The following is a 45,038-nucleotide window of genomic DNA, read 5'->3' as shown; positions in this document are numbered from 1 at the left end:
TCCCCTTGGCGTGCTGCGCCTCGGTCGCCTTCTCGCTGGGGCCGGCCAGAGCCTGCTCACGGATCGCGTGCAGCTCCGCCACACGCCCACGCGCGTCGGTGGGCTCGTCGCCGGGGTTCGAGGCGGTGTCGTCCAAAACGGTCATGTAGTGACCTTACGAAGCCCACCAAGGAAAACCGCCCGTCGACTCCGTACAGTCTCCGACGCCGTTTCCTGGTGGGCCCTGACAGTTGTGGACGAAAACCGGCGGTCATCGACTGCGCGAGGCCCCCTGGCGTTGTACGGAACCTATAAACCACCGCTGCACACCACGAGCTCCCTGTTCACCGATTCGCCGTCGCCTGTTGGTGTGTCCGCGCTCTGCACACTCTCCAGGCCCTTCAGGATCCCGTCGAGTTCCGCCTCGGAGAGGGCCCCGTCCGTGGCGACCGCGGCGACGGTCTTCAGGGCCGCCTCGTGGAAGGCGTCGCGCAGCATCGGCCGCATCACGCCCGACGCGTCCAGGCAGCGCGGTACGTCGTTCTGCCGGAAGCGGCGGTAGACGGCGCGGGCCGTGCCGTCCTCGCCCTCGCGCCCGCCGATCTTCTTCATGACCGGGGTCATGGCCGAGTACATGGTGCCCTCGTCGGCCCAGTCCTCCTGGACCTCCTGGGAGAACAGGACGCGCAGGGCCCGCTGGGCCGGTTCGCGGTCGTCGAAGAGGGCCGCGAAGTCGCCGGACACCTCGTACCCGCGCCGGGGGTAGGGGCCGCCGGGGAGCAGTCGGGCGGAGTCCTCGATCGTGGCGCCGTCGTCGCCGCGGGCGAAGGAGCCCTGGTGCTCGTAGGCGCACCGGGGCTCCTCCTCGCGGAAGGCCTTGCCGTCCTTCTTCAGGGCGCCGGGGCCGCGCCAGTCGGTGGTGAGGGCCTTCTCGGCGCGCTTCTGGTCGGTGGCCAGGAAGGCGGCCCATTGCCGCCAGGCGGCGCGGACCGGTCCGTGCTCGTCGGTCCAGCTGCCGGCGCCGCGGGCCCACCGCGTGTACGGGCCGGGGCCCGCGCGCTGGAGCACGAGGTCCTCGATCCAGTCGGTGCCGGGCCAGCCGGTGGCGCCGTCCTCGCCGAGGCCCAGGCACCAGGAGCTGAGGGCGGTGGCGGGGCCCTGCTGCTTCGGGGTGTGCCAGACGATGCTCTTCAGGTTGGCGTTGACCGGCCACCAGTACGTGGCGCCCTTGTCCGCGCCCCTGCCCGCGGCCGGGTTCCAGGGGCCCGCGTAGTCCTGCTGCGGGTCGATGCCTTCGAGGGCTTCGTCGAGCGGCTTCAGGACCTTGTCGTCGCCGTAGCCGGCGAGCTCGCCGATGCCGGGCATGATCGCGATGTCCGGCGGGTCGCCCGCCTGCACCCGGGCGAGCAGGACCTCGCGCTGGGCGGGGGTGCCCTCGTAGTCGACGTTGATGCCGTGGTCCGCCATGAGCGTGCGGAAGCGCTGGGCCTCCTGGCCGGTCCAGGTGCCGAGGACGGTGACCACCGGGTCGGAGGGCAGGGCCAGGGGAACGGCGACGGGCGCCACCACGGTCAGTACGGCGGCCAGCGCCAGGCCGCGGCGGCGGCCCCGGGTGCGGGTGGCGGCCCGGCCGAGCCGGCGGGCCCGGGTCCAGTCGACGGGGCGGCGGCGCGGGTAGTCCTGGACGAGCCGGACGAGGAGGCCGGCGACGGTGGCGCAGACGACGGCGACGCCGAGGACGATGTACGCGACGTTCCACCAGCCGGAGCCGGAGAGGGCGGGCGGTCCGGCGCCCGCGACGGTCTTCTGGGCGCTGCCGAGGACGCCGGTGTCGTCGTGGAGGCCCGCGGCGAGGGCGACGCGCAGGGTGGCGGCGAGATCGTCGCGGGTGGCGGCCAGGGCGAGGGCGGTGTGCACGGCGAGGCTCGCGGAGAGCCCGGCGAGGAGGGCGGCTCCCGCGCCGCCGGCGAGCATCGCGGGGGCGAGCACCCGGCCGCAGCGGCGCCGTACGACGCGGGCGGCGCTGAAGGCGAGGGCGGCCGCGGCGACGAGTGCGAGGACGGCTCCGGCCCAGGCGGTGACGAGCGGGAAGGAGGGCTCGGCGAGCCGGCGGGACCGGTGCTGTTCGTCGCGGGCGATCTGTTCCAGCCGGGCGAGGATGCCGGTGTCGGGGCGTGCCAGCAGGGCGCGGGCCGCCGCCAGCTTCTCCGTCCGCATCTGCGCGTCGTCGCGGTAGGTGACGGTGGCGGCGGTGATGGTGTTGCCGTAGTTGACGAGCATGCCGTTCACGGCGGTGACGTTCTGGGCGACTCCCCCGCCCGCGTGGTCGGCGAACCGGGTCAGGCCCTGGTCGGCGGCGGCGAGCTGGCTCTCGGCGCTCTCCCCCATGCCGACCGTCCCGGCGATGTGCTGTTCGACGGAGCGGCGGGCGTCCTGATCGGCGCGGAGCACGGCGAGGCGGACGGCTGCGGCGCCCTGCGCGGAGGGAGCGGTCTCTTCGCTCATCTGGCGGGCCCGCGCGTCGAGGACGGGCACGGCGACGGCGGTGAGCAGGGTGACCCCCGTGATCGCGCAGGCGAGGAACAGCCACAGGTGCCGCTGGAGCAGCCGGCGGGTGCTCAGGGCACGCAGGGCGCGGACCGCGGCGCCGATCCGGATGCCGATCGCGCTCATGTCAGTCTCCTTCCGCAGCGCACGCAGTGGCGGGCTCCGGGTACGGCGGGCTCGGCGCAGGCCGGGTCGGGGCAGGGGCCCGTGGGGGTGGTGCGGTCGTGGCGGGGGCGCCGGGGGCCCCGGCCCGCGGAGCGGGTGCTCAGGTGCAGGAGGGTGACGCCGATGCGGTGCGGGTCGGCGGGGAGCCGGGCCTCGGTGCGGCCGGCGGCGGCGTCGACGATCCGGGCGTGTTCCCCGATCTCGTCGAGCACCCAGTCCTCGCCGCGCCGGTGCGCGGCCGCGGCGGCCCGGCCGAAGTGCTCCTCGGCGTCGGCGCGGCGTCCGGCGTCCAGTGCTTCCAGGCCCTTCTGGAGGTCGACGAGCATGCGGTGCCGCGAGTCGAGGAGGCGGCTGTCGGCCGCGGTGTCCTCGGGGGTGTGGGCGGCGGTACGGGCGGGTGGCGGGCCCGGGGCGAGCCAGCGGGCGGTGACGGCTGCGTGCAGGTCGCCGAGCGAGACGGTCGCGAACTGGAGTTCCTCGCCGAGCACGTCGCCGGTGTCGTCGGCGCGCAGGGTCAGCAGGAACTCGCTGGGGGCGCCGGACGGGTCCCAGGGCAGGGCGGCGAAGAGGTGGTGGTGCGGGCGGGCCGGGTGCGGGTAGAGGCGGCGGTGTTCGGGGGTGAACTGCACGAGGGAGTCGAGCTCCACGCCGGGCCGGGTGCGGATCTCCAGGGGCAGTTCGGGGACGGCCCGGCGGCAGGCGCGGCGTACGGCGGCGGCCAGGGTCCGAGCGAAGTCCGGGCCGGCCGCCTCGGCGGTGCCGCGCAGCCGGGCGGCGATCCGGTCCAGCGGCCGGTAGTCCCAGCGGTCGCCGACGGCGATCACCTCGCAGCCGAACTCGGCGCCGCACGCGTCGAGTTCGCGGTCGAGGGCGGCGGCGTCGGTGGCGGATCCGTCGGTGACGAGGAGCAGCCGCCGCAGGGGCCGCTCGCAGTCGGCGAACAGCTCGCGGGCGGCGGCGAGCCAGCGGTCGTAGCCGGTGGTGCGGGGCCCTGCGGCCGGGGCGAGCGGGGCCGCGCCCAGGGCGAAGACGGCGGCGCGGCGGTGCTCGCGGTCGGCCGGGGCCCAGGGGCCGTCGGTCCCGGCGGCGTCGGGGTAGTAGCGCCCGGGGCCCGCGGCCAGGACGGCGAAGTGCGCCCCGGCCGGCAGCACGGGCAGCGCCTCCCGCACCGCCCGCACCAGCTCGGGCCGGTGTTCCGGGCCGAGGTCGAGGGCCAGGACCACCGCGAGGGCACGGGGGTCCGCCGCATCCCCGTCGGTGCCGTCGGAGGCGGTGACCTGGAGGGTGGCGCGCAGGGTGGCCGGTTCGCCGGGGACGCGGCGGTCGGGCACGAGGTCGGGTTCGTCGACGCGGACGACGAGCGTCGTGTCGTACGGGGCCGCGGGCGCGGGTGCGTCGGCAGGGGTCCGGGCCGGTCCTGGCGTGGCCGGGGGTGTCATCGGATCCTCGGGGCATCGGGGGTCATCGGGGGTCGTCCGGAGTCATCGGAGGGTCGACGGGCGGATGGCGTGGGCGTGTTCGACCAGGGATTCGCTGAGGTCCTCGTCCGGGGTGTCGGCCGCGAGTTCGAGGTAGTCGTCGGCGAGACGGGCGCGGACCGCTCGGGCGGGGGTGGGTGGGGCGGGCCGGCGCCAGGAGCGCAGGAGGGTGCGGGCCGTGGGGTCGCCGGTGGCGCCGTGGGTGAGGTGGAGGGCGGCCAGTTGCCATTCGGCGACCTCGATGCGCAGGCGCAGTTCGTCGCCGGCGGAGAGGTGGAGCTCGCGTTCCTGGGGCGGGAGGGCGCGGTCGGCGTCCTGCGCGGCGAGGACGGCCGCGGCGGCTTCGGGGGCGGGCAGGTCGCCGGGTTCGGGACCCAGGCACGCGGCGCCGATGCGGGTGGCGGCGCGCCGGGCGAGGGCGCGGCCCCGGGTGCCGGGCGGGACGCGGCCCAGGGCGGTGAGGGCGCCGTCGCGGTCGCGAGCGTCCAGGGCGAGCCGGGCCAGGCCGAGGGCGGCGCCGCAGTGCGCGGGGTTGCGCAGGTGGACGCTGTGGAAGAGGTCGCGGGCGGTGGCTCTGGAGGCGGCCGCGCCGGGGCCGTCGGTGTGGGCGGCGCATTCGTGGACGTAGGCGAGGGCGAGTTCGGGCGCGTAGTCGCCGGGGAGGTCGGCGCGGACCCGTGCGAAGGAGGCGCGGGCCCGTTCGAGGTCGGCGGGCCGGCCGTCGGTGCCGAAGCGGGCGAGGGCGATGAGGCCGCGGTGCCATTCGAGGCGCCAGCGCCGTACGTCCTCGGGGCCCGGGATCGCCTCGGCCTCGGCCAGGTCGGCCTCGGCGCCCGTGAGGTCGGGGGCGGGGCCGGTGCCGAGGGCCACGCGGATGTTGTGCAGGCAGATCTCGGCGGAGCGTTCCTTGTCGGGGTCCTGGCCGAGCCGGGTGGTGGGGGCGTAGCCGCCGCTGACGCCGAAGTTCGGGGTGCGTTTGTCGTCGACGAACCGTTTGGGCACGGGGAGGCGGCGCGCGATCTCGACGGGGGTGGGCCGGCCGGGGTCGAGCGGGTGGAGCCGGGGCGGCGTTCCGCGCCGGGGGCGGCCGGGGCCGCGGCGGGCGAGGGTCTCGGTGGTGGGCACGTCGCCGAGCCGTTCGCCGAGCCACTCGGGCGAGGGGTCGAAGGCGACGGACGGCTCGGGGGTGGCGGGTTTGCCGCGCAGGGCTCTGATCTCCCGCAGCGCGCCGCGCAGTTGGTCGGCCATCTCGCCGGCGTCACGGAACCGGGTGCCCTCGGCGGGGGTCCGGGTGGCGCGGGCGACGACGGCGTCGAAGGAGGCGGCGCCGAGTCCGGGGACGTCGTCGCGGACGGCGTACGCGGCGAGGACGCGCAGGGTCACGCCGACGGTGTGGAGGTCGTTGGCGAGGGTGAGTTCGCCGCCGAGCTCGGGGGCGTGGAAGCCGGGGGTGACGTGCAGGGCCGGTTCGGTGCGGCCGGCCTCGCGGACGCCGCCGAGGTCGATGACCTTGACGCGGTCGCCGACGTGGACGACGTTCGACGGCTTCATGTCGCCGTAGAAGCTGTCCCGGTCGTGCAGGTGGGCGAGGGCGCCGAGGAGCTGGATGCCGTAGGCGGCGACGTGTTCGATGTCGAGGCTCTCGCGGCCCCGGCGGACGGCGTCGACGACGGACTGCAGGGTGTGGTCGCCGACGTCCTCCATGACGATGTGGCCGCCGGTGAGTTCCTCGGACGGCAGGAAGTCGCGGATCTGCACGATGTTCGGGTGCCGGGTGGCGATGAGGGTGCGGCGTTCGAGGTCGGCGAGGGCGGCGCTGTCCTGGCCGTAGCGGTCGCGGAGGGTCTTGACGGCGACGAGGTCGTCGAGGTGGGTGTCCTCGGCGAGGTACACCCAGCCCTGGCCGCCGCGTGCGACGGGCCCTTTGATCAGGTACTGCCCGCCGACGGTGTCGCCCGCGCCGAACTCGGGCCGCATGGCCTGCGGGGTGCCGCACTCCGGGCAGTACTGCCGGTCGGGCCGTCCCTCGAGTACGGGGATGGTGGCGCCGCAGTCGGGGGCGCGGCAGCGCTGGGCCTGTTCGGCGATGTGGGCGCCGTCGGCGAGCCGCTCCTCGGGCGTGCGCGGGCTCCGCTCGGGCAGCCGGAGCAGGACGTCGGGTCCGTACGGCGCCTCGCCCAGGGAGGGCAGCGCGGGCGCGTCGGGGCGGCGCCCGCAGTGACCGCAGAACCCGGTGCTCCCCACGACCCCGGGACACCCGGCCCCGGTGAGCCGCCGGTGCGGACACGGACGCGGACTCATGCGGGGCCTCCCGGGTAGGCGGTGTGGAGGTCGTCGAGCAGGGTGCGCAGGGCGGCCAGGCGGGTGCCGGGGTCGGTGAGCGTGGTGAGGGAGCGGCGGCGCAGGGCGAGGGCGTCGACGGGGCCGGGTTGGTGTTCGAGCGAGCCCGCTTCCACGACGCCGGTCTCCCGGGTGAGCCGGGCCTCTTTCTCCTCGGCCCGGGCCAGGAGGCGGTCGGCGTGGGTGAGGAGGGCGGGTTCGAGGACGTGGTCGCGGGTCTCGGGCCAGCCCGGGGCCTCGCTGCCGCGGAAGACGAGGAGGAGCCGCAGTCCGGACTCGGCGAGCCGGCCGAGCAGCAGGGCGAGCCGGGCGGGGTCGTGGGCCTCGTCGACGGCGTCCACGAGCAGGACCCGGGCGTGCCCTTCGGGCGGGGCGGCGGGGCGGGGGCCGTCGCCGAGCAGCCAGGCGCGGGTGGCGGGCCACTGTCCCGGGGCGAAGGTGAGGGCGCGGCCGAGCAGCCGCTCGACGAGCCGCTCGCGGGAGGCCTCGGCGGGCCGGTGCACGAGGTCGGCGAGGTGTTCGAGGTGGTGCAGGGTGCGGGCGCGGCCGCCGCCCCGGGCGACGACGCTGATCTTGACGGGGGCGGCGCCGGGGTCGCCCAGCCAGGCGCGGGTGCGCCGGTCGAAGGCGGGGTCCCAGGCGTCGGGCGCGGCCAGTTCCCGTACGGGGGCGGCGAGTTCGGCGATGCGGGTGACCGGGATGAGGTAGGAGAACGCGAGGATGTTGTCCTCGGGGAGTGGCTCGTCGAGGTCGCCGCGCCAGCTGACGATCAGGCCGACGACGACGGGTTCGCCGTCCGGGGACGGCGTCCAGGCGCCGGCGCCGCTGAATCCCCTGCGGACGACCTCCCGGCGGTGCCGGGCGTCGATCTGGACGAGGGCGCCGCGCAGTCCGGCGACGCTGCCGGTGAGGGTCATGCCGTCGTCGAAGCGCTCGGCGTAGCCGGTGGCCCGGACCGGGAGCCCGGCGGGGATCGTGGTGGACAGCCGGGCGGGCCGGGCCTCGGGGCGCGGGCTGTCCAGGCGCAGTACGGCGAGGTCGCGGCTGGGGTCGGCGTGCCGGTCGTCCACCCAGCCGTCGTCCAGGACGCGGGCGGCGACGGGGGGCACGGCGGGGTTCTCGGGGAACTCAGCCCAGATCGCCACGCCCGGGTGGGTGACGACGTGGGCGCAGGTGAGCACGGTGCGCGCGTCGACGAGGACCCCGGCGCCCAGTACGGCGCCCGCCGCGTCCCCCGACCGCAGGCGCACCCGCCAGTCCGCAGCCAACTCAGCCATCGTCTTCACGCTACGCACCAGAGGGCGCCCGCACTAGACTCGCGACACGCCTTCATCAGCCAAGTGCCGTACAGAAAAGGGAACTTGATGAGTGATCAGCCGGAGCCGATCGGTCTCGCGCAGGCGATCGCGGCGCTGCGCAAGGAGCTCGCGCAGGCGCAGCGGGAGGGTGCGGGCAGCGACTGGAAGTTCACGGTGGGGCAGGTGAGCGTGGAGTTCTCCGTGCAGTTCCACCGGGCCGGGGACGCGGGCGCGGCCCTGAAGCTCGGGGTGGTGGAGGCGCGGCTCGGCGGCGGCGTGAGCCATGACGCGGTGCACCGGGTGCAGGTGGATCTCAAGCCGGCTCCGGGTCCGAACGGCGAGGAGCGGACGGTGGGCCGCTAGAGGCCCACCGTCCGCTCCCCATCCCTCTCGCCTGGCGCCGGGAGGACTCAGCTTCCGCAGTGGAAGCGGGCCTCGCCCCAGTCGGCGTGGTCGTTGCCGTTGCCGTCGCCGCCGTCCCCGACGACGAGGTCGACGTACTTGGCGCCGCTGACGTCGGCGGTGAGCGACCAGGCGGTGTCGCTCGCCTTGAGGACGGGCGACTTCACCTTCTCCGCACCGTCGGCCAGGACGGAGAACTGCACGGTGCCGCGGGTGGTCTGCACGTCGTCGACGCCGACCTGCGCGGTGAGGGAGGTGCACTGCCCGCCGAGGTAGTAGCGGACCTTGGCGGGGGCGTGCGTGCCGAGCCCCTTCGCGTAGGTGACCCCGCCGATCTTGAGCGGGGTGCCGTCGCCCTGGCCCTGCTCACCGTTGGACAGGTCCTTCTCGACCGGGCCCCAGCCGTTCTCGGCACTGGTCCAGTCGAGGTCGCTGGCGTACGTGTCCGTGGTGGGCGGCGGCGGCAGGGTCCGCACGGAGGCGACCGCGTCGAGCGTGCGGCCGGTGCCGGCGACCTGGTAGGCGGCCTGCGCGGTGAGCCGGTGGGGCTCGTACGGGGCGTCCGCGGGCGGGGTGACCTGCCAGGTGGCGGTGGTCTTCGCGCCGGGGGCCACCGGGTCGAGGGCGACGGGCCCGGTGGGCTCGGCCTTCCAGCCCTCGGGCAGGCCGAGGGTGACGGTGGCGTCCTTGATCTGCTCGGCCTCGTAGTTGGTGAACGTGGCGGTGACCTTGTTGGGCTGTCCGGGCTCCAGGGTCTCGCCCGCCGTGAGGTCGAGCGTGGCGCAGGCGGCCTTCTCCTTCGCCGGGCCGAGGTCGGTCACGGTGAAGTCGTCGAGGACGAAGTCGGCGCCGTCGGGGGCCGAGGAGAGCTTGCGCAGGCCGGTCCAGGTGTCGCCGCAGCCCGCGGTGACGGTGGTGCTGAAGCGTCCGGTGGTGCGCTGCTGTCCGATCGGGACGGCGGCGGTCTCGACGGCGTCCTCGCCGCGGTCGTAGCCGCTGACCCACCGGTAGGCGTCGGCGTGGCTGGACTGGTAGGCGAAGTCGACCTTGTAGGTGTGGCCGTCCTTCAGGGGGACGGACGCCGGGGAGGTGCGGTAGACGACGCCGTCGTTCTCCTCGTGGGACTTGAGGGACTCGCCGCCCTCGATGACGTCGTCGACGAGCTTCCCGTTCCAGCCGGCCTGGGTGTACGGGGCGTGCTTCTGGGCGATGTGGGTGCGCGGGTCGGTGGTGCCGCCCGCGTCGCCCTTGTCGAAGGGGCCCCAGCCCTGGTCGACGTCCTCGAAGTCCTCGTGGACGACGGTGCCGGCCTGCGCGGCGGGCGCGTTGCGGACGACGCGGACGTCGTCGGCGCGGACCGTGGTGCCCTGCGCGTCGGCCGCGGCCGTGATCTTCAGAACGGCCGAACCGCTCGCGGGCGCCGTGAAGTCGACCTTCACCCGCTGCATGTTCGTGCCGCTCCAGTCGCTGGCCGCCATGGTGTTCGGCAGCGTGGAGCGGTCCACGGACGCGGACTCGCCCGCGACGGCGAGCGTGGTGTGCCGGGTCGCGCCGGGGGCGACCTCGACCCAGGCGGAGGCGGTGTAGCGCTTGCCTCCCTCGAGTCCGGTCAGGCGCTGGGCGACGGCGGCCTCGGCCTTGCCGCCGAGCCGGGCGCTGTTGCGGCCGTGGTCGTCGGTGTCGCGGGCGACGGTGCCGTCCTTGTCCCAGCCGGTGAGCTTCGCGTCGTTGAAGCCGGGGTCCTTCAGTCCGGTGCCCTCGCCCCAGGCGGGGTCGCCGGCCGCGGGGGTGTCGTCGGCCGGGTAGAGGACGTACGGCTGTCCGGCCTCGGCCTTGAGCGTGATCTTGCCGTCGGCGTCGGTGCGGACGGTGCCGGTCTTCACGCGGCCGTTGTCGGTGAGCTTGTGGACGGTGTAGCTGCCGCGGGGCACGGTCCAGGTGCTGGTGCCGCCCTGCTTGCTGTAGTGGTACAGCTTCGTGCCGCCGTCCTTGGCAGCCCAGGGCAGCAGGTAGCGGTCCCCGTCGAGGACCTTGCGGCCGTGGTCGTAGAAGGTGCGCCGGCCGTCCTCGACGGTGCCGCGCAGACCGCCGGTGAAGGTGATGTCGTTCCCGTCCCAGCGGGTGATCTTCTGGTGCTGGAGGAACTTGGCGGGCAGGTCGCGCTGCCAGACGTTGGCGTAGAAGTCGTTCCAGTCGTTCTCGCCGGTCCAGCCCTCGAAGTCGACCAGGGCGCTCTGGCCGAGCACCGGGTCGTTGTTCCAGACGTCCTTCTCGCCGTTGCGGATGAACCGGATGATCTTCGAGTTGAGGCCCTTGTTGGTGGCGCCGCCGTAGTCGAGGTCGTTGGCCCAGTGGGACCAGACGGACTGCCGCTCGAACTTGTCGGCCCACTCGGTGGCGAGGTTCCAGCCCTGCCCGTTGATGGCGTCGGCGGTCTTCTCCGCGATCCAGCCGTGCGTGTAGTACACGTCGACGTAGATCGTGGTGAGGTTCCTGTCCGTCTCGTCGCGCAGTTGCTTGAAGCGGGCAGCGAGGTCGCCGCTGTTGATGTCGCGGCGCTGGTCGATGTAGTAGCTCTGGTCGAGCCAGTTCCAGCCGGGCTTCTTGGGGTCGATCAGCTGGTCGCCGAAGTGCTTGGCGACCGGGTACGCCTCGGTGGCGTTGACGTGGACGCCGAACTCGGCGCCGTACTTCTTGCCGGCCTTGAGCAGCGTGTTGAGGTCCTTGAGGCCGCCCGCGCGCTTGTTGGTGTTGCCGCCGTAGTCGGGGTGCGCGGAGTCGTGGCCCTCGGACTGGTAGCCCTTGAGCATCGCGAACTGGCCGAGGTCGTCGGTCGCGAGCCCGATCCGCTTGACGTCGTCGAGCGTGCGCAGGAACGGGTGCTGGGCCTGGCTCGCGAAGTTGAACGGGATGTGGGTGATGACGCGGTCGGCGGTCTGCTCGCCGCCCTTGGGCGCGATGCCGATGGCGCGGAAGGCGACGGCGCCGTCCTGCCAGTCGACCGTGCCGTCGCCGTTGGCGTCGGGGGTGACGACGACCTTCGCCCAGGGCAGGTCCGCGCCGGTGGCGGGGGCCGGGGCGCCGGCCCCGCGGTAGGTCCACTGCCCGGACCAGACGCCGACGCGGGTCGAGCCGTCGCTCTCCTTGCGGGCCTGGTGCCAGAAGCGGGCGTCGTCGCCGCCCGTGGCGCCGCTCGGCTTGTCGTACGTCGAGTTCGACTCGACGGCGGCGGCCAGCTTGCCCGTGTTGACGAGGGCGTACGAGGCGCCGGAGGCGGCGGTCTCGGCCGGGGTGTCGGCGCCGACCTTGCCGAAGACGTCGGCGGTGCGGGTCGAGTCGGGGTCCAGCTTGGTGAAGGCGGTCGCGGCCCCGCCGTCGGTGCTGCCGACGGAGACGAGGTCGTGGCCGGGGATGTCGATGGTGCCGACGCGGAAGGCGTCCGTGTCACGCACGGCGGTGACCTTGAAGGTCGTGGCCCGGCCGGTGACGGCGAGGGTGGCGTCGAGCTGTACGCCCGGCAGGTCGGGGAAGTCCAGGGTGTACGCGGCGCTCGCGCCCTGCACCTTCGGGGCGCCTGCGAGGCGGACCGGGTAGGCCTTGCCGTTGAGGGTGACCTCGGTGACGGCACGGGTGCTGCCGAGCAGCCGGGAGCCGTCGGCCACGTTCTCGTAGGACAGGACGCGGGGAAAGTCCTCGGCCACGGTGACCCGCAGCTGCGAGGAGGCGAGGACGAGGCCGGAGGGGGCGGGGTCCGGCGGCTCGGCGGCCAGGGCCGGCGAACCGAGCGCGATGCTCAGGGCCGCCGCCAGGACCAGGGCGTGGGTGGCGCGAGATCTTCGGGACATGACGCCCTGGGTATCCGCGCACCGGGAGGCGGGTCAACGGCGCGGGCCGCCGGGCGGGCCCGCAGTCCAACAACTGGCTCCCGTAAGTCCAAGCCGGGCGGCCGATGCCGGGTTCTACGCGCGTCCGGGCGCGCGCGCCGGAGCCTCACGCGGTGTAATCGGAGGGATGCGTTTCACCCACTGTTGAAAGTTGAACTTAATCGCGCTACAGTCGAGGCAGGTTGAAAGTTAAATCTTCAACAACCACTCCGGCACCACCGTGCCACCCCGTCCCCAAGGAGCACGTCATGGGCATCTTCGGCCGCAAGAACGAGACCACCCCCGCCGCCGTCGCCACCTCGGCCGGCCCGGACCTCGCCGCGCTGACCGGCGACTACACGGTCGACCCGTCCCACACCACGCTGGGCTTCGTCGCGCGCCACGCCATGGTGACGAACGTGAAGGGCAGCTTCACCGACTTCACGGGCTCGCTCCACCTGGACGGTTCGGACCCGTCCAAGTCCACGGCCTCCTTCGACGTGCAGATGGAGAGCATCGAGACCGGCAACGCCGACCGTGACGGTCACCTGAAGAGCTCCGACTTCTTCAAGACGGACGAGTTCCCGACGATGACGTTCCGCTCGACCTCCGCCGAGTCCCTGGGCGGCGACGACTACCGCATCACCGGTGACCTCTCCCTCCTCGGCACCACCAAGTCGCTCACGATCGACCTCGAGTACAACGGTTCGGCGAAGGACCCGTTCGGCAACGAGCGCATCGGTTTCGAGGGCAAGGCCACGATCCTGCGCTCCGAGTGGGGCCTCACCTGGAACGCGGCGCTGGAGACCGGTGGCGTCCTCGTCTCCGACAAGATCAAGTTGAACTTCGACATCTCCGCGATCAAGAACGCCTGAGCCCTGCGGCTTCAGTGAGTTGAGGCGGCCACGAGTTGCGTGGCCGCCAACTCGCCGTACAGCGCGTCTTTTTCGACCAGTTCGGCATGGGTCCCCTGGGCCCGCACCCGGCCGCCGTCCAGCACGACGATGCGGTCCGCGTCCACGACCGTGGACAGCCGGTGCGCGATCACCAGGACCGTCGTGTCCGGGGCGAGGTCGCGCACGACCTCCCGCAGATACTGCTCGTTGACCGCGTCCAGGTTCGCGGTCGCCTCGTCGAGCAGCAGCAGCCGGGGACGGCGCAGCAGGGCCCGCGCGATCGCCACGCGCTGACGTTCGCCGCCGGAGAGCAGCACGCCCCGGTGGCCCACCGGTGTGTCCAGGCCGTCCGGGAGCCGGGCCACGAGATCGCCGAGGCGGGTGCGCCGTACGGCGTCCGCCAGTTCTTCCTCCGTCGCGTCCTGGGCCGCGTAGCGGAGATTGTCGCGCAGGGTGCCGGCGAGGACGGGAGCGTCCTGCTCCACGTAGCCGAGCGCGCCGCGCAGAGTGCCGAGCGGCCAGTCCCGGATGTCGCGGCCGCCGACCGTGAGGGTCCCCTCCTCGTGGTCGTAGAACCGTTCCAGGAGCGCGAACACCGTGGACTTGCCCGCGCCCGACGGGCCGACCAGGGCCGTGAGGCCGCCGGCCGGGGCGTGGAAGGTGATGCCGTCGTGGGCGGGGGCGCGGTCCTCCTCGTAGGCGAACGTCACGTTCTTGAAGGTGACGTCCAGCGGGACGCGGGCCTTCCGCTTCGCCTTGCGCCGGGTGCGCGCCTTGACGGCCGCGTGCGTCGCGCGGTGGGTGCCGGTCGTCGTCTCGCCCGGCAGGTCCTCGATCTCCGCGATGCGGCCGAGCGCCGCCAGGCCGCTGTTCAGGCCGACCCAGCCCTCCGTCAACCGACCGAGCGGGCCCACGAGATAGAACAGGTACAGCAGGAACGCGATCAGGGCCGGCAGGTCGAGCGCGCCGGACGCGACGCGGGCGCCGCCGACGCCGATCACGCACAGGAACGCGAGCTGCACCGACATCAGCGTCGACACGTCCGACACCGAGGTCCAGCGCGCCACGGTCAGCCCCTTGGCGTACGCGCGTCCCGCCGCCCCGGCGACCGCCGCCTCCTCGCGCTCCTCCGCGCCGTTCGCCTTCACCGTGCGGAACGACTGCAGGGCCCGGTCGAGCGCCGAGCCCATCTCCCCCACCGCCTCCTGCGCCTGGGTCTGGGCCCGGCGGATGCGCGGCATCAGCAGCGCGAGCGCGGCCGCGATCAGGCTGAGCACGAGCAGGGTCACGCCGAGCAGCACCAGGTCCATGACGCCCATGAAGATCACGGTGCCGACGAGGGTGAGGGCGCCGGTCGCGGACTCGACGAGGCTGCGGGACAGAACGGTGCGCAGCAGGGTCGTGTCACTGGTGGCCCGGGTGAGGAGGTCGCCGGGGGTCAGGCGGTCGACGGCCGCGACCTTGAGCCTGAGCATCCGGCCGACCAGGCGCTCTCTCGCTCCGAGTACGACGCTCTCGCCGGTCCGGGCCATCAGGTACGTGCCGGTCGCGGTCAGCACGGCGCCGACCGCGACGATCAGGGTGAGCAGGAGCAGGGCGGGGGCGGCCGATCTGTTCTCCGCGAAGGCCTGTACGGCGTATTTGGCCGTCAGGGGGATGGCCAGTCCCGCGGCGTCGCCGGTCAGGGCGAGGAGACCTCCGGTCAGGAGCGGGCGGAGGTGGGGGCGGGCGTAGGCGAGGAGGCGGCTGGGTTGTGCGGGCACGTTCTTCGATCTCCTCGCGCCGTGGGTCGTCCGGTTTGTGGGTGAGTGACGCGTGCGTCGTGGCTGGTCGCGCAGTTCCCCGCGCCCCTGAAGGCGCACTTCGTGCGCCCCAGGGCGACGGCGGCGGGACGGGAAAATCAAGCCCCTCCGGCGCTTGAGGAGCGGGGGCCGGGGCGGAGCCCCTGGGGTCAGCGAGGGCTCCGGCCCACCGTCATCAGGGGGCGGTACTCGTCCAAGGTCGCGGCCTCGCCGACGAGTTGGGCCTCGGCCTCGATCCAGGCGTGCGGAGCGAAGGGCGGGGCCGCGCGGACGCCCGCGTGCCAGACGGGCCACGTCCCCGACAGGCGGCACAGGAGGGCGACGGCGACGGAGCGTGGCAGGCACCCGTACCATCCCGCGCATCGTCGGCTCGTCGCGACGACGGACGCGTACGCGGCCAGCGCCGTGGCGTGGGGCGCGGGACGTGCGCCCCGGCTCAGGAACGTGAGGACGCGGCGCAGCCGGTCGGGCCGCAGCCGGGCCACGAGCAGGGCCACGCCGACGACGGCCCGGGTCCGCAGCCCCCGCGCGGCGCCCCCGGGCATCGTCATCTCGGTGCTCACGGTGTCGCCATCCGCGCGTCGACGAGCTGCCAGGCCAGCGCGGCGACGTCCGCCTCGGCCCGCTCCCGCTCGACGTCGAACTCCGCGATCAGCCGGTCGACGACCTCCGGCGCCCCGAGCCCTTCGGCGAGCGCGCTGACGACGAGTGTCCCGGACTCGTTCAACTGCCAGTACGTGCCGGAGCGTTGGTCGAGGACCACGCCCCCGAAGTCGGTCGTGGTGACCGAGATGCCGTCTCTGAGCTTCACGGGGTGAGCGCCTCTCTGTGTGCGGCGGGGGTGCCGGTCGCGCGCAGCCACATCTCGCAGGCGACCGTCGAGTCGATCGAGTACCGGGTGTGCAGCGGCGAGTACGGGTCGGCGGCGAGCGCATCGAGCCGGGCCGGGTCGACGAGGCCGAGCGCGGCGAGCCGCGAGGTGCCGGGCTCCCACAGCCGGCGGAGCTCGGCGGCGTGCCGGACCAGGCCCTGGACCGTGTCGCTGCCCATGTGGTCCTTGGTGGTGCGCTCGAGCAGCGGCGCGGGCACGATCCCGCGCACGGCCTCGGCGAGCAGCGGCTTGTAGCGCGCGGGGTCGATCCGGTCGGTGAGACGTACGGCGAGGGTGGCCTCGATGACGTGGTCGGCGTACATCGGCGCGGCGACGGGCAGCCCGAGGCCGAGCCCGTACTCCTCCATGGCCTGGAAGTGCCGTGCCCCCATGCGGAGGGTGTCGAGGTCGAGGTGGCGGCCGGGGCGCGGGGCGAGGGGTTCGGCGTCGGCGGCGGCCGCGCGGAAGGCCTCGCGGACGAGGTCCCGGGCGTCGGCGGTCAGCCAGGGCGGCAGCGACTGGCGCACGCTCCAGGAGAGCTGGGGCGTGCGGGAGGTGGGCAGGGCCTCGTCGGTGACGGCGTCGGCGAGCCAGGCGCGGAAGGAGCCGCGGCCGACAAGGGCGCGGGCGGTCGCGGCGAGCGGCCAGCCCAGCTGGTGGCGCACGGCGCCGATCCGGTTCCAGGCGGCCAGCGGGTGCCGGGGCAGCAGGTCCCCGGCGACGCTGGGCAGCGCCATGAACAGTTCGTCGCCGCCGTACCCCGTGATGTGGCACTCGGAGCCGCGGGCCGCGGCGAGCCCGAGCAGCATCCGGACCCGGGCCCGCCCGGAGGCGCCGGGCTGCGGTTCGTCCCCGGGGAGGTCGGCGGGGGCGGCCAGGATCTCGCTCACCCCCGCGTAGAAGAGGGGTACCTCGTCGCCGGGCACGATCTCGTGGGAGAGGCCGGCGGGGCGCTCGGCGCGGGCGAGTTCGGCGGCGCGCAGGGCCCAGGTCTCGTCCTCGGCGTGGCTCTCGCGGGAGGCGACGGTCAGCAGGGACAGGTCGGCCGGTCCCGCGCGCCGGGTGAGGAAGGCGAGGGAGGTGGAGTCGAAGCCGCCGGAGAGTTCGCAGCTGACCCGGGCGCGGCCGGACACATGGGCGCGTACGGAGCGGTCGAGCGCGTCGCCGAGGCGCGCGGCCCCTTCGGCCATGGGCAGTTCGGCTTCCGGCGCGTGCCACCAGCGCCGGGTGGCGCGGGTCCCGTCGGCGCGCAGTACGAGGGCGTGCGCGGGGTCGGTCTCGGTGAGGCCGCGCCAGAGGGGCCGGCCGCTGAGCGGGTGGGGCAGGAAGTCGAGGAGGCGCAGGGCGAGCGCGGTGTCGTCGAGCGCGGCGCCGGTGAGGTGGGCGAGCACGGCGGGCCGGTCGGAGGCGAGCGGGAACGGCCCGTCGGTGGCGTACACCCGGCGCAGCCCCGACGCGGTGCCGCGCACCCATGTCTCGCCCCCCATGCGGGAGATGACGTGGTGCACGCCGGGCAGGCGTCGGGCGAGGCGGTGGTGGAGCCCCGCGTTGTCCCGGGCGGCGGCCAGGTCCCGCGCCAGGTCCGGGACGGGAGCGGGGCCGATGACGACGACGGCGTCCGCTCCTCGCTGTGCGTCGCTGACGCGGCGCAGGCGGGAGCGGACGATCACCCAGGGGCGTCCCGACGGATGGCGGAACACCTGCCCGGGTGTGCCGTCCTCGTCGACCGGCAGGGAGTGCTGTTCGCCGGAAGCGGTGACGAAAGCGGTGTCGAAGGCCGCGCCGGACGCGGCCGGCCGCCCGGCCGTCGCCTGTCCCTCGGGAGTGTCCGGGAGAACGGCGAAGCAGTCGCGCAGGTGGGGCGGCTGTTCGGGGCGGGCGGGCTGCATCGTCACCTTTCCTCGGCGGTCCTGGTCGGTCGTGAGCGTGCTGTCACACGGCGCGTCGGACGGATCGTCAGACGAGGCGGCGGGACCAGAACTCCTTGAGCGGGCCTACGAAGTAGCCGGCGGTCACCTTGGTGAAGTCGCCCTGCTTGACCATCGCCGGAGCGACGTAGCCCTTCTTCGCGATCTCTGTCTTCTTCTCCATCGACCGTTCCTCCATCTCGTTCGTGTGTGTAACGGATGTGATTGGTGTGCAGCGTGTGAACGCCACGACCATCATTGCCAGTCCGTGAGCGTTCATGCACCCAACGCGATCGTTCCGGAGAGATGACCTGATCGTTTCGCGACGGAGCCCGACTTGTCGCGAAGAGGGGCGGGAAGTCGGGGCGGAGGGACAGATACCGGGGTGGTGTTCGCGCCAGTGCGGGGTGCGGCGGGGCGCGGCATGGGATGCTGCGGCCCGTGTCTGAACCGATCGTCACCGCCGCCGAGGTGCGCCGGGCCGTCCTCGATCCGGAGGCGGGATCCGAGCCCTACATACTCAGCGGCGCCCGCGTCGAGGGCGCCCTGGCGCTGGACGGCGCGGAGATCAGGCGGCTCGTCCGCTTCGAGGGGTGCCGCTTCGACGGCCCGGTGACACTGGAGGGCGCCGCCACCCTCGCGTTCACGGTCACGGAGTGCACGCTTCCGCGCTTTCACGCTCCGACGGCCCAGATAGCCGGCCGGCTCGACCTGCGCGGCTCCACGATCAGCGGCGGCGACCGGCGCGGGGCCGTGAACCTCGTGCACGCGCACATCGCGGGCGGACTGCGGCTCGACCGCGCGCACCTCGTGTCGCCGGAGGGGCTCGCCCTGAACGGGGGCGGACTGGTGATGCAGGGCGGGGTGTTCTGCGAGGACGGCTTCCTCGCGCACGGGCGGATCGCGCTGCCGGGCGCCGAGATCCCCGGCGGCCTGTGGATGCACGGGGCGCGGATCGTGATGCCGGAGCCGGACGGGATCGCGTTCCTCGGGGACTCGCTGCGGGCCTCGACGGTCCGCATGAACCAGGGGTTCCGGGCCGACGGGCGGATCCGGCTGCGCGGGGCGCGGATCGACGACCTGCTCTCGTTCCACGAGGCCGAACTCCTCGGCGTGGGCGCGTCGTTGATGTGCGTCGGCGCCCAGATGGAAGCGCTCGACCTGCGCATGGCCCGCCCGGCGGCCGGCGCCGTGAACCTGCGCAACGCACGGGCGACCCGGCTCCAGGACCGCCCCCGCACCTGGCTCGGCCCGCTGTACCTGGACGGACTCACGTACGACTGGCTGGAGTCGACGGCGTCCACCCAGCGCGAGGACTGCGCCAACCGCCTGACCTGGCTGCACCTCCAGCCGGAGTACGTCCCGCAGCCGTACGAGCAACTCGCCGCCCACTACCGGAGGTTGGGCCACGAGGACGAGGCTCGCCGGGTGCTGCTCGTGCGGGAGCGGCGGCGGCGCGCGACGCTGGGGCCCGCGGGCCGGATCTGGGGCGGGCTGCTCGACGCCACGGTCGGCTACGGCTACCGCCCCTGGCTGGCCGGAATCTGGCTGGTCCTGCTCACGCTGCTCGGCTCGCTCGTGTTCCGCGCGCACACGCCCGTGCCGAACAAGCAGGGCGAGGGGCCGCCGTTCCACCCCGTCGCGTACGCCCTCGACCTGCTGGTCCCGGTCGGCGGGCTCGGCCAGCGGGACATGTGGCACTGGGACCTGCCCTGGGTGCAGAACCTGGCGTACGCGATGATCGCGATCGGCTGGATCCTGACCACGGCCGTCGTCGCGGGCGTGACCCGCACCCTGAACCGCAGCTGAACCCGCACGTCCACCTGGAGGACCCGCTTGCACCCCGAGACCACGACCCTGCGCCGCGCCGAACCGGCCGACGCGCTCCCCGCGGCCGAGGTGTGGCTGCGCTCCTTCGCGGCCGCGCTGCCGACCGTGCGCCGTGCGCACGACGACGACGGGGTGCGCGGCTGGTTCACGCACGTCGTCGTACCGCGCCACGAGACGTGGGTGGCGGTCGAGGAGGGCGGCGCGGTGGCGGGCCTGATGGTGCTCGACGGCGGCGAGCTCGACCAGCTGTACGTGGACCCGGACCGGCAGGGGCGCGGACTCGGCGGGCGGCTGCTCGCCCTGGCCAAGGAGCGGCGCCCGGGCGGGCTCGACCTGTGGACGTTCCAGGTGAACGCGCGGGCCCGGGGCTTCTACGAGTCCCACGGCTTCGTCGCCGCCGAGTGGACGGACGGCGAGCGCAACGAGGAGCGGGAGCCCGACGTCCGCTACACCTGGCGGCCCGCCATGTGAACTGGGTCACACAGCGCGCCGTGATGTCACGAATCGGGGGCCGCCGCCGGTCCCCGTAGTGAGCACTCACGGGAGGCGCGCTTCATGACGGAGAGCACTACGGGGAGCACGACAGGCAGCACCGCGGGGGGCACGGCGAGGAGCACCGCTCGGGACGCGCGGGCGGGCGAGCGGATCGCCGACTGGGCGGACGGCAGGCTCGGGGTGTACGGCCTCGGGCGGAAGTACCTGCGCAAGGTGTTTCCCGACCACTGGTCCTTCATCCTGGGCGAGATCTGTCTCTACACCTTCGTCGTCCTGATCCTCACCGGCGTCTATCTGACCCTCTTCTTCCATCCGTCGATGAACGAGGTGGAGTACCACGGCAGTTACGTGCCGCTGAACGGCATCCGGATGTCGGAGGCGTACTCCTCCACCCTGGACATCAGTTTCGACGTGCGCGGCGGACTGCTGATCCGGCAGATCCACCACTGGGCGGCGCTGATCTTCGTCGCGGCGATGTTCGTGCACATGATGCGGCACTTCTTCACGGGCTCGTTCCGCAAGCCGCGCGAGGTCAACTGGGTGTTCGGCTGGCTGCTGCTGTTCCTCGCGCTGTTCGAGGGGCTGCTCGGCTACTCGCTGCCGGACGACCTGCTGTCCGGGGCGGGGATGCGGCTCGTCGAGGGGATGACGCTGTCCGTGCCGGTCGTCGGCACGTACCTGTCGTTCTTCCTCTTCGGCGGCGAGTTCCCCGGGCACGACATCGTGGCCCGCTTCTACTCGATCCACGTCCTGCTGCTGCCCGGCGTCATGGCGGCGCTCGTCGTCCTCCATCTGATCCTGGTCTTCTACCACAAGCACACCCAGTTCGCGGGCCCCGGAAAGACCGAACAGAACGTCGTGGGCCAGCCGTTCTTCCCCGTGTACGTCGCGAAGGCGGGCGGCTTCTTCTTCCTCGTGTTCGGCGTCGTGGCGCTGATCGCGGCGGTCGCGTCGGTCAACCCGGTCTGGGTGTACGGCCCGTACCGCCCCGACCAGGTGTCCACGGGCGCGCAGCCCGACTGGTACCTGGGGTTCGCGGAGGGTCTGGTCCGGGTGATGCCCGGCTGGGAGATCACGGTCGGCGGCCACACGCTGGTCCTGGGCGTCCTGATCCCGTTGGTCGCCTTCCCTCTGTGGCTGATCCTGATCGGCGTCTATCCGTTCCTCGAGTCGTGGATCACCGGGGACCGGCGCGAGCACCACCTCCTGGACCGGCCCCGCAACCGCCCGGTCCGCACGGGGCTGGGCGTGGCCTGGCTGACCGGCTTCCTGGTGGCGCTCGCGGCCGGCGGCAACGACCTGTGGGCCACGCACTTCCATCTCTCGGTGAACGCCATCACCTGGACCGCGCGCGTTCTCCTGCTCGCCGGCCCGGTGCTCGCGTTCGTCGTCACCAAGCGGATCTGCCTGGGGCTCCAGCTCCGCGACCGCGAGAAGGTCGAGCACGGCCGCGAGACCGGCCGCGTCCGGCGCCTCCCGCACGGCGAGTACGTCGAACTCCACGAGCCGCTCCCCCGGGCCGAGCGCTTCCGCCTGACCCACCACGAACAGCCCGCCCCGCTGGAGCCGCCCCCGGCCGAGGACGAGCACGGGGTGCGCCGCCGGGTGCCGCGGACCGTGCGGGCGCGGGTGGCGCTGTCGCGGTGGATGTACGGGCCGGGGTCACAGATCCCGAAGGCGGGCGCGCGGTCCGTCGGTTCAGAAACCGCCGCCGAAGTCGCCGCCCCCGCCGAAGTCGCCACCGCCCCCGAAGTCGCCGCCGCCTCCGAAGTCCCCGAAGTCGCCGGAGGAGAAGTCGGATCCTGAGTAGTCGCCGCCCGCGGCCGGGTCGAAGTCGCCGTAACCGGAGCCGTAGTCGGCCGCGTAGGCGGGACTCGCCATCATCGAGCCGAGCATCGTGCCGACGAGGAGGCCGGGGAGCATGCCGCCGCCGAAGTACCCGCCGGCCCAGGGGCCGTAGGCCGGGCCCGCGTCGTAGTAGGGGCGGCGCTCGCCGGTGCCCGCGTCGACGGTGCGGACCAGAGGTTCGGCACCGTCGGCGAGACGGGCCGCGTCGGCCGCGCAGACCGGGACCTCGCGGGGCGAGCCGCCGGGCGGGGTCCACTCGGCGTCGGTCGTCGAGGGGCCGTGGCGCGGGTCGAAGAAGCACGGGACGCGGCGCTCGGGCAGCGGGCGGCCCTCGCGGCGGGCGGCGAGCTGGGCGAGCGAGAAGCGGCCGTCCTCCAGGGTCTGGGTCACCGCGCGCACGTCCTCGGGGCGCTGGGCGGCGGCCATGAACTGCTTGGCCTTCTCGTACGCGTCCAGGGCGCGCTCGTAGTCGGCGCGCATGGCGTCGTCGGCGCCCGCCTCGGCCGGATGGAAGTCGAGCCGGTCCAGTTCCTCGCCGAAGGCCGTGATGTCCTCGTCGACGACGACCCGCAGCTTCTCCAGGGCCTCGCGCTGCTCCCGCTCGCGGCGCTTGCGGTTGCGCCGGGTGACCGCGTAGACGCCCGCGCCGCCGGCCACGACGACCGCGCCGACGCCGATCAGGGCCCCGGCCGACACCCCGTCGTCACCGCCCGCGGCCCAGGAGTCGGGCGCGGAGCCGGTGGCGGTGCGCACGGCGCCGTCGACGAAGTCGTCCAGCTGCCGGGCGACCGGCTCGTCCTGCACGCTCCCGGTCAGGTTCTGTACGGCCTGCCGGGACATGACCTGGTGGTCGGCGCGGGCGTCGAAGGCGTCGCCGAGCCGGACGCCGTACACACCGACGATCCCGGTCTTCGTACGCAGGTCCGTGAAGAGGTCCTGCTTGGGGAAGTCGGCGGGCAGCACGGCCACCATCACCGGCTTGTCGGCGTCCTTGATACGGGTGGTGAGGCGGTCGACGTCGCTCTTGCTCAGGGTGCCGGAGGCGGCCGGGTCGACGTAGACGGGGCTCTTCTCCAGGGCGTCGGCCACCGTGGAGACGTCGCTCGCTGCGGTCGCCGTGGGCGCCACGGCGAGCGTCGCCCCGAGGGCGAGGAAGGTGGCGGCGAGGGCCGCTGCGAAGGGCCTCATACCTCGACGCTAACCCAATCGGGCCACGTGCGAGGGATGAGGCCCCGACGCCTGTGGGACTACCTGTGCGACAGCCGGTGCGGCTACTCGACGGGCTCGACTCCGGCGCGCAGCAGACCGTACGTGTACGCGTCCTCCAGGGAGCCCCAGGAGGCGGCGATCACGTTCTCGGCGACGCCGACCGTGGACCACTCGCCGGCGCCGTCCGTCGTGGTGATCAGGACGCGGGTCGTGGACTCGGTGCCGTGCTTGCCCTCCAGGATGCGGACCTTGTAGTCCACGAGCTCCAGCTTGGCGAGCTGCGGGTAGATGCGCTCCAGGCCGACGCGCAGGGCGCGGTCCAGGGCGTTGACCGGGCCGTTGCCCTCGGCCGTGGCGACGATGCGCTCGCCCTTGGCCCACAGCTTCACCGTCGCCTCGTTGGCGTGGCTGCCGTCGGGGCGGTCCTCGACGATGGCGCGCCACGACTCGACGCGGAAGTAGCGGCGGGCCCGGCCCTCGGCCTCCTCGCGCAGCAGCAGTTCGAAGGAGGCGTCGGCGGCCTCGTACGTGTAGCCCTGGAGCTCGCGCTCCTTGACCCGCTCGACGACGCGGCCGACGAGCTCGCGGTCGTCGGAGATGTCGACGCCGAGCTCCTTGCCCTTGAGCTCGATGGAGGCGCGCCCGGCCATGTCGGAGACGAGCATGCGGATGCGGTTGCCGACCAGCTCGGGGTCGATGTGCTGGTAGAGGTCCGGGTCGACCTTGATCGCGGAGGCGTGCAGTCCGGCCTTGTGGGCGAACGCGGAGACGCCGACGTAGGGCTGGTGCGTGGACGGGGTCAGGTTCACGACCTCGGCGATGGCGTGCGAGATGCGGGTCATCTCGCGCAGCGCGCCCTCGGGCAGGACCTTCTTGCCGTACTTGAGCTCCAGGGCGGCGACAACCGGGAAGAGGTTGGAGTTGCCGACCCGCTCGCCGTAGCCGTTGGCGGTGCACTGCACGTGGGTGGCGCCGGCGTCGACGGCGGCCAGCGTGTTGGCGACGGCGCAGCCGGTGTCGTCCTGGGCGTGGATGCCGAGGCGGGCGCCGGTGTCGTCGAGGACGGTGTGGGTGATCGCCTGGACCTGGGCGGGGAGCATGCCGCCGTTGGTGTCGCACAGGACGACGACGGCGGCGCCGGCCTCGTGCGCGACCCGTACGACGGACTTGGCGTACTCGGCGTTGGCGCGGTAGCCGTCGAAGAAGTGCTCGCAGTCGACGAAGACGCGGCGGCCCTGTCCGACGAGGTAGGAGACGGTGTCGCGGACCATCTCCAGGTTCTCTTCCAGCGTGGTGCGCAGGGCCAGCTCGACGTGCCGGTCGTGCGACTTGGCGACGAGCGTGATCACCGGGGCGCCGGACTCGAGGAGGGCCCGCACCTGGGGGTCCTCGCTCGCCTTGGCGTTCGCGCGGCGGGTGGAGCCGAAGGCGACGAGCTGGGCGTGCTTGAACGTGATCTCTTTCTGGGCGCGGGAGAAGAACTCCGTGTCCCGCGGGTTGGCACCGGGCCAGCCGCCCTCGATGAAGCCCACACCGAAGTCGTCCAGGTGTCGCGCGATGGTCAGCTTGTCCGCGACGGTGAGGTTGATGCCCTCGCGCTGCGCGCCGTCGCGCAGCGTCGTGTCGAAGACGTGGAAGGAATCGTCGAGTTCACCGGCGGACTCGCCGGCGTGTTCGCTCGGGCTGCTGCTCATGCTGATCTGGCTCCTGTATGGGATCTCGGTCTACCGGAATGACCGGCTCCACCGTCCATCTATGATCCCTCGCGCTCTCCGTCCGGCTGGGTGTGGGCCGGAAACAGAAAAACCTCTCGCGGGTGCGAGAGGTCTGCGCGCGGGTCGAGGACGACGGTGTCCGCCTGTACCGGGTCGTACGAGGCGGTCACTGCGGACCGGCGCGCCTGCTGCCAATAATCATGGCGAACGAGAGCACGGCGGCAGTCTGCCACAGCCCCGGCGGGCCCGGGACGTGGTCTCACGATGCGGTCAGATGTCCCGGTTTTCAGTCGTCTCGGTGGTTCGTGCGGGCCGCTTGGTGCGTGCGGGCCCCGTTGTGCGTGCGGTCGACGGCCAGCTCGGCGAACGTGGCGAGCCAGTGGTCCGTCGCGAAGTCGCCGCGTTCGACGGCGGGCAGGCCCGCGGCGAGGTGCGCGTCGGCGGCCGCGGCGAGCCGGGTGCGGGCGGCGCCCTCGGGCAGGGCCGCGGCGATGCCGCGCAGGGCGGCGGCGCGGGACAGGGCGAGACCGAGCAGATGGCCGATGTGCGGGTCGGTGGGGTCGGAGACCACGGGCACGTCGAGCAGCGGGCAGGGCGCGCCCGCGCCGAGCGCCGGCAGGAACCGGTCGAACCACGCGGCGAACTCGGCGGGCCCGAGGACCCGGCGCATCGCGTCCGCCTCGCTCAGCGCCGGCGACAGGAAGTCCTGACCCGAGGGCTCCCAGTGGGCCGGCGCGTCGTGGTCCCCGGCGAACCAGTCGCGCAGCCGGTCCCGTACGGCGTCCAGCGTGGCCTCGGCGAGGCCCGCGGCCGCGCCCGTGTCGAGGAGCAGGCCGAGCGAGAACGCGCTGTTGGTGTGGATGCCGTGCCGCACCGGATACGTGGCCTTGCCGAGCCAGTCCGTGAGGAGCCGCTCCACGGCGGTGACGGCCGGGGCGAACGCGTCGGCCCAGCGGGTGCCGCGGCACTCGGCGGCCAGCGCGGTCAGCCAGGCCCAGCCGTAGGGGCGCTCGAACCCGGGGTGCGCGAGGAGGTAGTCGGCCTCGGTCCGGAGGTTCCGCGGGGTGAGGTGGGCGTCGAGGGCGCTCAGGTCGGTGCCGGTGGGGAGTTCGCCCCTGTTGTGGAGGCGGACGAGGAGCCAGTGCATGTGCACCGCGGAGTGCCAGTCGTACGCGCCGTAGAACGCGGGGTGGAGGGTGCGGGGGGTGGTGTCCTCTGTGGGGGCGGTGACCAGGTGGGCCGGGAAGTTGGGGTACTCGCGCGTGATGTTGGCGGTGGCCAGCCGGGCGGTTGCCTCCGGCGTGAGCATGGGGTGTCCTCTCGGGGTGACGGATCCTCGTCTGCGGTGTGTTGTCTCGTTGCCGGGTGCAGGTGCGTCGTGGCTGGTCGCGCCCCGCGGCGGAGCCGCAGATCGACACAGCCCCGCGCCCCTGAAATGCAGGCGCTGCGCGCCGCATTTCCCCGATAGAGGCTGAACGGCGAAGCCGTTCGCCTCTAGGGGCGCGGGGAACTGCGCGACCAGCCCCCACCGGGCGGCACCCGGCGAACCGTCAATGCGTGGCACCCTCGGTGGCCACCAAGTCGACCCGGGTAGACGCGGCAGCCAGAAGCAGAGCGCGTACCCCGGAAGCGACAACCTCCGCGGGCAGCGCAGGCGCGCCCCCGTCTACCACCTGCTCCGGCGCCCAGGGCACATGGACGAAGCCGCCCCGCACTCCGGGGAACTCGGTGGCCAGGAGGTGACCGAGCCCGTAGGCGACGTGATTGCAGACGAACGTGCCGGCCGTGTTGGACAGCGCGGCCGGCACCCCGGCCTCCCGCATCGCCGCGACACACGCCTTCACCGGCAGCGTGGAGAAGTAGGCCGCGGGCCCGCCCGGCACGACGGGCACGTCGATGGGCTGGGCCCCCGCGTTGTCGGGGATGCGCGCGTCGTCGACGTTGATCGCGACGCGCTCGACGGTGACGCCGGCCCGCCCGCCCGCCTGCCCGAGGCACACGACGAGCTCGGGCCGGGTCCGCGCGACAGCGTCCCGCAGCGCGTCGAGCGCGTCCCCGAAGGCACAGGGCAGGCGCACCGCGGTGACGTCCAGGCCGTCCGGCGGCGCGGCGGCGACGAGGGAGGCCGCCTGCCAGGACGGGTTCACGGCCTCCCCGCCGAAGGGCTCGAAGCCGGTGAGCAGTACTCGGGTCATGGGTCCTGGCCTCCTTCTAGACGGCGAAGATCGCCATGATCACGGTGGAGCAGCCGAGCAGCGCGAGCCCGGTGGGCAGCTGCGCCTTGATCGGCCCGTACTGGTCCTTCAGTTCGAGCAGGGACGCCGGGACGATGTTGAAGTTGGCGGCCATGGGCGTGCAGAGCGTGCCGCTGAAGCCGGCGAGCATGCCGATGGCGAGCACGGCCGGTTCGTTGCCGTGCATCTGCTGGATGAGCACGGGCCAGCCGATCGCGGCGGTCATGACGGGGAACGCGGCGAACGCGTTGCCCATGATCACGGTGAACAGGAACATGCCGACGCAGTAGGCGATCACGGCGAAGTACTTGGAGTTGTCCGGCATCACGTCGTTGACGATCTCGCCGACCTGCGTGCCGACGCCGGCGACCGCGAAGATCGAGCCGAGGACGGCGAGCAGCTGGGGCAGCAGCAGCGCCGAGCCCATCGCCTCCAGCATCGAGCGCCCGGAGTGGATCGGCGTCGACAGCTTGCGCTCGCCGGTGACCAGCATGCCGACGACCAGCGCCACGATGCAGCCGAGGCCGAGTCCGATGAGCGTGGCCTTGCCGGTCTCGAACAGGCCCGACTCGTCGAGGAAGGAGGCGCAGACGATGGCGACGAGCGGGATCGTCAGGGCGGGTATGAAGAGCTTGTTGCCCAGGCGCGCGGCGGAGGCCTCACGCTGTTCGTCGGTGGTCGTGGCGGGCACGCCCTTGCCGATGAAGTTGAAGCCGGCGAGCACGATCAGCGCGAGGACGGCGACGCCGAGCGGTTCGGCGGGCAGCCGGTACGCGGTGGCGCCGGTCGCGACGCCGGTCCCGTAGGGGAAGGAAAGTCCGAGCAGTCCCCAGAAGGCGGCGGAGGTCCAGCGCTTGGGGTTGGTGCGGTCCATGGCCATCTGCGCGGCCATGACGACGAAGACGAGCCCGATGAGCCAGTAGAGCCACTCGACCTTGATCACTTGGCGGTCTCCTTCGGCATGGGCAGGTCGTTCTCGGCGGCGGCGAGGGCCATCTCGCGTTCCAGCTTCTTGTCGAGGAGCAGCAGGCGGGAGCCGTGGATGAAGAAGGCGCAGACGGCCAGCGGGACGGCCCACAGGGCGAGCTGGGTGGGCTCGAGTTCCTGGTGGTAGGTGGAGTTCACGAAGCCGGTGATCAGCAGGATCGAGCCGATCGCGATGAAGCAGTCCTCACCGAAGAAGAGGCCGACGGTGTCGGCGGAGGAGGAGTAGGAGCGGACCTTCTCGCGCAGCTTGTCGGGGAGCTTGGCGCCGAGCCGGCGTTCGGCGGCGGCCTCGGCCATGGGGGCGACGAGCGGGCGCACGGTCTGGGCCGGGCCGCCGAGGTTGTTGAGGCCGAAGGCGGCCGTGACCTGGCGGACCAGCAGGTAGACGGTGAGGAAGCGGCCGACGCTGAGCCTGCCGAGCTTGCCGATGAGGGTGCGGGCCTGCTCGCGCAGCCCGTACCGCTCCAGGAGGCCGATCACCGGGAGCACGATGGCGAAGACGGTGACCGAGCGGCTGTCGGCGAACGACCGGCCGAACGCGGCGAGGATCTCCTGCGGGTTCATCTTGCCGAGCAGTCCGGTGGCGATACCGGCGACACCGACCACGAGGACGGGATTGCGGCGCGTGACGAATCCGAGGATCACCACGAGCACGCCGAGAAGAACGATCATGCGGCGGCCTTCTTCAGTGCGCGGAGGGCACGGGAGGGGCACGGAATCAGGCAGTCCGATTCCGTGGGGGATGCACGGACCATAGGGGATCGTTGAACGATCGAACAAGGGGCTGAACGGGATGGATATGCATCTTGTCGAATCGTTCAACAATCCCCTAGGTTGAGCGCGTGACCCAGGACCTGCCCCCCGTGCCCGAAGCGCCGATCACCCCCGTGATCGACCTGAACGCGGACCTCGGCGAGGGCTTCGGCCGGTGGACCCTCACCGACGACGAAGCCCTGCTGTCGGTCGTGACCAGCGCGAACGTCGCCTGCGGCTTCCACGCCGGCGACCCGTCCATGATGCGCCGCGTGTGCGACCTCGCCGCCGAGCGCGGCGTCCGCATCGGCGCCCAGGTCTCCTACCGCGACCTGGCCGGCTTCGGGCGTCGCGCGATGGACGTGCCGCCGGACGAGCTGGCCGCCGAAGTGGCGTACCAGATCGGGGCGTTGCGCGTGTTCGCCGAGGCCGCCGGCTCCGCCGTCACCTACGTGAAGCCGCACGGCGCGCTCTACAACCGCACCGTGCACGACGAGGAGCAGGCACAGGCCGTGGTCGCGGGCGTCACCCTCGCCGGCGGTTCGCTGCCGGTGCTCGGCCTGCCCGGATCGCGACTGCTCGCCGCCGCCGCGGACGCGGGCCTGGCCCCCACGCGGGAGGCCTTCGCCGACCGCGCGTACACGGCACACGGCACGCTGGTGTCACGCCGTGAGCCGCACGCCGTCGTGGAGGACCCGGACACGGTCGTACGCCGGGCCGTGCGCTTCGCCGTCGACGGCGGGGTCGACGCGATCGACGGCACCCACGTCCCGGTCACCGCGCAGTCGTTGTGCGTGCACGGTGACACCCCGGGCGCGGCCCGCATCGCCGCGCGGGTCCGGGCCGCCCTGGAGGCGGCCGGCGTCACGGTGGGGGCCTTCGCGTGAGGACCGACACGGGTGCGGCCCCGCTGATCCGCCCCGCCGGACGCCACGCGCTGCTGGTCGAGCTCCCCGACGCCGAGCGCACCGCCGCCTTCCACGCCGAGCTGCTGCGGCGCCGCGCCGCGGGCACGCTGGCGCCGGTCGCGGAGATCGTGCCCGGCGCGACGACCGTGCTCCTCGACGGCGTTGCCGAACCGTCGGCCCTGGCCCGCGAGCTGTCGGCCTGGGACCTCCCGCGGACGCCGCCCGCCGAGGGCACGGTGATCACGCTCCCCGTGGTCTACGACGGCCCCGACCTGGCCGAGGTCGCCGAGCTGTGGGGGGTGCCCGAGCACGAGGTGGCGGCGCGCCACTCCTCGTACACGTACCGCGTGGCGTTCTGCGGCTTCGCGCCCGGCTTCGCCTACCTCACGGGTCTGCCCGCCGCCCTCCACGTCCCCCGCCGCGCCACCCCCCGCACCAGGGTCCCGGCCGGAGCGGTGGCCCTGGCGGGCCCGAACTCGGCGGTCTACCCCCGCGCCACACCCGGCGGCTGGCAGATCATCGGCACGTTCCCGACCCCGGAAGCGCTCTGGGACCCGGCCAAGGACCAGGCGGCCCTTCTCGTCCCCGGCACCCGGGTCAGGTTCGACCCCCTGGCGACGCGGGCGACCACCACTCAGGCCGGCCACGAACCGGCGACCCCCCACGGCGGTGAGGCGTGACCCCCGCCCTCCTCACCGTGATCCGCCCGGGCGCCCTGACCACCGTCCAGGACGCGGGACGCAAGGGCCACGCCCACCTCGGCGTCCCCCGCTCCGGTGCCCTGGACGCTCCGGCGCTGCGGCTGGCCAACCGCCTGCTCGGCAACCCGGAGAACACGGCCGCGCTGGAGACCACTCTCACCGGCTGCGCCGTCCGGCCCGACCGGGACATCACGGCCGTCGTCGGCGGCGCCCCGTGCCGCGTCACGGTCGACGGCCGCCCCGCCCCCTGGGGCATCCCGGTCCACGTCCCGGCCGGCGCCACCCTGGACGCGGGGCCGGCCACCTCCGGCCTGCGCAGCTACCTCGCGTTCGCCGGCGGCCTGGCCGTCGAGCCGACCCTGGGCAGCCGCGCGACGGACCTCCTCTCGGGTCTCGGCCCGGCGCCCCTCACCGAGGGCGTCCGGATTCCGCTCGGCCGGGCCGTCGGCCCGGCCCCCGCCCTGCCCGAGGCCCCGCCCTGGCCGGCGCCGCCCGCCGAACTCGTCCTGCCGGCCCGTCCGGGCCCGCGCTCCGACTGGTTCACGGACGCGGCCCTGCGCACCTTCTTCACCGCGGCCTACACGGTCTCGGCGCAGAGCAACCGCATCGGTCTGCGCACCCAGGGGCCCGTCCTGGAGCGGGCGCGGGACGGCGAACTGCCCAGCGAGGGAATGGTGCTGGGGGCGGTGCAGGTGCCGCCGAACGGTCTCCCCGTGGTCTTCCTGCACGACCACCCGACGACCGGCGGGTACCCGGTGATCGCCGTGGTCCCGGAGCAGGCCCTGGCCGCCGCGGCCCAGGCCGTCCCGGGCACGCCCCTGCGCTTCGTACCGGACGCGGGCTAGGGCCTTTCGCCCGGCCCCGGCGACCCGGGCGTCTCGTCGGGGAACCGTTTCGGGGAGGGGCGGCACGGGGGAGGAACAACGGCACACCCCCAGGCCACCCCGCAGGAGGCCCCCGTGACAGCGCCCCGCCCGAGCGACGGCGAAGCCCCCGGCTGGCAGTTCTGGATCGACCGCGGCGGCACCTTCACGGACGTGGTCGCCCGCCGCCCCGACGGCCGCCTGCTCACCCACAAGCTGCTCTCCGAGAACCCCGCGCGCTACCGCGACCCCGCGCTGGCCGGCATCCGCGCCCTGCTCGGCGGGCCCGTGGACGAGGCCCGGATCGACGCCGTCCGGATGGGCACCACGGTCGCCACCAACGCCCTGCTCGAGCGCACGGGCGAACGCACCGCCCTCGTCGTCACCAAAGGCTTCCGCGACGCCCTGCGCATCGCCTACCAGAACCGCCCCGAGATCTTCGCCCGCGAGATCGTGCTGCCCGAGCTCCTGTACGAACGCGTCGTCGAGGTGGACGAGCGCGTCACCGCGGACGGCGACGTCCTCGTGCCCCCCGATCTCGACGCGCTCGCCCCTCAGTTGCGGCGCCTGCACGACGACGGCATCCGCGCCCTCGCCGTCGTCTGCATGCACAGCCACCGGTACCCCGGGCACGAGCAGGCGGTCGGCCGTCTCGCCGAGCGGATCGGCTTCCCGCAGATCTCGCTCTCCTGCGAGGTCAGCCCGCTGATGAAGCTGGTGCCCCGCGGGGACACGGCGGTCGTGGACGCCTACCTCTCGCCGGTGCTGCGCCGCTACGTCCAGCAGGTCGCCGAACAGCTCCGGGGCGTGCGGCTGATGTTCATGCAGTCCAACGGCGGGCTCACCGACGCGGGCCACTTCCGCGGCAAGGACGCGATCCTGTCCGGCCCGGCGGGCGGCATCGTCGGCATGGCCCGGATGTCGCGGCGCGCCGGGTTCGACCACGTCATCGGCTTCGACATGGGCGGTACGTCCACCGACGTGTCGCACTACGCCGGCGGGTACGAGCGCGTCTTCCTGACCCGGGTCGCCGGGGTCCGGCTGCGCGCCCCGATGCTGGACATCCACACCGTGGCCGCGGGCGGCGGCTCGGTCCTGCACTTCGACGGCAGCCGCTACCGCGTCGGCCCCGACTCGGCGGGCGCGGACCCCGGTCCCGCCTGCTACCGCGGCGGCGGCCCGCTGACCGTCACCGACGCGAACGTGATGCTCGGGCGTATCCAGCCCGAGCACTTTCCCCGGGTGTTCGGGCCCGACGGCGACCAGCCGCTCGACGCCGGCCTGGTGCGCGAGCGATTCGCCGCGCTCGCCGCCGAGATCCACGAGCGCACCGGCGACGACCGCACTCCCGAGCAGGTCGCGGAGGGCTATCTGCGCATCGCGGTCGCGGGCATCGCCGCCGCCGTCAAGCGGATCTCGGTGCAGAAGGGCCACGACGTCACCCGGTACGCCCTGACCACCTTCGGAGGCGCGGGCGGCCAGCACGCCTGCGCGGTCGCCGACTCGCTCGGCATCCGCACCGTCCTCGTACCGCCCATGGCCGGTGTCCTGTCCGCCCTGGGCATCGGTCTGGCCGACACGACGGCCATGCGCGAGCAGTCCGTCGAGGAACCCCTCGAACCCGCCTCCATGCCCCGCGTGCTGGAGACCGCCGACGCCCTGGAGGCGGCCGCCCGCGCCGAACTGCTCGCCGAGGGCGTGCCGGAGCGCCGCATCCGCACCGCACGCCGCGCCCAGCTGCGCTACGACGGCACCGACACGGCCCTGACCGTCGACCTGGACGAACCGGAGGCGATGACGGCCGCCTTCGAGGACCGGCACCGGGCCACGTACTCCTTCACGCTGGAGCGCCCGGTGATCGTCGAGGCCCTGTCCGTCGAGGCCACCGGGGTCACCGAACCGCCGGACCTGTCCGACCTGGCCGAGGCGCCCGCGCGCGAGGACGCGGAACCGGCCGACGTGGCCCTGCACACCGGCGGCGCCCGCCGCGACGTACCGCTGTACCGGCGCGCGGAGCTGACACCGGGGCTCCGGGTGACGGGCCCCGCGATCGTCACGGAGGCGAACGCGACCACCGTGGTGGACGAGGGCTGGAGCGCCGCCCTGGACGACGAGGGCCACCTGGTCATGGAACGGGTCGCCGCGCCCGCCCCGCCGCAGGCGCACACGGCGGCGGACCCGGTCCTCCTGGAGGTCTTCAACAACCTCTTCATGTCCATCGCCGAGCAGATGGGCGCCCGCCTGGAGTCCACCGCCCAGTCCGTCAACATCAAGGAACGTCTGGACTTCTCCTGCGCCCTCTTCGATCCCGAAGGCAACCTCGTCGCCAACGCCCCTCACATCCCGGTCCACCTGGGCTCGATGGGCACCAGCGTCAAGGAGGTCGTGCGGCGCCGGCCGTCCATGCGCCCCGGCGACGCCTACGCGGTCAACGATCCGTACCACGGCGGCACCCACCTGCCCGACGTCACCGTGATCACCCCGGTCTTCGGCGCCTCGGGCGAGGAGATCCTCTTCTACGTCGCCTCGCGCGGTCACCACGCGGAGCTCGGCGGCATCTCCCCCGGCTCGATGCCCGCGCACAGCCGCCGCATCGAGGAGGAGGGCATCCTCTTCGACAACTGGCTCCTGGTCGAGGACGGCCGCTTCCGCGAGCGGGAGACCCTCCGTCTGCTGACCGAGTCGCCCTACCCGTCCCGCAACCCGGCCACCAACCTCGCCGACCTCCGCGCCCAGATCGCCGCCAACGCCAAGGGGGTCGAGGAGGTCGGCAGGATGATCGACGCCTTCGGCCTCGACGTCGTGCAGGCCTACATGCGGCACGTCCAGGACAACGCCGAGGAAGCGGTGCGCCGTGTCATCGAGGCTCTGGACGACGGCAGCTACGCCTACGAGACGGACGCGGGCGCCGTCATCCGCGTCCGCGTCACCGTGGACCGCGCGCGGCGCTCGGCGACCGTCGACTTCACCGGCACCTCGGCCCAGCTCCCCGGCAACTTCAACGCCCCCTACGCCGTGGTCAACGCCGCCGTCCTCTACGTCTTCCGCACCCTGGTCGCCGACGACATCCCGCTCAACGACGGCTGTCTGCGCCCGCTGAAGATCGTGGTGCCGCGCGGCTCGATGCTCTCGCCCGAGCCCCCGGCCGCCGTGGTGGCGGGCAACGTCGAGACCTCCCAGGCGATCACCGGCGCCCTGTACGGGGCCCTCGGCGTCCAGGCCGAGGGCTCGGGCACGATGAACAACATCACCTTCGGCAACGACCGCTTCCAGTACTACGAGACCGTGGCCTCCGGCTCCGGCGCGGGTGACGGCTTCGACGGCGCGCCCGTGGTGCAGACCCACATGACCAACTCCCGGCTCACCGACCCGGAGGTCCTGGAATGGCGCCTGCCGGTCCTCCTGGAGGAATTCGCGGTGCGCGCGGGCAGCGGCGGCGCGGGCCGCCGGCGCGGTGGTGACGGCGCGGTCCGGCGCATCCGCTTCCGGGAGCCGATGTCGGTCTCCGTCCTGTCCGGCCACCGCCGTGTCCCGCCGTACGGCATGGCGGGCGGCGAGCCGGGGGCCCTGGGCGCCAACTCCGTGCTGCGCGCGGACGGTTCGGTGGAGCGGCTGGAGGGCGTCGACTCGGCCGACCTGGAGCCCGGGGACGTGCTGATCGTCGAGACCCCGGGCGGCGGAGGGTACGGCCCGCCGCCTGCCTAGGGGTTCAGGGCCTCGTCGAGGAACTCGCGTACGTGGTCCATGACCCGCTCGCGGCCGACGCCGCGCAGGCCGATCACGATCTGCAGGGAGAACCCGTCGAGCAGCGCCCGCAGCCGTGTCGCGAACCGGTCCGGGTCCACGGGCCGGAACGCACCGCGCGAGACGCCCTCGGCGAGGAGGGCCACCAGGTCGCGGTGCCAGGCGCCCTCGATCGCGGCCTGCCGGTCGCGGGCGTCGTCGTCGGCGTGCTGCGAGCGGTTCCACACCTCCAGCCAGAGCGACCAGTGCGGGTCGCGGTGGCCTTCGGGCACGTACAGGTCGACGTACGCGTCGAGGCGCTCCCGGGCGTCTCCCCCGCCGGTCAGCAGCCGGCCGCGCGCCGCGCCGAGCCGGCCCTCGCTCCATTCCAGGGTGCGCAGGAGCAGCTCGTCCTTGGACCCGAAGTGGTAGGCGAGGTGGCCGCTGCTCATGCCGACCTCCGCACCGAGCGCGGCCAGGGTGAGCTTCTCCAGGCCCCGCTCGGCGATCATCGCCATGGTGGCGGCGAGCACGTTCTCGCGGGGCGGGGCCGGAGTGCGCCGGCGGGAGGCGGTCATGTGTACGTTTCTACCTGATCCCTGCTGGTCGGAGCGGCCCGGTCAGAGTCCGGCCACCGGCTGCTGCTGGGTGATGCAGTGGATGCCGCCGCCGGCCGCGAAGATCGTGCGGGCGTCGACCAGGGTGACGGTGCGGGTGGGGAACAGGCGGCGGAAGATCGCCGCGGCCTCCTCGTCGTTCGGGTCGTCGAAGCCGCAGAGCACGACGCCGTCGTTGCACAGGTAGTGGTTGATGTACGAGTAGTCGACCCAGCCGCCGTCCTCGGGGTCGGTGAGGACGGTCGGGGCGGGGACCTCGACGATCTCCAGGGTGCGGCCGCGGGCGTCGGTCTGGCCGCGCAGCGTCTCCAGGATCTCCCGGCTCACCTCGAAGTCGGGGTGGGCGGGGTCGCGCTGGGTGTGCACGAGGACGACGCCGGGGGCGGCGAACGCGGCGACGATGTCGACGTGGCCACGGGTGCCGAACTCGCCGTAGTCGGCGGTGAGTCCGCGCGGCAGCCAGATCGCCTTCGTCGTGCCGAGCCGGGCGTGGACCTCGGCCTCGACCCGCTCCTTGGTCCAGCCCTGGTTGCGGTCCGGGTCGAGCTGGACGGTCTCGGTCAGCAGGACCGTGCCCTCGCCGTCGACGTGGATGCCGCCGCCCTCGTTGACCATCGCGGTGGAGTGGACGGGGACGCCGGTGAGGTCGGCGACGTGCCGGGCGACCTTGGAGTCGTGCTCCCAGCGGGCCCAGTCCTGGGCGCCCCAGCCGTTGAACGTCCAGTCCACGGCCGCGAGTTCGCCGGTCTCGGTGTCCTTGACGAAGGTGGGGCCTATGTCGCGCATCCAGGCGTCGTCGAGCTCCCGCTCCACCAACTCGATGTCGTCACCCAGCAGTTCGCGGGCCTCGTCGAGCTGACCGGGGCCGACGACCACGCTGACCGGCTCGTGGCGGCGCACCGCGCGGGCGACACGGGCCCAGGCGGCACAGGCCTCGGCCAGCTCGGTGTCGTCGGCGAAGGTCGGGTTGGGGCTCGGCCAGGCCATCCAGGTCCGCTCGTGCGGGGCCCACTCGGGCGGCATCACAAAGGTCATGGCGGGTCCTCAGAGGAAGTAGAGACGGTTCAGGGAGACGGAGTCGGCGGGCTCCGAGCGGATCGGTTCGCCGTCGAGCGTGACGAGTCCGGTGCGCTGGTCGACGTCGACGGCGCCGGTGCGGGAGTTGAAGCGCAGGTCGGCGGGGCCGATGCCGCGGGTGTTGCGTACCGCGACGCGGCGCCTGCGGGTCGGCATGGTGTCGTTCCCCTGGTCGAGGGCGGACTGCGCGACGAACGCCACGGAGATCTCGGCGGGGGTCGCGCCGTGCGCGCCGAACTGCGGTCCCAGGACGAGCGGTTCACAGGTGTCGGTCGCCGCGTTCGGGTCGCCGACGACGCCGTAGGCCGGGAAGCCGGACTTCAGCACGAGCTGCGGCTTCGCGCCGAAGAACTCGGGGCGCCACAGCACGATGTCGGCCATCTTGCCGACCTCGAGGGAGCCGATCTCGTGGGAGAGGCCGTGGGCGATGGCCGGGTTGATGGTCAGCTTCGCCATGTAGCGCAGCACGCGCTCGTTGTCGTGGCCGACGCCCGGGTCGCCCAGCTCGGCCTTCATCTTGCCGGCCATGGCGAACGTACGGCGGACGGTCTCGCCGGCCCGGCCCATGCCCTGCGCGTCGGAGGACGTGATGCCGATGGCGCCGAGGTCGTGGAGCACGTCCTCGGCGCCCATCGTGCCCGCGCGGATGCGGTCGCGGGCCATGGCGGCGTCGCCGGGCAGGTCGGGCTTGAGGTCGTGGACGGAGACGATCATGCCGTAGTGCTCGGCGACGGCGTCCCGGCCGAAGGGCAGGGTCGGGTTGGTGGAGGACCCGATGACGTTCGGGACACCGGCCATCTTCAGGACGTTCGGCACGTGGCCGCCGCCGCAGCCCTCGATGTGGAAGGCGTGGATGGTGCGGCCTTCGAGGACCTTCAGGGTGTCCTCGACCGACAGGCACTCGTTCAGGCCGTCGCTGTGCAGGGCGACCTGGACGTCGTGCTCCTCGGCGACGCGCAGCGCCGTGTCCAGCGCACGGGTGTGGGCGCCCATGTCCTCGTGGACCTTGAAGCCGAGGGCGCCGCCCTCGGCGAGCGCCTCGACGAGCGGGGCCTCGTGCGAGGACGAACCGCGGCCCAGGAAGCCGATGTTGACCGGCCAGGCGTCGAAGGCGGAGAAGGCGTGCTTCAGCGCCCACGGCGAGTTCACGCCGACGCCCCAGACGGGGCCGAACTCCTGGCCGATGATCGTGGTGACGCCGGAGGCGAGCGAGGCCTCCATGATGCGCGGCGACAGCAGGTGGACGTGGGTGTCGACGGCTCCGGCGGTGGCGATGAGGCCCTCGCCGGAGACGATCGTGGTGCCGGTGCCGACGACGACGTCGACCCCGTCGAGCGTGTCCGGGTTCCCGGCGCGGCCGACGGCGTGGATACGGCCCTCGCGGATGCCGATGGACACCTTGCGGATGCCGAGCGCGGCGTCGATCACCACGACGTTGCTGATCACGATGTCGCAGGTGTCGCGGACCGCGGCGGCCTTCAGGTGCAGTCCGTCGCGGGCCGTCTTGCCGAAGCCGGCCAGGAACTCGTCGCCGTACTCCTGCGAGTCGGACTCGACGCGGATGGTGAGGCCCGAGTCGCCGAGGCGGACGCGGTCGCCGGCGCGCGGGCCGTGCGTCGCCGCGTACTCGTGCGGGGTGAGGCGCCGGGCCTCGGCGGGGTGTCCTCCGGGGCGGCTCATCGGGCGGCCTCCTCGTCGCTGGTGGTGTCGGGTACGCCGAGATAGCCGCAGGCGGTGGCGCGGCGCAGCGCCTCCTCGCGGGCGCCGGGGGCGTCGAGCGGGCCGTCGACGAGTCCGGCGAAGCCGATCGCGACGCGGGCGCCGCCGATGGGGACGAGGCCGACCTCGCCGCTCTCGCCGGGTCCGAACCGCACGGAGGAGCCGGCCGGTACGGCGAGCCGCATGCCGTACGCGGCGGCGCGGTCGAAGCGGAGGCGGGGGTTGGCCTCGAAGAAGTGGAAGTGCGAGGTGACCGAGACGGGCACGGACGCGGTGTTGGTGACCGTGAGCGTGACCTCGGGCGCCGGGTCGGAGTGCTCGGGGCCGGGGAGCAGGGCGCCCGGGGCGTCCTCGCCGATGCCGCCGCCGATGGGGTCGCTGACGACGGCGAGGCGGGAGCCGTCGTCGAAGACGGCCTCCACGTGGACCTCCGTGACGACGTCGGCGACGCCGGGCAGCACGTCGTCGGGGCCGAGGACGGAGCGGGCCGCCTCGACGGCCTCGGCGAGCCGGCGGCCGTCGCGGGCCGCCTCGCAGACCGTGTCCGCGATCAGGGCGGTCGCCTCCGGCACGTTCAGCCGCAGGCCGCGGGACTTTCTGGCCCGGGCGAGCTCGGCGGCGCCGAAGAGGAGGAGGCGGTCGCGTTCTGTGGGGGTCAGTCGCAAGGGGGCGCTCCGTTCGGGTTTAGAGCACCACTCTAACGCTGGCCGCTGGGAACGGGTAGAGGTGGCGGGGTGTGTTGTGCGGCTCGATTTGAGTACCGCTCTATACGCGCGTGGTCGAGTGCCGGCCGGTGGGGGCCGGTCGCGCAGTTCCCCGCGCCCCTAGAGGCGAACGGCTTCGCCGTTCAGCCTCTATCGGAGAGATGCCGCCCGAAGGGCGTGCATCTCAGGGGCGCGGGGAACTGCGCGAGAAGCCCCACCGGCCGGCAGACCGCCGACGACAAAGGGCCGCACCCCCGTGACGGAGATACGGCCCAGAGCCAGAAACGACGGGTCAGCCCAGCTTGTGCATCCAGCCGTGCTGGTCCGCCGTCTTGCCGCGCTGGATGTCCAGGAGCGCGTTGCGCAGCCGCATCGTGACCTCGCCCGCCTCACCGCCGGACTGCGTCCACTCACCACTGGCCCGCTTCACGGTGCCGACCGGCGTGATGACCGCGGCCGTACCGCACGCGAAGACCTCGGTGAGGGCGCCGGACTCCGTGTCGGCCTGCCACTGCTCGATCGAGACGCGGCCCTCCTCCGACTCGTAGCCGAGGTCGCGGGCGACCTGGAGCAGGGAGTCACGGGTGACACCGGCGAGCAGCGAGCCGGTCAGGGTGGGGGTGACGATCTTGTTCCCGTACACGAAGTACAGGTTCATGCCGCCGAGCTCCTCGACCCACTTGTGCTCGACGGCGTCGAGGTAGGCGACCTGGTCGCAGCCCTTGGCCGCGGCCTCGGCCTGCGCGAGCAGGGACGCCGCGTAGTTGCCGCCGGTCTTGGCGTCGCCGACACCGCCGGGGACGGCGCGGACGCGGTCCTCGGACAGCCAGATGGAGACGGGCTTGACGCCACCGGAGAAGTACGCGCCGGCGGGCGAGGCGATGACGATGAACAGGTACTCGTTGCCCGGCTTCACACCGAGCCCGACCTCGGTCGCGATCATGAACGGGCGCAGGTAGAGGGACTCCTCGCCGCCGTGCGCCGGGACCCAGTCACGGTCCTGCTGGACGAGCGCGTCGCAGGCCTCGACGAACGTCTCGACGGGCAGCTCCGGCATGCCGAGGCGCCAGGCGGAGTGCTGGAAGCGCTTGGCGTTCATGTCGGGGCGGAACGTGGCGACGGTGCCGTCGGGCTGGCGGTAGGCCTTGAGGCCCTCGAAGATCTCCTGCGCGTAGTGCAGGACGTTCGTCGCGGGGTCGAGGGAGAGCGGGCCGTAGGGCACGAGCTGCCCGTCGTGCCAGCCGCGACCCTCGGTCCACTTGATGGTGACCATGTGGTCGGTGAAGTGGCGGCCGAATCCCGGGTTGGCCAGGATCGCCTCGCGCTCCGCGGCGGACAGCGGGGTCGAGGAGGGCTTGAGCTCGATCGTGGGCGTCGTCATGATGCGTGTCCTTCACCGTTGGTTGTGACGGACCGCGCTCACGTCTGCACTGCTTGTACTAGGACGTCCGAGCATTCACGTACACCGCGGCCCGCGTTCGATTATCGCGCGCGGAGGGGTGTGCTCGGAACGGGGCCTGCGAGTGCGGGCGTGGAGCGGCCCGGGGCTGATGGTCGCACCCGGGGCCGTGATACGAGAAGCCGCCGGGCGCTGAGGCGACCCGGCGGCTTCTCTTACGTGGTGGAGCGCCGGGTCAGCCGGCTACTCGCGCGGCGAGCGCGTCGCCGATCTGCTCGGTGGAGCGGACGGCGTCGCCGCGCTCGCCGAGGTCGGCGGAGACGGCGGTCTCGATGCGCTCGGCCTCGGTCTCGTAGCCGAGGTGACGCAGGAGGAGGGCGACCGAGAGGACCGTGGCGGTCGGGTCGGCCTTGCCCTGGCCCGCGATGTCCGGGGCCGAGCCGTGGACGGGCTCGAACATGGACGGGAACTCACGGACCGGGTTGATGTTCCCGGAGGCCGCGACGCCGATGCCGCCGGAGACGGCCGCGGCGAGGTCGGTGATGATGTCGCCGAAGAGGTTGTCGGTGACGATCACGTCGAAGCGGGCCGGATCGGTGACGAGGTAGATCGTCGCGGCGTCGACGTGGATGTAGTCGGTGGTGACCTCGGGGAACTCCTGCGCCACCTTGTTGAAGACGTTCGTCCACAGGTGGCCCGCGAAGGTCAGCACGTTGTTCTTGTGGACCAGCGTGAGCTTCTTGCGGGGGCGGGCCTGGGCGCGGGCGAAGGCGTCCCGGACCACGCGCTCGACACCGAACGCGGTGTTGACGGAGACCTCGGTGGCGACCTCGTGCTCGGTGCCCTTGCGGATCGTGCCGCCGTTGCCCGTGTACGGGCCCTCGGTGCCCTCGCGGACGACGACGAAGTCGATCTCCGGCTGGCCCGCGAGCGGGGTGGAGACGCCGGGGAGCAGCTTCGACGGACGCAGGTTCACGTGGTGGTCGAAGGCGAAGCGGAGCTTGAGCAGGAAGCCGCGCTCCAGGACGCCGGACGGCACGCTCGGGTCGCCGATGGCGCCGAGCAGGATGGCGTCGTGCTTCTTGAGGGAGCCGAGGTCGGCCTCGGTGAGGGTCTCACCGGTCGCGTGGTAGCGCTTGGCGCCGAAGTCGTACTCCTCGGTCTCCAGCTTCACATCCTGCGGGAGGACGGCGGAGAGGACCTTGAGTCCCTGGGCCACGACCTCCTGGCCGATGCCGTCACCGGGGATCACTGCGAGATTGATGCTGCGAGACATGGTCCGACCGTACTCCGGGTCCCATGGGATGACACGCCCTGTCCATCATGCGGACAGCTTCGGGCGGCTCCCGCCCGGCCGGAGCGGGGTCGCCGGGACCGGCACCGAGCGGCCTTCCGCTGTTCATCCGGGGGTCCGGCGGTCGTGGGGCGCCGCGGGCAGATTCACCCGTATGGACACTCCCGACGTCGGCATCCCCGAGGCGCTCGCGCGCCGGATGAGCATGCCGGAGCAGCACGCGTATCTGCGCGAGCGCCTGGGCAGGCGGCGTGTGCTCGCCGGGGCGGCCGCCGCGGCCTCCGGCGCCGTGCTGCTCGGTGACGGTGCGACGGGTCCGGCGCTCGCGGCGCCCCGGCCCGCCGCCGCGGCGGTGCGGGTCGACGGCGCGCTCGTGGCCCCGTTCGGCCGGCATCTCGCGTTCGGCGCCGATCCGCGCACGCAGATGCGGATCTCGTGGCAGGTGCCGTTCGCGGTGCGCCGGCCGTTCGTACGGGTGGGCCTGAAGCCGTGGGAGCTGAGCCACCGCATCGAGGCGGAGGTGCGGGCGCTGCACACTCCGGCCCTGTCGAAGAAGCTCCCGGCGGTGGAGCAGCTGTACCTGCACGCGGCGCTCGACGGGCTGCGCCCCGGCACGACGTACTACTACGGCGTCGGGCACGACGGTTTCGACCCCGCGTCGGCGGAGCGCCTGGGCACGCTCGGCACCTTCCGCACCGCGCCCGCGACCCCGGCCCCGTTCGTCTTCACGGCCTTCGGCGACCAGGGCGTCGGCTATGACGCGCTCGGCAACGACCAGGTGATCCTGGGCCAGGACCCGGCGTTCCATCTGCACGCGGGCGACCTCTGCTACGCGGACGACACGGGGCACGGCAAGGAGACGGACACGTACGACGCGCGCGTGTGGGACCAGTTCCTCGCGCAGACCGAGACCGTCGCGAAGTCGGTGCCGTGGATGGTGACGACCGGCAACCACGACATGGAGGCCTGGTACTCCCCCAACGGCTACGGCGGGCAGAGCGCCCGCTGGACCCTGCCGGACAACGGCCCGGACCCGCGCGAGGCACCCGGCGTCTACTCGTTCGTGTACGGGAACGTGGGCGTGGTCGCCCTGGACGCGAACGACGTCTCGTACGAGATCCCGGCCAACCGGGGCTGCACGGACGGGAAGCAGACGGCCTGGCTGGACCGGCGGCTGAAGGAGCTGCGGGCGCGCGCGGACGTGGAGTTCCTCGTGGTGTTCTTCCACCACTGCGCGTACTCGACGTCGCGGCACGCCTCGGACGGCGGGGTCCGCGACGCGTGGGTGCCGCTGTTCGACCGGCACCAGGTGGACCTGGTGATCAACGGGCACAACCACGTCTACGAGCGCACCGACGCCCTGAAGGGCGGCGAGGCCGGCAAGCCGGTGCCGGTCGGCACGTCGACGGATCCGACGCGCGACGGCATCGTGTACGTCACCGCGGGCGGCGCCGGCAAGGACCTCTACGGTTTCGGGCCCGGCGTCCCGGACAGTCACGAAGGCCGGGTGCGGGACCGCGACGCGGTCACGACCTTCCACTGGACGAGGTCGCGCGAGCCCTCGCCCGAGACCGTCGGCTGGTCCCGGGTGCGCTACACCGGCTTCTCGTTCCTCGCGGTGGAGGTGACCAAGGGCCGGATGAAGGTCGCGGCGCTGGCCGCGGACGGCAGGCGCATCGACAGCTTCGAGGTGAGACGCGGCTCTTACTGATGAGGCTTACTACGGATGAGGCTTGCTGATGCGGCTTACTGATGCGACGCCAGGGCTCAGTGCCCCGTCTCGCCGCCGTTGTCACGACGGTCGAGGGCGCGCTGGAGAGCGGCGGCGGCGATCTTTGCGGTCTGTCGGTCGGCTTCGGTCGACGGAGAGACGTGGCGGACTCGGCGGCGGACGGGCGTCGCAGTGGCCATGAGGGATCGACTCCTTGAGAATCCATGGAACAAGGGGGATTTCGAGGCGCCGGAAGGGGCGGGGAACGGGAGCGTCAGGGGTTGCCTGATCCGGTGCTCCGGCTCTCTACCGCCCTCGCCAGGTAAGCGAGACGTTCGGCTTCTACAAAGCTAGGACAGGACTCCGTTTCTGTCTCCACAATTACTCGGACTTCCTACTATCTGAGACGGGCGACGCCTCACCCGTCCCGGGAGAGCACTCTGAGCTCACGGATCAGCGCCCGTACCGGCGCGGTCCTGGCCAGCTCCGCGGTGGTGACGTAGCCCACGGAGCGCACCGGGCGGTCCGGTCCGAGGTCGGTGATCCGCACCCCGTCCGGGACGCCGCCGCGCAGCGCGAGATCCGGCATGATCGCCATGCCGAGCCCGGTGCCGACCATGGAGAGCACCGTGCCGTCGTCCTCCGCGCGGACCGTGGCGCGCGGGATCCAGTCCTGGGCGGCCCACCAGTCGCGGGTGTACGAGCCGCAGTTCTCCGTCCAGTCGACGAGCGGCAGCGTGCGCGGCTCGGGGTGGGCGGCCGGGTGGACGAGGGCGTACTTCTCCTCGACGAGCGCGCCGGAGACGAGCCCGGCGGGCAGCGCGGTGCTGCCGCCGAGGGTGGCGATGGCCAGGTCGGCGCGGCCCGCCGCGACCTCGCCGGGCGTGCCCGCGCCGATGTCCCGCACGACGCGGACCTCCGGTTCGAGGTCCGGGTGCCGGGCCGCGAGCGCCGTGAGGGCGGGCGGCAGCAGGTGCAGGGCCGCGCTGCGGAAGGCGGCGATGCGCAGCGGGCCCCGGATCTCGTCGGGCCCGGTGCGCGCCTCCTCGGCCATGAGCGCGAGGAGGCGCAGGACGCGGCGGGCGTGGCCGACGACGCGGGCGCCGGCGGCGGTCGCGCGGGCGCCGGTGCGGCCCCGTTCGAAGAGGACCGCGCCGAGCTTGCTCTCGCTGCCGCGCACCGAGTGGGAGACGGCGGACTGGGTGAGGCCGAGCGTGGCCGCGGCGGCACCGAAGCCGCCCTCGTCGGCGACGGCCACGAGGATGCGGAGTTCGTGCGGGGCGAGGTCGCGGGACCGGGTCACGTGCGGGTTCACCTGTTCTTCCGTGCTGGGGCATGCGGGCGGTCCCATGAGAGCCGCTCATGGAAAGTGCCGATGCATGAGCCCAACCCTCTGCCCGCCGGGCGCATTCCTCTCCTACGGTCACGGCATGACCGAGACCGCACGCACCGTGCACCAGATCGCCCGTCCGAACGGCCCCGCCCGCCCCGACCACTTCCGCTTCGTCGAGTCGCCCGTGCCCGACCCGGAGCCCGGCACCGCGGTCGTGGAGAACCTCTACTGGTCGGTGGACCCGTACCACCGGGAAATGATGGACGAGAACCCGTACGGCTCGTTCGAGCTGAACACGCCGCTGGAGGGCCGGGCGCTCGGCCGGGTGCTCGCGTCGCGCGCGCCGGGGCTCGTCGAGGGCGCGATCGTC

The 45,038-nt window shown here is 73.3% G+C and carries 35 protein-coding genes (1 of these 35 only partly in view); 11 read left to right on the top strand and 24 right to left on the bottom strand.

Features of this window, described 5'->3' with window-relative positions:
• Positions 1-288: 288 nt before the first annotated feature.
• Genes ACIBTU_RS33675 through ACIBTU_RS33660 form a run of 4 tightly spaced genes read right to left on the bottom strand, consistent with a single transcriptional unit; the run spans position 289 to position 7,786 of the window.
• Positions 289-2,652 (bottom strand): extracellular solute-binding protein, encoded by a 2,364-nt coding sequence (locus ACIBTU_RS33675; RefSeq protein WP_399130469.1) that lies wholly within the window; start codon positions 2,650-2,652, stop codon positions 289-291.
• On the bottom strand, positions 2,649-4,130 hold the full coding sequence (locus ACIBTU_RS33670) for a hypothetical protein (protein ID WP_399130468.1): 1,482 nt from the start codon (positions 4,128-4,130) through the stop codon (positions 2,649-2,651). The genes ACIBTU_RS33675 and ACIBTU_RS33670 overlap by 4 nt, the downstream gene beginning before the upstream one ends.
• 42 nt (positions 4,131-4,172) lie before the next feature.
• Positions 4,173-6,413 (bottom strand): tetratricopeptide repeat protein, encoded by a 2,241-nt coding sequence (locus tag ACIBTU_RS33665; RefSeq protein WP_399130467.1) that lies wholly within the window; start codon positions 6,411-6,413, stop codon positions 4,173-4,175.
• A gap of 53 nt (positions 6,414-6,466) precedes the next feature.
• On the bottom strand, positions 6,467-7,786 hold the full coding sequence (locus tag ACIBTU_RS33660; protein WP_399130466.1) for a serine protease: 1,320 nt from the start codon (positions 7,784-7,786) through the stop codon (positions 6,467-6,469).
• Between the two features lie 87 nt (positions 7,787-7,873).
• Here ACIBTU_RS33660 and ACIBTU_RS33655 point away from each other — a divergent pair, with 87 nt between their 5' ends.
• Positions 7,874-8,170: a trypco2 family protein gene (locus ACIBTU_RS33655; RefSeq protein ID WP_399130465.1), complete on the top strand. Its 297-nt coding sequence runs from the start codon at positions 7,874-7,876 to the stop codon at positions 8,168-8,170.
• A 47-nt stretch (positions 8,171-8,217) separates the two neighbouring features.
• Here ACIBTU_RS33655 and ACIBTU_RS33650 read toward each other — a convergent pair whose 3' ends face one another.
• Positions 8,218-12,054, bottom strand: a complete 3,837-nt coding sequence (locus tag ACIBTU_RS33650) for an endo-alpha-N-acetylgalactosaminidase family protein (RefSeq protein ID WP_399130464.1) — start codon at positions 12,052-12,054, stop codon at positions 8,218-8,220.
• Positions 12,055-12,341: 287 nt separating this feature from the next.
• On the opposite strand from ACIBTU_RS33650, the gene ACIBTU_RS33645 reads away from it, so the two are divergent.
• Entirely contained in the window at positions 12,342-12,947 is a 606-nt protein-coding gene (locus ACIBTU_RS33645) for a YceI family protein (protein WP_399130463.1), read from the top strand.
• Positions 12,948-12,958: 11 nt separating this feature from the next.
• On the opposite strand, the gene ACIBTU_RS33640 is transcribed toward ACIBTU_RS33645, so the two are convergent.
• The 5 genes from ACIBTU_RS33640 to ACIBTU_RS33620 all read right to left on the bottom strand — a co-directional run bounded on the left by ACIBTU_RS33640 (position 12,959) and on the right by ACIBTU_RS33620 (position 17,732).
• Complete coding sequence (locus tag ACIBTU_RS33640; protein ID WP_399130462.1) at positions 12,959-14,731, bottom strand: ABC transporter ATP-binding protein; 1,773 nt, start codon at positions 14,729-14,731, stop codon at positions 12,959-12,961.
• Between the two features lie 188 nt (positions 14,732-14,919).
• Positions 14,920-15,333 (bottom strand): lasso peptide biosynthesis B2 protein, encoded by a 414-nt coding sequence (locus ACIBTU_RS33635; RefSeq protein WP_399130461.1) that lies wholly within the window; start codon positions 15,331-15,333, stop codon positions 14,920-14,922.
• Positions 15,330-15,581 carry a lasso peptide biosynthesis PqqD family chaperone gene (locus ACIBTU_RS33630; protein WP_399130460.1) on the bottom strand — a complete coding sequence of 84 codons (252 nt, stop codon included), beginning with the start codon at positions 15,579-15,581 and terminating at the stop codon, positions 15,330-15,332. Before ACIBTU_RS33630 ends, ACIBTU_RS33635 begins: the two co-directional genes overlap by 4 nt.
• Positions 15,578-17,530 (bottom strand): asparagine synthase-related protein, encoded by a 1,953-nt coding sequence (locus ACIBTU_RS33625; protein WP_399130478.1) that lies wholly within the window; start codon positions 17,528-17,530, stop codon positions 15,578-15,580. The genes ACIBTU_RS33630 and ACIBTU_RS33625 overlap by 4 nt, the downstream gene beginning before the upstream one ends.
• Before the next feature lie 67 nt (positions 17,531-17,597).
• The gene (locus ACIBTU_RS33620) at positions 17,598-17,732 is read right to left on the bottom strand and encodes a keywimysin-related RiPP (RefSeq protein ID WP_399130459.1); all 135 of its coding nucleotides are present in this window, start codon (positions 17,730-17,732) and stop codon (positions 17,598-17,600) included.
• Positions 17,733-17,989: 257 nt separating this feature from the next.
• Here ACIBTU_RS33620 and ACIBTU_RS33615 point away from each other — a divergent pair, with 257 nt between their 5' ends.
• From ACIBTU_RS33615 to ACIBTU_RS33605, 3 genes are all read left to right on the top strand, one after another.
• On the top strand, positions 17,990-19,357 hold the full coding sequence (locus ACIBTU_RS33615) for a pentapeptide repeat-containing protein (protein ID WP_399130458.1): 1,368 nt from the start codon (positions 17,990-17,992) through the stop codon (positions 19,355-19,357).
• 27 nt (positions 19,358-19,384) lie between these two features.
• Positions 19,385-19,849, top strand: coding sequence for a GNAT family N-acetyltransferase (locus ACIBTU_RS33610; protein ID WP_399130457.1), 465 nt, complete (start codon positions 19,385-19,387; stop codon positions 19,847-19,849).
• An 84-nt stretch (positions 19,850-19,933) separates the two neighbouring features.
• A complete protein-coding gene (locus ACIBTU_RS33605; protein WP_399130456.1) occupies positions 19,934-21,679 on the top strand; it encodes a cytochrome bc complex cytochrome b subunit in 1,746 nt (581 codons plus the stop codon).
• Here ACIBTU_RS33605 and ACIBTU_RS33600 read toward each other — a convergent pair.
• The 6 genes from ACIBTU_RS33600 to ACIBTU_RS33575 form a co-directional block, all read right to left on the bottom strand.
• Positions 21,572-22,909: a hypothetical protein gene (locus tag ACIBTU_RS33600; protein WP_399130455.1), complete on the bottom strand. Its 1,338-nt coding sequence runs from the start codon at positions 22,907-22,909 to the stop codon at positions 21,572-21,574. The two genes, ACIBTU_RS33605 and ACIBTU_RS33600, sit on opposite strands and share 108 nt — an antisense overlap.
• A gap of 83 nt (positions 22,910-22,992) precedes the next feature.
• On the bottom strand, positions 22,993-24,624 hold the full coding sequence (gene cimA / locus ACIBTU_RS33595) for a citramalate synthase (protein WP_399130454.1): 1,632 nt from the start codon (positions 24,622-24,624) through the stop codon (positions 22,993-22,995).
• Positions 24,625-24,931: 307 nt separating this feature from the next.
• Positions 24,932-25,954, bottom strand: a complete 1,023-nt coding sequence (locus tag ACIBTU_RS33590) for a DUF2891 family protein (RefSeq protein ID WP_399130453.1) — start codon at positions 25,952-25,954, stop codon at positions 24,932-24,934.
• Between the two features lie 241 nt (positions 25,955-26,195).
• Positions 26,196-26,840, bottom strand: coding sequence for a pyroglutamyl-peptidase I (pcp, locus tag ACIBTU_RS33585; protein ID WP_399130452.1), 645 nt, complete (start codon positions 26,838-26,840; stop codon positions 26,196-26,198).
• Between the two features lie 16 nt (positions 26,841-26,856).
• Positions 26,857-27,822 (bottom strand): DUF979 domain-containing protein, encoded by a 966-nt coding sequence (locus tag ACIBTU_RS33580; RefSeq protein WP_399130451.1) that lies wholly within the window; start codon positions 27,820-27,822, stop codon positions 26,857-26,859.
• Positions 27,819-28,538: a DUF969 domain-containing protein gene (locus ACIBTU_RS33575; RefSeq protein WP_399130450.1), complete on the bottom strand. Its 720-nt coding sequence runs from the start codon at positions 28,536-28,538 to the stop codon at positions 27,819-27,821. Before ACIBTU_RS33575 ends, ACIBTU_RS33580 begins: the two co-directional genes overlap by 4 nt.
• 215 nt (positions 28,539-28,753) lie before the next feature.
• Between ACIBTU_RS33575 and ACIBTU_RS33570 the strand changes: the two genes are divergently transcribed.
• The 4 genes from ACIBTU_RS33570 (at position 28,754) to ACIBTU_RS33555 (ending at position 34,796) form a co-directional block, all read left to right on the top strand.
• Positions 28,754-29,506 (top strand): LamB/YcsF family protein, encoded by a 753-nt coding sequence (locus tag ACIBTU_RS33570; protein ID WP_399130477.1) that lies wholly within the window; start codon positions 28,754-28,756, stop codon positions 29,504-29,506.
• Positions 29,503-30,207 carry an allophanate hydrolase subunit 1 gene (locus ACIBTU_RS33565; protein WP_399130449.1) on the top strand — a complete coding sequence of 235 codons (705 nt, stop codon included), beginning with the start codon at positions 29,503-29,505 and terminating at the stop codon, positions 30,205-30,207. Before ACIBTU_RS33570 ends, ACIBTU_RS33565 begins: the two co-directional genes overlap by 4 nt.
• On the top strand, positions 30,204-31,073 hold the full coding sequence (locus ACIBTU_RS33560; RefSeq protein WP_399130448.1) for a biotin-dependent carboxyltransferase family protein: 870 nt from the start codon (positions 30,204-30,206) through the stop codon (positions 31,071-31,073). Before ACIBTU_RS33565 ends, ACIBTU_RS33560 begins: the two co-directional genes overlap by 4 nt.
• A 114-nt stretch (positions 31,074-31,187) precedes the next feature.
• Positions 31,188-34,796, top strand: a complete 3,609-nt coding sequence (locus ACIBTU_RS33555) for a hydantoinase B/oxoprolinase family protein (protein WP_399130447.1) — start codon at positions 31,188-31,190, stop codon at positions 34,794-34,796.
• Here the strand turns inward: ACIBTU_RS33555 and ACIBTU_RS33550 are convergent.
• From ACIBTU_RS33550 to ACIBTU_RS33525, 6 genes are all read right to left on the bottom strand, one after another.
• Entirely contained in the window at positions 34,793-35,392 is a 600-nt protein-coding gene (locus tag ACIBTU_RS33550) for a TetR/AcrR family transcriptional regulator (protein ID WP_399130446.1), read from the bottom strand. The genes ACIBTU_RS33555 and ACIBTU_RS33550 overlap by 4 nt on opposite strands.
• A 42-nt stretch (positions 35,393-35,434) precedes the next feature.
• Positions 35,435-36,466, bottom strand: coding sequence for an agmatine/peptidylarginine deiminase (locus ACIBTU_RS33545; RefSeq protein WP_399130445.1), 1,032 nt, complete (start codon positions 36,464-36,466; stop codon positions 35,435-35,437).
• A 9-nt stretch (positions 36,467-36,475) separates the two neighbouring features.
• Complete coding sequence (locus tag ACIBTU_RS33540; protein WP_399130444.1) at positions 36,476-38,188, bottom strand: urease subunit alpha; 1,713 nt, start codon at positions 38,186-38,188, stop codon at positions 36,476-36,478.
• A complete protein-coding gene (gene ureA, locus ACIBTU_RS33535) occupies positions 38,185-38,892 on the bottom strand; it encodes an urease subunit gamma (RefSeq protein WP_399130443.1) in 708 nt (235 codons plus the stop codon). Before ureA ends, ACIBTU_RS33540 begins: the two co-directional genes overlap by 4 nt.
• Before the next feature lie 331 nt (positions 38,893-39,223).
• A complete protein-coding gene (locus ACIBTU_RS33530) occupies positions 39,224-40,312 on the bottom strand; it encodes a branched-chain amino acid aminotransferase (RefSeq protein ID WP_399130442.1) in 1,089 nt (362 codons plus the stop codon).
• Between the two features lie 253 nt (positions 40,313-40,565).
• A complete protein-coding gene (locus ACIBTU_RS33525) occupies positions 40,566-41,606 on the bottom strand; it encodes a 3-isopropylmalate dehydrogenase (protein WP_399130441.1) in 1,041 nt (346 codons plus the stop codon).
• Between the two features lie 172 nt (positions 41,607-41,778).
• Here ACIBTU_RS33525 and ACIBTU_RS33520 point away from each other — a divergent pair, with 172 nt between their 5' ends.
• Positions 41,779-43,335 (top strand): purple acid phosphatase family protein, encoded by a 1,557-nt coding sequence (locus tag ACIBTU_RS33520; RefSeq protein WP_399130440.1) that lies wholly within the window; start codon positions 41,779-41,781, stop codon positions 43,333-43,335.
• Positions 43,336-43,391: 56 nt separating this feature from the next.
• Here the strand turns inward: ACIBTU_RS33520 and ACIBTU_RS33515 are convergent, their stop codons facing one another.
• Both ACIBTU_RS33515 and ACIBTU_RS33510 read right to left on the bottom strand, forming a co-directional pair.
• A complete protein-coding gene (locus tag ACIBTU_RS33515) occupies positions 43,392-43,535 on the bottom strand; it encodes a hypothetical protein (RefSeq protein WP_188336700.1) in 144 nt (47 codons plus the stop codon).
• 218 nt (positions 43,536-43,753) lie between these two features.
• Positions 43,754-44,650 carry a LysR family transcriptional regulator gene (locus tag ACIBTU_RS33510; protein WP_399130439.1) on the bottom strand — a complete coding sequence of 299 codons (897 nt, stop codon included), beginning with the start codon at positions 44,648-44,650 and terminating at the stop codon, positions 43,754-43,756.
• 115 nt (positions 44,651-44,765) lie between these two features.
• Here ACIBTU_RS33510 and ACIBTU_RS33505 point away from each other — a divergent pair, with 115 nt between their 5' ends.
• A protein-coding gene (locus ACIBTU_RS33505; RefSeq protein WP_399130438.1) for an NADP-dependent oxidoreductase crosses the window boundary here: on the top strand, positions 44,766-45,038 show its 5' end (the start). The gene runs 741 nt beyond the window's last position; 273 of the gene's 1,014 nt are visible here — the first part of the coding sequence; its start codon is at positions 44,766-44,768; its stop codon lies off the right edge, out of view.

The sequence above is a fragment of the Streptomyces sp. NPDC050145 genome (assembly GCF_044460245.1).
In the GTDB taxonomy this organism is placed as follows: Bacteria; Actinomycetota; Actinomycetes; order Streptomycetales; family Streptomycetaceae; genus Streptomyces.
The sequence above is the reverse complement of the archived record's forward strand: the minus strand, read 5'-3'. Positions and strand labels throughout refer to the sequence as shown.

Bases quoted from the DNA above. Each gene is read 5' to 3' on its own strand.
- pcp (WP_399130452.1), bottom strand. From the start codon at position 26,840: ATGACCCGAGTACTGCTCACCGGCTTCGAGCCCTTCGGCGGGGAGGCC.
- ACIBTU_RS33540 (WP_399130444.1), bottom strand. From the start codon at position 38,188: ATGAGCCGCCCCGGAGGACACCCCGCCGAGGCCCGGCGCCTCACCCCG.
- ACIBTU_RS33520 (WP_399130440.1), top strand. From the start codon at position 41,779: ATGGACACTCCCGACGTCGGCATCCCCGAGGCGCTCGCGCGCCGGATG.
- ACIBTU_RS33605 (WP_399130456.1), top strand. From the start codon at position 19,934: ATGACGGAGAGCACTACGGGGAGCACGACAGGCAGCACCGCGGGGGGC.
- ACIBTU_RS33645 (WP_399130463.1), top strand. From the start codon at position 12,342: ATGGGCATCTTCGGCCGCAAGAACGAGACCACCCCCGCCGCCGTCGCC.
- cimA (WP_399130454.1), bottom strand. From the start codon at position 24,624: ATGAGCAGCAGCCCGAGCGAACACGCCGGCGAGTCCGCCGGTGAACTC.
- ACIBTU_RS33575 (WP_399130450.1), bottom strand. From the start codon at position 28,538: ATGATCGTTCTTCTCGGCGTGCTCGTGGTGATCCTCGGATTCGTCACG.
- ACIBTU_RS33620 (WP_399130459.1), bottom strand. From the start codon at position 17,732: ATGGAGAAGAAGACAGAGATCGCGAAGAAGGGCTACGTCGCTCCGGCG.
- ACIBTU_RS33675 (WP_399130469.1), bottom strand. From the start codon at position 2,652: ATGAGCGCGATCGGCATCCGGATCGGCGCCGCGGTCCGCGCCCTGCGT.
- ACIBTU_RS33590 (WP_399130453.1), bottom strand. From the start codon at position 25,954: ATGCTCACGCCGGAGGCAACCGCCCGGCTGGCCACCGCCAACATCACG.
- ACIBTU_RS33530 (WP_399130442.1), bottom strand. From the start codon at position 40,312: ATGACGACGCCCACGATCGAGCTCAAGCCCTCCTCGACCCCGCTGTCC.
- ACIBTU_RS33550 (WP_399130446.1), bottom strand. From the start codon at position 35,392: ATGACCGCCTCCCGCCGGCGCACTCCGGCCCCGCCCCGCGAGAACGTG.
- ACIBTU_RS33600 (WP_399130455.1), bottom strand. From the start codon at position 22,909: ATGAGGCCCTTCGCAGCGGCCCTCGCCGCCACCTTCCTCGCCCTCGGG.
- ACIBTU_RS33515 (WP_188336700.1), bottom strand. From the start codon at position 43,535: ATGGCCACTGCGACGCCCGTCCGCCGCCGAGTCCGCCACGTCTCTCCG.
- ACIBTU_RS33625 (WP_399130478.1), bottom strand. From the start codon at position 17,530: ATGCAGCCCGCCCGCCCCGAACAGCCGCCCCACCTGCGCGACTGCTTC.
- ACIBTU_RS33655 (WP_399130465.1), top strand. From the start codon at position 7,874: ATGAGTGATCAGCCGGAGCCGATCGGTCTCGCGCAGGCGATCGCGGCG.
- ACIBTU_RS33525 (WP_399130441.1), bottom strand. From the start codon at position 41,606: ATGTCTCGCAGCATCAATCTCGCAGTGATCCCCGGTGACGGCATCGGC.
- ACIBTU_RS33670 (WP_399130468.1), bottom strand. From the start codon at position 4,130: ATGACACCCCCGGCCACGCCAGGACCGGCCCGGACCCCTGCCGACGCA.
- ACIBTU_RS33660 (WP_399130466.1), bottom strand. From the start codon at position 7,786: ATGGCTGAGTTGGCTGCGGACTGGCGGGTGCGCCTGCGGTCGGGGGAC.
- ACIBTU_RS33650 (WP_399130464.1), bottom strand. From the start codon at position 12,054: ATGTCCCGAAGATCTCGCGCCACCCACGCCCTGGTCCTGGCGGCGGCC.
- ACIBTU_RS33545 (WP_399130445.1), bottom strand. From the start codon at position 36,466: ATGACCTTTGTGATGCCGCCCGAGTGGGCCCCGCACGAGCGGACCTGG.